Source organism: Sulfitobacter sp. KMM 9851, assembly GCF_057178245.1.
In genome coordinates, this window is the sequence record NZ_CM169991.1 from 3,067,728 (window position 1) to 3,122,737 (window position 55,010).

Genomic DNA, 55,010 nt, shown 5'->3' on the forward strand with positions numbered 1-55,010 from the left:
ACCCTTTCAACCAGTCTGAAATGGCTCTGTGGCACCTCCGGCGCTGGCATTTTGCACGTGGCCGAACCCTTACTGCACCATTGTACGCCCGAATTGCGAGGCTGGTTTTCGCAGGAGAACCCGTTTTCGTGGGATCTGGACAAGTTCACCTTTGCCCCGGACAGTCGGCGCTTTGATCACGGCACGCCTGCGATGATGGCACTGGCGGCGTCCCTGCCTGCGCTGGAATGGAACCTCGCCCAGCCGCCGCACCGTCTGCGCGATCATAACCGCGCCCTGACGGCACAGCTAATTTCGCTTGCCGATGATCTGGCATTGCCGCTGGCCACCCCGCGCACCGAAGACGCGCGGGGAGGAAGCGTCATGATCCGCTGCCCCTCAGCCGAGGCCAGCAATGCCGCAGTTGCCGCGCTGCGTGAGGCGGCGGTCTTCACCGACGCGCGCGGCGCAACATTGCGACTGTCGCCGGGGATCTGTACGACCAATCAGGGTATTGCACGCCTCGCGGCGACCCTGCGCGCGTGCATGGTCGGAGCCTGAGCGGCAGGTGGAATAGACGCCGACGTTCGGTAGCAGCCAAGCCCGTTGTGATTATGCAGCGCGGATGCTGTCAGCCGCGATGATGCCTTCATTCATGGGCCAGTCAAATGCGAATGTCGCCCCGTGACCGAGGGACGATATCAGAGTGATCTTGCCACCATGACGTTCCACCGCTTTTTTGACGATGGACAGCCCGATACCCGTGCTTTCCGCATCACCACCTGACCGAAGCGTCTGGAAAACCTGAAACACCTTTTCCTGAAACTCTGGCGCGATGCCTGGGCCGTTGTCTGTGACCGACACACGGTACCGCCCGCCTGTCGCGGTGACATTGACCTTAACCAACAGATGATCGACATCGTGATGATATTTGATCGCATTTCCCACAAGGTTTTCAATGACCTGTCGGAAATGGACGGTGTCCGTATCAACTTCGCAAACGTCGCCTGTAAGTTGCAATTGGTCAGCCTGGTGAAGCCCGAAGTCAAAAACCAGTGCAGCAATCAAGGTGTCGAGCACCACAGGCGCGTCCTCAGCCGGTTTGCGGCCGATCTGCACATAATCAAGAATACCGCGCGTCAGTTCGTTCATGCGCTGAACCCGGTCGTGAATGCGGGTCAGGTTCGCGGCGACGTCGGGGTTGGCATCAGCCGCGGCGAAATACCCTTCCAGATCTTCTTCGATCATCTCGGTCAGTGTGCCAATCCCGCGAAGTGGCGTTTTCAGGTCATGTGATGCCACATAGGCAAACTGCTCAAGCTCGTGATTTTTATTAGAAAGTGCTACGTTTGTATCCGCGAGCTTGAGAGATTCATGGCGTAGCGCAAGGGTCACTTCATCGGCATAGGCGACGGCCCGAGTATTTGCCCGCGCCATCTGGAACAATAAGGCGACAATCAAAGTCTCGATAAATAAACCTGCGATCAGGATGAACATCGGCTTCGATAGAGTATTATTTTTACGAAAGGCGCTGTTTGTCCTGATATCCACCGTCCACGTTCGGCCATATAGGTCCAGCCCAACCGTTTCCGCAAACAAGGGCTTGGGGTCATACGTAGGATCCTGCGGCTGATGTTCGTCATAGATCAACGTGTCCTCATCGCGGATGCTGAACCGGATGTCGCGCAGATCCTCGGATAACAATCCTTCCATCAACCTGTGAACCACGAAAGGCGCATAGATCGCCCCCAAAAAGGCATCCTGCCGGGCTGTAATAGTGGTCGGCCGCTCGCCCCGATAAAGGGGAGCGTAAAACAAAAAACCTGCCGTGCTGTCGGCATCCTGAACCAGCGTGATCGGCCCGGTTATGCGCGCCTTTCCTGTGTCCCTGCTTGCCAATGCCGCCGTGCGGCGGTTTCGTTCATGCGCGACATCGAGCCCCACAGCGGCAGCGTTTGTCGCTGTCGGCTCTATCAGCGTTATGGGCATTTTGATGGGCTGACTATGGGTGGGAAACACCCGGAAATCAGGGCGAAATTGCCGTTGCCGGGCGAGATATGCAATTAGGGTCTCTTCGCTATGGGCGTTGATTAACCCGATGCCATTGATCCCTGGATACCTTTCGTCGATGCGCAGGGTTCGGGCAAAAGTTTTCCACTCTTGATACGACATGTCATCGCCGTGGGATTCAACGGCCGCAACGCCAGCCCATAACGCATCTTCATATTTGTTCATGCGATCAACGATCAGCCCCAGTGCCTGATCGCGCGACGCCTCAAAAACCAACTGGGTCTGTTTCTCGACCTGATATTTCGAGAACTGCCAAGCGGTGATGGTCAGCATCAGGGACAATACAACCACAACAATGTGAAAAAGCCGGATGCGGCCTTCTGTTTGAGAAGGAATTTGTTTCAGACCAATCATCTGTCGCCCCGCTGATCTACGTTGCGGGACGGTAGTTTCAGAGGCTTAACAAATCGTGGACGGCTGATTTATCATCCACTTTTCCTTGCCTAGCTGCGTATGCGACCAACCTAATGCGGGCACGCTAAAGACGCCGAAGCACACAAATGCGCCGTACCCTAGGTGGTGGTCATGATCATCTCGGGCCTGGGTCCGGGCTGATGCCTGCCTTGTCCAGCAGCGCGGCGACTTCGGCGAACGATGTGTCAGGTGTGGTTTGTTCTGATTTTCGTTGCGTCAGAAATGCCTCGCACGGGCCTGCAAAGGCGATGGCGCGGTCCAACTCTGGATTGCTGCCGCTGCGATAGGCGCCGATGCGGATGAGTTCTTCCATATCGGCATGTGCGGCCAACGCTTTGTGCGCGGCGGTCAGCAGGGTGTATTCCACCGCGCTGTGACACTCGGGCAAGGTGCGCGATACACTCGCCAGCAGGTCAATCGCAGGATAGCGACCCTTTTCAGCGATGCGCCTGTCCAGCACGATATGCCCATCTGTGATCCCGCGCACCGCGTCGGCAATCGGATCGTTCATGTCGTCGCCGTCTACGAGAACAGTAAAAATTGCTGTGATGTCGCCCTTGCCCTCGGGCCCCGGCCCCGCACGTTCCAGCATCTGCGGCAGTTCCGAAAAAACAGTCGGCGGATAGCCTTTTGCCGTCGGCGGTTCGCGAGAGGCAAGGCCGATCTCGCGTTGGGCCATGGCAAAGCGAGTCACACTATCCATCAGCAGCAGCACATGCTGGCCCTGATCGCGGAAATGTTCAGCCACCGCCATTGCCGTCCAGGCGGCCTGGCGACGTGTCAGGGGCGGTTCATCTCCGGTGGCGACGACCAGAACCGCTTTGCGCATCCCTTCTTCGCCCAGATCAATGGCGATAAAATCCTGCACCTCCCGCCCGCGTTCGCCAACAAGCGCCATGACCACGACGTCGCATTCGGTGTGGCGCGCCAGCATCGCCATCAGCGTCGATTTCCCGACGCCCGAGCCGGCAAAGATACCCAGACGCTGGCCCCGGCAAAGCGGTGTGAAGATATCGAGCGCGCGGACCTGTGTGGCCAGCTTCGGACCGATCCGTTTGCGGTCAAAGGCACCGGGGGGTGATCCGCGCAGCGCCCGGGCGGTGGTGCCTTCGGGCAGATGGCCTTTGCCGTCAAGCGGTTGGGCAGATGCGTTGATAACCCGACCTTTCCAGCTTTCGTCGGGGCGGATGACATCGCCGCCGGTGTCCACCTCGACGCGGTCCCCTGCCGCGACACCGCGCCACGACCCAAAGGGCAGCAATTCGGTGCCTTGCGTTCCCAGCCCCACCACCTCGGCGTGAACCGGCCCGGTGGAGCCATGCACGATGCAGCGTTCCCCGATCCCAAGTACCCGTTCCAGCCCAACCGCCGTCAGCGTGATCCCGGTGATTGCCCGGACCTCACCACTGATCTGGGCTTCTCCAGCTTCACGCGCAAAGCTTGTCAGCTCGGAAAAGATGGTTTGCATGGATAATTTCCTCTAGGATATAAGGTTAAAATTTACTATACATGAATTAGAAGGACGGTAACGCAAAAATGAACTTGTCTAATCTTTCTATCTTTGGCCTTGCGTCAGACCGGATGACGTGGCTTTCGGCGCGCCAAAAGGTGACCTCGGAAAATGTCGCGAACGCGGCAACGCCGAACTATCAGGCCAAAGATGTGTCGTCCTTTTCGACGCTGCTGGAAAATCGGACCTCGACCGAGGCGGGTTTGGCCACCACCCATGACAAGCATATTTCAAGCTGGGCCGGCGCCGCACAGGGCATCCGCGAGATCAACGACAGCACGTCAACGGCAACGACGCTGGACGGCAATACCGTGAACCTGGAAGAGCAGGCGATCCGCGCGTCCGAGATCAGCGACCAGTACAGAATGGCAGCACAGCTTTATCGCAAAAGCTATGACCTGCTGACAATGGCAGTCACCGGCAGCAGGTAAGGAACACGCATGGATCCTCTTCAGTCTATCGCCAAGATCGCCGCCAGCGGCATGACCGCACAGACGGCGCGTCTGCGGATCATCTCGGAAAACGTGGCAAACGCGGATTCCACAGGCACGACCCCCGGTGCAGACCCGTTCCGCCGCAAGACCATCAGTTTTTCCGAACTGATCGACCGCACCAACGGTGCGTCGCTGGTTGAAGTGGACAACATCGGGCGCGACCAAAGCGCCTTTCGCCTGAATTTCGATCCTTCGCACCCCGCCGCCGACGACACAGGATACGTCAAGCGGCCAAATGTCGATCCGATCATCGAGATGACCAACATGCGCGAAGCCTCGCGGAACTACGAAGCCAATATGAACATGTTCGAAGCAGGCCGCCGGATGCGCGGCCAAATGCTCGATCTGCTGAAGTGAGACAGACATGAGCGATCCCGTCTCCCTGATCTCGACCGCCGCCGTCCGCGGGGCCTATCGCACCTCACAGTCTCTGACGGGCCAAAAGGGCGCAGGCGCAGTCGAAGAGGTCAGCGCCAATGATTTCAGCAAGATGGTTCGCAGCGCATCCGAAGCCGCGCTTGAAACCGTGCGCGCGGGCGAAGCGACGGCCCAGGCAGGGCTGCGCGGAGAAGCCGACACACAGCACGTGGTCGAAGCCATGCTGGCAATGGAATCCACGGTCAAGGTGGCCGTGTCCGTTCGTGACCGTTTTGTCGAAGCCTATCAGGAAATTCTGCGGATGCCGATCTAGGCCATGAACGAAACCGAAGCCTATGACATCATCTCTGACACCATACTGGCCGTGCTTCTGGCGTCCGGTCCGGTCCTGGGGGTGGCGCTGGTTATCGGGCTTGTGATCGCGTTTTTTCAGGCCTTGACGCAAATTCAGGAAATGACGCTTACCTTCGTGCCGAAGATCGTCATGATCTTTGTTACCCTGCTGGTGGCGACACCTTTCATGTACGCCACGCTCAAACACCTGTCGGACACGGTATTCGACCTTGTCGGAAATGGCGGGCTGTGATGCGAATGCCACGTATGCTGCTACGCACCGCAGCGCTGGGGCTGATGCTGGGCGGTGCTGCACAGGCTGAGGGGTGGGCCCGGTTTTATGTTCCCACCTCCAAGCCCGCCATCACAGCCCCTGTACCTCGTTCCAACGTGGCCCGTGGGGGCGAGCACGGTATCTGCATCCGCGAAATCCTTGCCGCTCAGGCGCGTCACGGCATTCCCGACAACCTGCTGCTGGCCATCGGCCTGCAAGAAGCAGGCACAAGGCGGAACGGACATTTCACAGTCTGGCCCTTTGCTGTGAACGCCGCAGGCACGGGTCGTTTGTTTGACAGCCGGGCCGCGGCGCTTGACTGGGTGGCAGAGCGACAGCGCGCGGGGGTTCGGTCCATTGACGTGGGGTGCATGCAGATCAATCTGCGCTGGCACCCCGATGCCTTTGACAATGCCGCGCAGGGGTTCGACCCCCGCATCAACGTCGATTATGCCGCGCGGTTCCTGAAACGGCTGCACCGGCGCACGGGCAACTGGATGCTGGCGGCAGGGTCATATCATTCGTTTGAGCCTGAGTATCGTGACGTTTATCTGGCCCGTCTGCAAAAGAACATTTCAGCCGCCAATGCCCGACTACCGGAGTTTGTCGCCCTTGCAAGCGGCGCACCGCATCGCACAGCACCCGGTAGCACACGGCCGGTGAGCCGCGAGCCTGATGGCAGCATCACTGTCGCCCGCGCGACATGGGGCGCGCATCTGGGCGGCGACGCAAATGCGCGCACCTCGCTCTATTCATCCCAAGAAATGCAACCCGTGCTGCCACAGTTCACGACGGTCACGTCGGAGGCATCCGGATGAGCACCAAACCCCCAGCCGCCCTGCCGCGCATGAACATGCTGCGCGCCAACAAGGATGTCGGCTTTGCTGTGGGCATGGCGCTGGTGCTGGTGGTCCTGTTTCTGCCGCTGCCGCCGATGTTGCTGGATCTCGGGCTTGCGCTGTCGCTCTCGCTCAGCGTGCTGATCTTTATGGTCGCACTCTGGATACCTTCGCCCTTGCAGTTCAACTCCTTCCCGACCCTGTTGTTGGTTACGACCATGCTGCGCCTGTCGCTCAATGTGGCGTCCACCCGCCTGATCCTCAGCGAAGGCCACGCGGGTCTGCATGCCGCGGGCGACGTCATTCAGGGGTTCTCCAAATTCATCGTTGCCGGCAACTTTGTGATTGGTATCGTGATATTTGCCATCCTCGTGGTCATCAACTTTGTCGTCATCACCAAGGGCTCGACGCGTATCGCCGAAGTGGCCGCGCGGTTCTCGCTTGATGCGATGCCGGGCAAGCAGATGGCGATTGATGCCGATATGGGCGCCGGGTTGATTGACGAAGACGAAGCCCGCCGCCGTCGCAAGGAACTGGAAGACGAAAGTGCCTTTTTCGGTGCAATGGATGGTGCGTCAAAATTCGTGCGCGGCGACGCGGTAGCGGGGCTGATCATCACATTGATCAACGTGATCGGCGGCATCCTGATCGGGGTCGTACAGCGCGGAATGGACGTGGGCGATGCGGCCAATGTGTTTACCTCGCTGACCATCGGCGACGGGCTGGTCAGCCAGATCCTGCGCTTGTTGTGTCGCTGGCCGCTGGCCTGATCGTGACCAAGGGCGGCACGCGCGGCGCGGCGAACGAGGCCGTGCTTGACCAATTGTCGAATTTCCCCAAAGCGCTGTACATGGCGGCGTTGCTGCTGTTCGGGATCGGTCTGCTGCCAGGATTTCCGATACTCATTTTCACACTGCTGGCCGCCGCTATGGCCGGGCTTGGCTTTGCTATTCAGCGCACTGCCACCGAGGCCACAGAAGAAAAAGCCCGCGTCGACGCATTGGAGGAGATAAGAAAAGCCGCCCCCGAAGCCGACAACAATCCGATGCGGCTGGACGAGTTGCGATTGGTGATGGGCGAAGGGCTGGTTGGGCTGGCAAATCGGCCCGACGCGGTCTTGCCAAGCAAGATCAAGTCACTGCGCAAACACTTCGCCGAGGAATACGGGTTTCCCATGCCATCGGTCCGGATCAAGGACGATGTCAGCCTGCCGATCAACAGTTATGTCTTTCAGGTCCACGGCGTTGACGTGGCGCGCGGCGACATTCGCGCCAATCAGATGATGGTGATCAATCCAGACGGTGCGCCGCTGCAACTGGCGGGTGAGAAAACCCGCGAACCAACGTTCGGGCTGGATGCGCTTTGGGTCGATCAAAAAGTCGCAGATCAAGCCGAGGCTCAGGGCTATACCGTCGTCGACCCCGAGAGCGTTATCACCACCCACCTGACCGAAGTGGTCAAGGAGAACATGGCCGAATTGCTGACCTATGGCTCTGCCAAGGAGGCCGTTGACGGGCTGGACCGGAACTATCAGAAATTGGTGAACGACCTGCCTGTGCCCTCGCCCGCGATCATGGTTCAACAGGTGTTGCAAGAATTGCTGCTGGAGCGTGTGTCGATCCGTAACCTGCCGTTGATCGTCGAGGCGATGGCCGAGGCCACGCGCCAGACCAGCAAGCCTGCGTTGATCCTCGAAAACGTCCGCCGCCGCCTGTCCAGCCAAATTTGTCAGGGGCTGGCCGACGATCAGGGCTTCGTGCCGGTCATCACATTGTCCCCGGCCTGGGAGACGGAATTTATCGAAGCCGTAAAGATCGTGGGCGAAGACCGCACTTTTGTCATGTCGCCAAAGAGGGTGCAGGAGTTTGTCCTGCAAGCCCGCAATCAGATTCAGCGGTTTGCCAGCGAAGACACCTGGCCCGCCCTGATGGTCAACCCAGAGGCCCGGTCCTATGTGCGGTCTATGTTGGAGCGGGTCAGCCCGATGACGCCCGTCATATCCAACGCCGAAATCCACCGCAAAGTGTCATTGCGAACCGTCGCCACCATCGGAGGCTGAACCTTGGACCTGTCCGCTTTGCTGAGCGATGCGCTGATGGGATACTTCGTGGTGTTTGCACGTCTGGGTGCGGCCTTGCTGTTCATGCCGGGCTTTGCCGATACTTCGGTGCCCGTACGGCAGCGCCTGCTGTTTGGCCTGGTGCTGAGCGCCGCTCTTTATCCTGCGACTGGCCTTGGCCCTGTAACTGAAGACCGGCCCGCCGCATTGATGCTGATCTTTGGTGCTGAAATCACTATCGGTCTATGGATCGGCTTGGTGGCCCGTACGCTCCTGTCTTCGCTGCAATTCGCGGGCTATCAGATCGCACTGATGTCAGGGCTTGCCAATGCGCTGGCCCCCAACATCGGCGCCTTTGAAGGCGCGACGAGCATGGCGGCGATGCTGTTGGTCGGGGCCACTGCGCTGATATTTGTCACCGATCTGCACCACCTGATCATACATTCGCTACTGATGTCCTATCAGGTCTTTGAACCGGGCAGGTTCATGCTTCCCGACCTGATGGATCAATTTGCCCGCGCCGTACAGGTCAGTCTTTATCTTGGCCTTTCGATCGCCGCTCCTTTTTATGTGGCGGGGCTGGTGCTGAACGTGGGCATGGGTCTGGCCAACCGGATGATGGCAAGCTTGCAGGTCTTCTTCATTGCGCAGCCTTTGCTTATCGCTGCGGGGCTGGCCTTGATGGTTCTGGCAATTCCAACCATGATGCGCGGGTTCCTAGAGCCTTTTGCGGAATGGCTGGCCACCTACGGATTCTGATCAGATGTCGGAAGAGGACAAAAGTTCAAACACGGAAGAACCGACCGACAAGAAATTGCGGGACGCGCGCAAGAAAGGCGACGTTCCGCAATCGCGTGAAACCGGGACGGCCATGGTGGTTTTTGCACTTTTGATGATCCTTGTCTTTGTGTTGCCCGGATCGGCCGGGCGCATTGTCGCCGCGCTGCAAAGCCCGCTGCGGGGTGCTGGCATCACTGACATCGGCACGGGCAGCACCGGGCTAACCGAGGCAGGAGTGGTGCTGAAGGATCTTGGATTTACGCTTGGACTGGCATTGGCACCAATTGCCGGGATCATGGTCTTGGCGGCACTCTTTGGGGTCATGGTACAGGGAGATACCGTGGTCTCGACCGAGCGGATCAGGCCGAAACTATCAAAACTTAACCCGTTGTCAGGGTTCAAACGACTGTTCTCTATCGACGCGTTTGTCGAGTTCCTCAAGAACACTGCCAAGGTGTTGGTGATTGGTTTCATTACTGTGTGGGCCGTGCGCGATATCGCCCAATCGCTGGGGCAAACCCAAAGCTTTGTGCCTGAAACGCTGGCTGCAGCCACGCTGGACAAGGTGCGCTGGATCTTCCTCGTGACCACTGTGTTTCTGGTGCCTATCGCGCTGGCCGACATCCTGTGGAAACGCTTTCAATGGAAGAAAAAGCAGATGATGAGCCTCAAGGCGGTGCGCGACGAACATAAAGACAGTGAGGGCGACCCCCAAATCCGCGCAAGGCGCGCCGAGTTGCGCCGGGCACGGGCCCGTCAGCGGATGGCGCAGGCCATTCCGACCGCCAGCGTGATCCTGACCAACCCGACACATTTCGCGGTGGCGCTGAAGTATGAACAGGGCAAGGACGACGTACCGATCTGCGTCGCCAAAGGCGCTGATGTGATGGCGCATCGTATCCGTGAACTGGCACGTGCGCATGACATCCCGATGATCGAAAACCGCCCGCTCGCCCGCGCGCTGCACAGTGCCGTCGAGGTCGACCAGCGTATTCCAATGGAACATTGGCAGGCTGTCGCAGAAATAATCGGTTTCGTGATGGACATGCGTCGCAATGTTCGACGCAAGCCGCCCGCAGGATCACACCTGCGCGAGGATTGAGGATCAGCGCAGGCGCAGCCCTTCAAGGTTGCGGTCGGCGGGCAGTTTTGACCGCTCAAGAATGATCTTGGTGATCGCCCGCGCCCGCACAAGGCTGAAGGCTCCCATGACCTGCGCTGCGTCCCGCTCTGGCATGGCACCGATCACCTGAACCGCGGTTTCGATGTCGATTTCATCCATAATGCTGGCGGCGACCTGTGGCTTCATATTGCGATACAACTCGACCAGCTTGGTCATGTCCTGCGCATTGGCCTCCTCGATCAGCGCCAGTTGCGCCCCGATCTCATCGCGAACCTTGGCCAGACGGGCCTGCTCGACCTTGAGGCTCTCCTCGGCCAGTGCCAGACGCGCTTCGCGGTCTGCCACTGCGTCTCGCTGCCCTTTTAAAAGAGTGCGTTCCTCGGCGATGGCCTCGGCGATGAGATGGCTGGGCTCACACATGCCGCTCGTGCCAGGCGCTGTGGCATCATAGGTAGGCTTTGACGACGGCTCTGCCACCTCGACCGGCGCTGATGTAGTGTCGCTGGCGGGTGCGGCGATGGCGGTCATGGGAATAAAATCGACTGCGAGTTTCATCACTGCAGCGGTCCCCAGGCTAAACACCACAAGTTTCGGCACCGAAATGAGCTTCATTTCTGACGCTCCTTTGTAATGTCAAAGAAGGTGCGAACCAAGTCGGACTTGCCCGGCACTGTGGACTGTCCCCGCACCGGGCTTTTTACCTTGATGTCTGAAAAGCCGCCTTTGTCCGAGTGTCGCGCCGGGGCCACGTCGTCGTGACCCCCGACAGGTGCAACTTGGCGTGCCTTTTGAACCGGTGGCTCGGCGCGGCGCGTGACTTTGCTCAGCCCTCGCAGATCTTCGACCGAGCGCGCGGATTGATCGACTGCGCTGGAAAATGCGCCTACCATGGGTTCCATCTCGCGCAGGCTGGCCAGCAGGTTACGTACCCGCCGATCCAATATGTAGGCGTAGACCAACGTGCCAATCAACAGCACGACGATGATGATATCAATCAACGTCGGAAGCATCCGCGATCTCCTCTTTGATATCTCTTGGCAACAAGGAGCGGATCACCCGCAGCGCCAGCGCGCCGTTATTGCGCTGGCCAAACGATGCCTGAAACATGGGTTGCGCATTAACCTTCCCGATCACGGGCGTGTCGATTGTCATGCCCAGATCAATGACCTCGCCGGGTTTCCAGTTCAGCACGTCCCGCAGCGGGATTGATATTTCCTGTAGGACACCGGTAACGGTCACGTTTGTGCCTGACAACTGGCTATTCATCTCGCTGCGCGAACTGCTGTCGCCGCCCAAGCGTCCGCCAAGGAACGGCTGCGCCAAATGGGCGCTGACGTCATCCAGCGCACCGTAAGGCAGGATCAGCGTCATATGACCACTGCGATCTTCAAAGCACAGCTTCAAACGGACCCGCAGCGTGGCCGTTCTGGGGGCCGCCAACATCACCGAGCGTGGATTGGATTCAAGCGTCTGCGTGGTAAAGGTAACCGGGCTGATTTCGGCAAAGCAGGTGCTGAGTGCGGTGAGGCACAGCTCGGCGAGGCGGCGACCGAGTTTTTGTTCAATAGCGGTGAGATTGCGGGGCTGCCATTCGTTCTGGGTTGCCCGTCGCCCGCCCAGCATGATCTCCAGCACCGAAAACAGCAAGTCAGGCTCGACAACGCAGGCCACCTGACTGTCCCAGGGATCAGCCACTGCAATGGCGATCAGCGACGGTGCCGCGATGGATTCCATCGCATCTTCACAAGGCATGTACTCAAGCGCGCTCAGTTCAATTTCGGGCGCGATGGTGCAATACGATTTCATATCCGGCACAAGTGCCAGCAGCAGACGGTCGATAATGATCTCAAGCGTCGGCAAACGCTGAAAACTTTCGCGCGCCTGGCGGATCATCGTCTCCTCAAGCGTTTCCTTCGGTGACGCCGATGTATTGCTCATTGGATCACCATGTCCGCGATGAGAATTTCGACAGGTGCCTGGGTATGACCCACAGCGCGCGCCCGGCGCAGCAGTTCTGTCTTCATCATGGCCAAACCGTGACTGCCCTTCAGGTCGCTGACGTGCAACTGACGCAGAAAATCCTGGAAACTGTCGCGCAGATAAATCTCGCGCGCTACAAGCCGGTCGGCCCCCTCTTGCGTGTCGTCATAGACCATCAGCATGTTCAGCTTCAGAAACCGGCTCGATTGCCGCCCCTTCATGCCAGTATCGGTGACGTTCACGATGATCTCGGGAAAGGGCATAACTGGCATCTTTCCCTGCTTATCCTGCGCTTCCTGATGCGCGCCCTCTGCGTCGGCGTTAACCTCCGCGTCACCTTCGGCAGCGTGATCTTGTTTGGTTGGGGCATCTGTTGTCGCATCATCGCTGAGGCCCGCAAGCGCCAGCATCGCGTCGGTACCGATGGCAAGCGTCACCCCACCAAAAGCAGCGATGGTGCAGAGAAGACCGACAGCAAGGATAGCAAGTGTCTTTTTCATCTACCTAGCTCTAATAAAGACGCGCACTGGACGCCATAAGCAAGAACAAATAGAATCGCAAACAAGCTTTAATGCAACACAAACATGTTTATTTATTCGAATTTCAAGTATAAATTAATATATGCTTGCATGCTCAGACCCAACGGGGGAGTCTTGGGGCCATTCAGCCAAGCGAGGGTACGTGCGTCAGATCGTCGAAAACCTTAAAGATTTGGGTCCACGGCGGCTTGCGTTGCTGGGCGTTGTCGGCCTAGCGGTCACCATGGCTGTTTTATTTGGCGCGCGTACTATATTCGCGCCGACCTACGTGCCCGTTTACAGTCAACTAAGCCCCGGCACAGCGTCGCAGATGCTGCAATCGCTGGAGCAGGCGGGTCTGTCTGTCAGTCTGTCGCGCAATGGCGATACCATCTCGGTCGCAGAGACCGATATTGCCCGGGCGCGCATGGCGCTTGCGGATGCAGGACTGCCTGGAGAAGGCGTGCCGGGCTGGGAAATCTTTGACAACATGTCGGGTATGGGGATGAACTCCTTCATGCAAAAGGTGAACAGGCTGCGCGCGCTCGAAGGTGAGCTGGCCCGTTCGATCCAAACCATCAACGGCATCAAGGCCGCGCGGGTCCATCTGGTCCTGCCGGAAAGGGCTGCTTTCTCGCGCACCCGCCCCGAAGCCAGCGCGTCTGTGATCGTGCGCTCAGAGGCCAATACCACGATGTCGCGTAGGCAGGCGCAGTCGATCCAGGCGCTTGTGGCTTCCGCCGTGGCCGACCTTGAGGCGCAGAACGTGACCGTGCTGTCTGCATCTGGCGAAACGATTTTGGCCAAAGAAGATGCTGGCGTCTCTGATTTCTCCCTTCAGGGTCAGCGTAGCCTGATCGAAGAACAGCTGGCACAGAAGGTCGAAGCGATCCTGAATGCCCGGGTCGGACCCGGCAACACGCGCGTCCGGGTGAGTGTCGATCTGACGACCGAACGCGAGGTGCGGGTCTCGCGCACCTTTGACCCCAATCAACAGGTGGCCCGGTCGATCGAAACCCGTGTGCGCAACTCCAACGAAACTGATCCGGCTTCTGGCACGGTTGACGTCGCCAACAACATCCCCGACGAACTGCGTGACGACGGCGCTGCGGGTGGGGCGACCTCGACGCGCAATGAAAACGATGAGATCATCAACTACGAGATCGGATCGGTTCAAAGCGAGATGGTGCGCGAACCCGGTGACATCGAACGGATATCTGTCGCAGTTCTCGTCAATGGCAGCTACGGCACCCTGCCCGACGGGTCAGAAGGGTATATCCAACGCTCCGACGAGGAAATGCAGCGCCTGACGCAACTGGTCAGCACCGCCATTGGCTATGACGAAGCCCGCGGCGACCAGGTACAGGTGGACAGCCTACAGTTTCTTGACTTTGATTCCGAATTCAACAGCCCGCTAAGCCGCGGCTTTGGGGCCATTCTGGCAGATAACGCCATGACGATCCTACGCGCGCTGTTTGGCTTGGCTTTGGTCACCATCATCATGGTCTTTGGCGCCAAACCGCTACGCATGATAATGGAAGCGACAAGCCCCGCATTGGCTGCCGCAGGCGCAGACGCGGCCATGCTCGACGGACCAGAAGCCGCTCCGCGCAAACTGCCGGGCAACGCCTCTGGTACTCAACTGGCGACATCGCCTGCGGCGCACTCCGGTGCCCTGCTTGCACCGCAGGATCAGGTCCCGCGCGAGATGGTGCAACTGGCCTCAGTCGAGGGCGCAGTCAGACACAGCCAGATCAGAGCGGTCACCGAATTGGCGCAGAACAATGCAGACGACGCTCTGCGCGTACTGGGCAATTGGTTGTCGGAGAAGGATGACAAATGATCTCGACCCTGAAACTGCGAAATTTTGACGAGGACGGGACCGCAGCAGCGCGCGATCCGGACATGCCCTCACCAGACGAGATCGACGCGCAGATCAAGAAGGCACATAAACAAGGCCACATCGAAGGCTACCTGACAGGTGCCGACGCAGGGCGTGCCGAGATGCGCAAAACGATGGAGGCCGCGCAGGCCGACATGGTGAATGGGCTGACACAAGAACTGGCCCGCCTGGCAAACTCGGTCGCGGCCCAGCAAGAGGCGTTGGTCGCGCAGGTCGTCGGCTTTACCTTGCAGACTTGCGAAATTGTCTTTCCCGAACTGATCGAGCATTTGTCGGCAGCGCGCGTGCGAAAGATGGCCACGCAATCGCTGAAGATGGCCATTGGATCTAGCCGCATTCAGGTCCGCCTGTCCCCATCCACGCTGGCCGAAATCGGCCCCGAACTGCGCGCGCGGGCTGTGTATTACAAATGCGACCACGCGCTAGAACTGACCGCCGACGCAAATTTGAAAGACGGCGATGCCCGGATGGAATGGGACCACGGCAGCCTCGACTACGGGTTTAAGAAAATCTGCGACCGCCTGCTGGGCGAACTGCGCGAAACCCACAAACGGGCGATAGATGCTCAGAAGGAAAAGGACGGACATGGAAAAGCCTGACCTGCAAAATGCCAAATCCGGCGCTACGGCTGATACCGATGCCCAAAAGGCCCAAGAACAACCCAATGCAGATGCCATGGGTGATGCCGTGCCCCCCGCAGCGCGTAATGACCGCGAGGAAACGGTCTTTCCGCATCTCGACACCGAAGATACGCTAAACGCGCTTGCCACCACGCGCCCCGACGGGGGCAGCACCGGGATTAATGCGATGCTGAACGTCGGGTTGGACGTGCAGATTGTATTAGGCCAGGCGCGCATGCCAATTTCGCGCCTGCTCGAGCTGACGCGCGGGTCTATCGTCGAGCTTAACCGCAAGATCGGCGCGCCTGTTGACCTGATGGTCAGCGACCGGTTGGTGGCGCGCGGCGACCTGGTAAAGATTGGCGAAGACCGGCTTGGCGTGTCCCTGACCCAGATCGTCAAGGATTATGTCCCTGATTGATCTCATCCATCTGCGGCGTGGCGGCCTGAACCGGCTGACGCTGGCAGCGCTGGTGCTGATTACCAGTGCCACTGCCGCTGCGGCGCAGGACGGCGGGTTTCTTGGTACGTTGTCGGACATGGTGGGCGACGCCGCCCCCGGCAGCGACCAAAACGCCAACCTGTCTGGGCGGATCGTCCAATTCATCGCGCTGATCACAGTGTTGAGCATCGCGCCGGGATTGCTGGTCGTGATGACAAGCTTTACCCGCTTTGTGATCGTATTATCGATGCTGCGTTCAGCGCTGGGGCTGAACCAGACGCCGCCCAATATCGTACTGACGTCGCTGGCGCTGTTCATGACCTTTTTCGTGATGCAGCCGGTGTTTGAGGATGCCTATGAGGGTGGCGTCGTGCCCCTGCTTAACAACACGCTGGCTGAGGAACAGGCGATCGAGCGGATTGCCGAACCGTTCCGCGCCTTTATGTTCGTCAACACCCGGCCCGAGGATTACGCGCTGTTTCAGAATATCGCGCAAGAGGGTGAAACCGCCGAGGACACCCCGCTTCCGAACAGCCCCGAAGAAGCATCGTTTCGCCACCTGGTCCCTGCCTTTATGATTTCAGAGCTGCGGCGGGCGTTCACCATCGGCTTCCTGATTTATCTGCCCTTCGTGGCGATTGACTTGATCATTGCCTCCGTTCTTATGAGCGCAGGCATGATGATGTTGCCTCCGGTGCTCATCTCTTTGCCGTTCAAGGTGATCTTTTTTGTCCTGATCGACGGCTGGTACATGCTCGCCGGTTCGCTGATCGAAAGTTACGTTCCGCTGGCAAGCGGATAACCTGCCCCTGTGAAGGATTTCTTGATGCCCGCCAACACGCTTACCGATCGCCGCAAGAGCGCGGTTTCCAAAAAGAAACTGACTGGCCCCACCAAGGCAGCCATCACCTTTTTGTGCTTGGGCGAACAGGCGGGCTCGGAGTTGATGCAAAAACTTGGCAGCGCACAGATCGAGCGGATCACATCTGCAATGAGCCAGTTGGGCCCGATACCGGCCGAAGTGGTTGAAGCGGTGCTGAGCGAATTTACACAGAGTGTCATCAGCGGCACGGGGTCTGTAGTTGGGTCAATTTCGACTGCGGAATCAATGCTGCGCAAATTTTTGCCTGAGGATCAGGTCGCCGACATTCTGAATAACGTCAAAAGCAATGAGCGCGAAGACGCCATGTGGCGCGGATTTGGCGCGCTGAACGAAACCGTGATCGCCAACTATCTAAAGGGCGAACATGATCAGACCGCAGCCGCGATCCTGAACAACGTCGACACTGCCGTGGCGGCCAAGGTGTTGCCGTTGCTGGGGGCCGAACGGATGCAGGACGTGGCCGAGCGTATGATCGCGATGGAAGCTGTTCCACTGCATATGATGCAGCAGATCGAAGAGACCCTGAAGCAAGATATCATGTCGGATGCCATTCACACCAGCGCCGCCGAAACCCACCAACGTATGGCCGATCTGTTCAACAAGCTGGATATTCAGGCGTTTGAACAATTGTCCGAAGCGCTGGACCAGCGTATTCCCGATGCCTTTCAGGCGATCAAGCAGCGCATGTTCGTCTTTGATGACCTGATTAAGCTCAATATGCAGGATCTGTCGCAGGTGATGCGCGGATTGGACGGTGACACGCTGCCTCTAGCCATGCGCGGCGCGCGGAAAGATCTGCGCGATCACCTGATGGAATGTCTGCCCCAGCGGTCGCGGCAGATGCTGATGGACGAGATGGAAGCCACCGGACCGGTGCGCGGACGTGACGTGCGCGCCGCACAGGCAGCGATGGTGGACTATGCCAAGGTCCTTGCCGATGAAGGTGTGATCGAACTGCCGTCGAACTCGGACGAGGAAGACGAGGTTTTCGTCTGACCTAGGCGATCAGCGGTAGACCCCGTAGCCGTTGCGCACGATCGACGGGATGTCGATGGTAATCAAGTTGAACCTGCCGCCCTGCCCTGCCGACACAGCGCCCTGCATCAGCGTCAGAACGCTGTTGCTCTGCATCTGGACACCTTCGAGCGCGTCGTAGATCGCCGAGAAGCGTGACACTAGCTTGTCGACCTCGGCCGGGTCCTTGAGCTTTTCGATATCGAACTTCTGTGCAAAAAGTGCGGCTTGCCTGTCGATATCGACTTTCACGATTTCGTCCGGCAACGCCAGCGCGCGGCGCATGAACTTGCCGAGGTTCTTATCCTTCAGCACGTCAAACCAGGTTTCGATCTCACCGGCGCGGGCCTTGAACTCCAACGCGAGACCCGCGCCGGTATTGCCCTCGGAGGCACTGTTGAGCACCAGACGTTCCTTGAAGCGGTCGATCATCTCGGCCTGCCAGTCAGGATCGGCAAAATTCGGGCTTGCACCACCTTCCGGGGCGAAGCGCAAGGTCTCGTACATTTCACGGATTTTGGGATCGGTCAGGCGGTTCACCAATGCAGTGCGATCGGTGATGTCGCTTTCCAGCGTTTTGCGGATCAGCGCCTTGCCGAAAATCTGGTCCTCCAAATCAAAGGCGCGCATTACAAAGGTGTAAACCTCGGTATCGGCGATCAACTCTTTGGGAGAGCCGATCGAGGCGATACGTTCACTAAAGGCGGCGATCTGCCGGGCGTTCTGAGCGCCGCGCGCGACGAGGTCGAGCTGCTTGTCGCGTGTCGCGTCAAACAGCTTGACCGCCAGTTGCGTGCTCATCCCGCCCAGCGAGATCATGCGCGCACCATTTCCCGGTTATTGTCCGGCCGAGGTATGGGGCTAAGCTGCATCAGTTCGGCCTCGTATCTTAGCACCGTGCGCAGCTCGCTCATCGCTTTGTAATAGTCAGACGCGCTGACGTGGTTCGCCGCCCCCATGATGCGGGCGCGCATTTCGGCACCAAAGCAGCAGGCTAGCTCGGCCAGACCCTGCTGGATCATCGTCAGCACCTGATCGCGGGTTTCAGGCCGGATAAGCGCCGTCTGCAACAGAAAATAGACTTTGGAAACCGGGGTCGACTGCGCGTCGGGTTTCAACAGATCGGATTCGCGCACGATATCAGCGCGGTTTTCAACGGTCAGGGCCTGGCGGCGGTCACCGTTACGGATCACGCAGCCGTTTACCACGACACGTTCACGGGGTTTAAGCGTCAGTTTCAGCATGTCAGACCTCCCGAACTGCTGGCGCACCGGACAGGCCGGCAAGCCCAGCGGCAATGTTACTGTTGATTTCGACCAACCCCGCAAGGGTGCCCTCTCCGGCCATCAGCGTAGATGTTTGACGGTCAACCCAAAGTGCCAGAGAGATCAAAGATGCCTTGATCGCATCCGGCATCGCATTGCCCGGCTCCGCCAGATCATGGCGCAGTGCGGACCAGAAACGCTGGTTTTCATATAGACTGTCGCGCAGCCCCGCCGACAGGATCGCGAGTCTGTCGGCGGAAGTTTCGCTGGCGTCATACCCACGGCCTTTTTCTGTTAGATCATGGGTGACCCGCGACAGAATACGGCGTTCGATCTGCCTTGGTGTTTCGCTTTCGCGGATGGTCTTTTTGTATGCGGCCAAGCTCATAGTCTGCCTCTTTTTTATATTTATGTTCTTTCGCCCTGTTGAGGACGGCCTCATGCCCGTCGTGATGCGGGCTTATGGTGTATGCCTTATTTGAACAGGCTTAGAATATTTTGCGGCGCCTGGTTCGCAATCGACAGCGACTGCGTGGCAAGCTGTTGCTGGACCTGGAGTGACTGCAAGCGTGCGGCTTCTTCTTCCATGTCGGCATCAATCATAGACCCTACACCCGCATCCAGACGGTCGGTCAGTTCGCTAAGAAAGTTCTGTTGCGTCTCGATCGACTTTTCAACGATGCCAAGATCAGTGGCGGCGTCTGTCACTGTTGTCAGGTAGCCTTCGGCAGTTGTCAGCGCAGTTTCTAGATCGGCAGCACTGGTAGCGTTGTTGATGACGATGGCGGCAAAGCTGGTCTGCAGCGCCTCGAGGTTTGCCGAGGTGAATTGAATCTTTGTCGTCGACAGTGTGCTGCCCGAACGGCTGACCCCAGAAACAAGTTCCTTTGTGCCAGACCCAACTGCCGAAATCAGGTTTTCGCCGTTGAACGACGACTGCTCAATCGCCGTTTTCATCTGCACGGCCAACGATGTCAGTTCTTTCTGGATGTCGCCCTGATCAACGCCATCGGTTTGGGCGAAGGCAAGACGGTCAACGAACTTCTGTGCCAGCTCGACCATGGTTTCGGCACCTAGACGGCCCGTCGAAACCGAGTTCTTGGCAAGGGTCAGGCCCTCGTTGATGGACTTGTTCATGCTGCTTTCGGAATCCATCGTTGTGGAGATCGAAAAGTAGGATGCGTTGTCCTTTGCGGAACTTACCTTCATGCCGGTCGAAATCCGGTTCTGGGTTTCGCCAAGCTGATCGTTGATGCCGCGCAACGTGGACAGGGCATTCATCGCAGAGGTGTTTGTTAGGATTGAGGACATGGTATCTCCATACTGTTCTAGTGGATTTAAAGTCGTCGTTCTGACAACCGCAAGCTGTGCTCCGTCCTGGTCTTGTAGAGTTCCGGCCCCAAGATCATACGCTTGGGGCCGGAGAGGTCTTGTCGTTCAGGTTGGCCTTAACGGAACAGGCTCAGGATGTTTTGCGGTGCCTGATTTGCAATTGACAGGGATTGAGTGGAAAGCTGCTGCTGGACCTGAAGGGACTGCAGACGCGCTGCTTCCTTTTCCATGTCAGCATCAACCATTGAGCCTACGCCCGCGTCGAGACGGTCGCCCAACTCGTTGAGGAAGGTCTGCTGGGTCTCGACCTGCTTTTCAGCGATACCGAGATCGGTCGCGGCGTCCGTCACCGTGGCAAGGTAGCCTTCGGCGTTGGTCAGCGCGGTTTCGAGTGCGGCGGCCGTAGTGGTGTTGTCGATCGCGATGGCGGCAAACAGCGTGTGCTGCGCATCGAGGTCGGTCGTGGTAAAGTCGATCGTTGTGGTCGACAAGGTGCCACCCGAACGGCTGACGCCGGACACGACGCTCTTGGCGCCTGCGCCTGCTGTCGAGATCAGGTTTTCACCGTTGAAAGACGACTGGTCGATGGCGGTCTTCATCTGTGCCGCAAGCGAGGTCAGTTCCTTCTGAACGTCAGCCTGATCAACGCCTTCGGTCTGGGCAAAGGCCAGACGGTCGACAAACTGCTGTGCCAGACCAACCATCGTTTCCGAACCCAGACGGGCGGTGGAAACCGAGTTCTTGGTCAGTGTCAGGCCTTCATTCACGGCTTTGTTCATGCCGCTTTCGGTCTTCATAGTTGTCGCGATCGAGAAATAGGATGCGTTGTCCTTGGCGGAGTTCACTTTCATCCCGGTCGAAATGCGGCTCTGGGTTTCGCCCAGTTGGTTGTTCACGCTCCGCAGGGTCGACAAGGCGTTCATCGCGGAGGAGTTGGTAAGGATCGAAGACATGGTATTTCCAAACTATTCTTAGTACGTCATGCCGTCATTCTGGCGGCTGCGGGGCTGACCCGCTGGGTAGGGTGTCTTCTGGCCGCAAGGCCAGAAGAAATTTCAGACCAAGCTTAACGGAACAAGCTCAGGATATTCTGTGGCGCCTGGTTGGCGATCGACAGCGCCTGGGTTGAAAGCTGCTGCTGCACCTGAAGCGATTGCAGGCGGGCTGCCTCTTTTTCCATATCGGCATCAACCATCGAGCCTACGCCCGCATCCAGACGATCACCCAACTCGTTGAGGAAGGTCTGCTGCGTTTCGATTTGCTTTTCAGCGATACCGAGATCGGTAGCCGCATCAACCGCAGTGGCAAGGAAACCTTCGGCAATGGACAGCGCCGCTGTTGCGGATGCGCCATCGGTGATCTGGATGCCTGCGAAGGTCGTGTTGGCGGCGTTGGTGCCATCATCCACAAGCCCCATCATGCCAGAAGTCTTGAAGGTGATTTCGGTGGTCGACAACGTGCCGCCGTTCCGGCTGACGCCAGAAACCACTGTACGGTCTGCGGCAGCAACTGTTGTGCTGCTGATCAGGTTTTCACCGTTGAAAGAGGATTGCTCAATCGCCGTTTTCATCTGCGCGGTCAGCGAGTCGAGTTCTTTCTGCACATCAGCTTGATCGACACCTTCGGTCTGGGCAAAGGCCAGACGGTCGACGAACTGCTGCGCCAGACCGACAACAGTTTCTGCACCCAGTCGGGCAGTAGAAACAGAGTTCTTGGTGAGTGTCAGGCCTTCGTTCACGGCCTTGTTCATACCGCTTTCCGATTTCATCGTCGTCGCGATCGAAAAGTAGGACGCGTTGTCCTTGGCGGAGTTCACTTTCATCCCGGTCGAAATCCGGCTCTGGGTTTCGCCCAGTTGGTTGTTCACACTCCGCAGTGTGGACAATGCATTCATTGCGGATGAGTTGGTAAGGATAGAAGACATGGTATTTCCAAACTATTCTTAGTATATCATGTCGTCATTCTGACAACTGCGGGAGTTTCCCGCTCGTGTTGTTTTTATTCAAAATTCTGTCAACAATGAGGCAAATCAAAACGTTTTGTCCACAGTTGCGCTAACTGTTGCATGGTTGTCACGTTTTGATCCGCTGGGGCCATAAAGCCCAGCGATGCTATGCCGTTCACGGATGTTGTACACCTCTTGAATTACGTCTGCCGTCGCCTGTTGGGCCACCTGCAAATAGTGCTTGTCGCGCAAGATTAGATCCTTGAGATCCAGCAGTTGCGCCTTGCTCACGGCCTGCGGATCATCTTGCAAGTATTTTTCCAGCATCTCGCTCAAGCGCACCTTTTCAGTGGAAAATTGCACCAGATCAGAAAACTCCCCAGCCTCGACCGCGGAAATCTCCTTGCGCAACAGCAACGCCAGTGCATCGACGGCGGCCAGTGCTTTGTGTCGGTCGCTCATAGGTCCTGACCCGTCTGATAGCGCTGAATTGCTGTGTCGATCCCCTTGGCGATGCCGGTGGAGTTTTGGTCAGCTATGCTGCGTCCGATCGCATCGGATAAGAAGCTGCGCCAAGTTTCTTCGGCATGGCCGCCACCAAAATTCCCGATGTCCACGGTCGACAGCATTTCATCGACCATCTGGCCCAGAAACATCGCCTCGAAGTCTTTGGCCGATTGCGACGTCGTCTGCGGCGTTTCCGCAGACGAACTACGCGGAGTTGTCAGGGCTGGCGCGCCGGAGAGAGGAGGAAGGTCCATTCAAATACCTCCTCTATATGATCTCAAGATCGGCATGCAGCGCGCCTGCCGCCTTGATGGCCTGCAAGATAGAAATGGTTTCAGTCGCCCCAACACCAATGGCGTTCAGCCCGTCCACAAGCCGTTGCAAACTGACGGAGCCGTCGATAACCGCAAACTTTGCATCACGTTTCTCCACAGAAACGGATGAATTGGGCACCACCACGGTCGTCCCGCCGATGGACAGGGCTTCGGGTTGGCTGACGTTAAAATCATCTCGCACCGTGACGGTCAGTCCACCCTGGCTGACCGCGACCCGGTCGATACGCACGTTCGCGCCAATCACGATGGTGCCTGACCGCGCGTCGATAACAACCTTGGCCACCTGATCCGGTTCGACCAGCAGCGGTTCAATTTCTGCCAGCATTTCGAGCAGAGAATCCTTGCCGTGCTCTTCGATCGCGATGGTCCGGGAATCCAGCACTTTGGCGACAGGGCCCAGTGCCTTGTTAATCGCGTCTTCGACCCGATGCGCGGTGACAAAATCAGGGTTACGCAGGGCCAGCAGGACACGGTCCAATTCATTAAAATTGAACTCGACCTCGCGTTCGACAATAGCGCCATTGTCGATCCGGGCACCGGTCGGCACGCCCTCAACAATGGACGCGTTCAGCCCTTGTGCCGCATAGCCAGCGACGGCAATGGGGCCCTGCGCCACAGCATAGATTTCGCCGTCCGCAGCAGACAGGGCCGTGACGATCAATGTACCGCCTCGCAAGGAAGACGCATCGCCAAGCGATGAAACCACCACATCGATTGTACTGCCGGCGCGGGCAAAGGGTGGCAAAGAGGCGGTAACCATCACCGCAGCGGTGTTGGAGGTGCGCATCTGGTCCTCGGTGAGGTTGCCAATGCCCAACCGCTCCAGCATGCCTTCGATAGCGCGTTTGGTGAAAGGCGCGTTGCGCAGGGAATCCCCGGTACCGTTGAGGCCAACTACCAAACCATAACCGACCAATTGGTTGGAACGAACGCCTTCGACCGTGACAATATCTTTGATCCGCACCTGCGCGCCTGCCGGAACGGCAAACGCCATCGTCAGGGCGATCAACAGGAATTTCAGGGTGACGTTCATCATTTATCTGCCCGCCTAGAGATAGTTCAGAAATGACATGCGCGAGAGCCGCGCCGTCACCGCAAAACTGGATTCAAGTTGGGTTTGTAGCTGGGTCAGGCGCGTGGCCGCGTCATATTGGTCTGTGCCTTCCAACAGCAACCTTTCGCCATCCAGAAACCCTCCCCTGCTTTGCTGAGCTGCAACGGTATCGGCCAGTCGCGCACGGAGCAGGCCGGTGTTGGTCTCAAGCTCGGCCAACCCATTCAACCCGTTGGAAATGGCGTTACGCGCTTCCGTGATCCAGGCCTGTCGGGCGTCTGGATCGCTGATCTGGTTGACGTCGACTTCGCTCAACATCGCCAAGCCGCGCATGAGATCACGCATCGCGGGCGCATTGGCCTGCGCGGACTGGGTGATTGTTCCGGTCTCGGAAATACGTGCGGTCAGCGGTGCGTTTGGCTGCCCGCCCGCGTCCAGTGCGGGTGTTCCGTTATAAAAACTTGCCTCGAAATTGCGGGCGGAATTGGTGGCGTCGGTATCCCCGAACACAGCTTTGAGCGCGTCGATGCTCGCCTGTACATCGGCGATGGTATTCATTGCGCCACCCGTCACATCGCCAACAATTCCCGCGGGCGTCAGACCTGTAACGGGATGAGGCGTATTCCATCCCTGAAGTGGCTTGGCATCGCTGCGGGTGCCCGACATCAGAAACCCAGAGCTGTCGCTGACGGCGCTGCGTTCGATCAATGTGTCGATGGCCGACCGCGCTACTTGCGAAAGATGTCCTGTCGCGCTTCCCGCGCTTGTCAGGGCCAAAAACGATTGCTCCAACACCTCCTGCCCAGCAGCGCGGATCGCGCCGAGCGACGTTTCGACCGCCAGAAACCGGCTGTCCAGCAATGCGTTGGATGTCAAAAATCCGTCGTTGCGTGTGATCTGCATGCGGATGGCAATGGCATCGGCAGACTTGTGGCCCAGCGCGTCATAGGGCCGTGCCTTCATCCCTGTCGTCGCTTCGAACGACGCATCCGAAATCTGCGCAGACAGACGGCTGGTCTGCTCGCGCTGACGCAGGCTTTGCAGAGCTGTCGAGACGGTTCGGGAAATTTCGGTCACTTACGGCCTCATACGGCGTTCAAAAGGGTGTCGATCATTGTGCTCAAACTGCTGAGCACCTGCGAATTGGCGCCATAGGCCTGTTCGATTTCCAGCAGTTTCTGCAACTCGGTGTCGATGTTGACGCCTTCGATGCTGCTGCGGCTTTCCTCGAATGAGGCCAGTCGGATGCCCGCTGCCTCGGCGCGGGCATCTGCGGTAACGCGGACGTTGTGTTGATGCCCAACCAAGCCTGCGGCAAAGTCGCCCAGTCGTGCGCTGCTGCCAAGCCCCGCCCCTGCATCCACCGGCCGGGCGTCGTCAAAGACACGGATGAAAGCGTTGATCTGCGCTGTGGCGCCCGGTTCGCCTGGCGTGGGGGTCGCCATACCATCGCGCAGCCGCCACAGCGCGCCGCCATTTTCGGGGCGCACGTTGTCATTGACAGCCAACCTGCCTGCCAACCCACCGACCTGTGCAGGGTCAAACGCCGCCCCGCCATCAGTAAATAGACCGGCATCGCCCGGCGCCAGAGAGGTATCGGCCGCCTCGAAACCTTCGATCATGCCGCGCGCAAGCTCGTCCAACTGAAGGTTCATCTGCGGGATCACGGTGCTCAGCATCTCGCTTAGCCCTGCCAGCCGACCTGAAGAAAACCCGCGACTGCCTGTACGATTGGGCGTGATGTCGACACCGTCGGCAAATAGCCCGCCGGTTTGCCGATCCGCGGTCAGCCGGGCGGCGTCGTCGCCGCTGACCAGCTCGGTCCCGCCCACGCTGTGCAGGGTCAGCGTGCCGTCTGCCTCCCACCGCGCCTGGAACTCCATCTGGGTTCCAAGTGCATCCAGCTTGCGGTTCATTTCGTCCATCAAGGCGCCATTTTGCAGCCCGACGCTGGTTCCGCGCAACTGTTCGTTCAACGCAGCGATACCGGAAAGCGCGTTGTTAACCTCGCCGACGCTGCGCTCGAAACTGTCTGCGGCTTGCACTCGGCCGCGCCCAAGCTCGCTAGAAGCGGCGTTGAGACTGCGCACGAGCCCGTCAGCGCGGGCCAAAACATCGTTTTGAACCGATGGATCTGAGGGATTGTTGGCCAAAAGATCAAGCCCGGCTTGAAAATCAGCCATTCGGGCGGCAGGCGACACTTCGTCACCCGGCGCGCCCAGCGTCGAAAGATAGCCGCGCAGAATTTCGCCCGCGACGCTCGCGCCGCCCATTGCCGCCCCTGCACCGCGCGTCATACCTGCGATACGCTCGTCGATTTGGCGCGACATGCGCAGCTCAACCGCACTGCCCTGGCCAGCGCCTGTGCTGATCTGCACTTCTTCGCGCCGTGCATAGCCCGGCGTCCGCGCATTTGCGATGTTACCCGCAACCATATCCGCCCGCGCCTCAGTGGCGCGCAGCCCGCTGCGGGCAATGTTATAGGCGGAAGAAATGCTCATTCACTCGTCCGGGTCAGCGCTTGATGCGCAGTGTTTCATCCAGCATTTCATCGCTGGTCGTAATGATCTTGGCGCTGGAAGCATAGGCACGCTGAGTCTGGATCAAGTCCGTCAGCTCTTGGGCGATGTCTACGTTCGACCCCTCCAAGCTGCCACTGCTGATGCTACCCAGGCCGTTGGACATCGCGGAATTCAGCGTAACCGAACCGGAATCGCGGGTTGCGACATAGGCGTTGCCGTCAACCGAACGCATCTGGTTCGGGTTCGCGACATTGGCCAACGGCACCTCGAACAGGGCACGGCGCTGGCCATTGTCGAAGATACCAAAGAGCACACCTGAATCGCTCATCTCGGCGCGCACCAAGCTGCCGGTTTGCGTGCCGTCATCGCTAAAGACTGGGGGCGTGTAGTCGCCCGAAAACTGGGTCATACCATCAAAGCTGCCCGGCGCGCCCAAGGCGACTTCCAGCGACTGCGGCGTGGTGCCGTTGTTGATTGTCAAACTGACAAGCCCGGTCGCGGGATCAATCGGCAGGCCGGTCGAGACATAGCTGGCCGGGGCGCCGGCGTTGGGGCCGCTGTCGCTAAACGTGACAGTCGCGCTGCCATAATCAACACCTGCGCTGTCGGTGATGCTGACGGTCCATTCGCTGGCTGTGGCACCAGGCTGCCATGACAGGTTCAACTCGTCCGAGCCGCCTAGCTGGTTCACATAGCGCAAGGTCGACGCAAAGGGCGCGCCAGGCGTTGCCAGCCCGGATTCCTGCGCTGGGACGTTACCCGACACCTCGATCTGGGAACTGGGCGAACCTGCAATCTGATAGCTCGAGACATTGACTGTCCGAAGATCGTTGAAACTGGTGCTGCTCACGGCACCCGTTGACCCTGCCGCATCGGTTGGGAAACCGCCCAGATAGTAACCCGCCGCGTTGCGCAGATTGCCGTTCTGGTCAGGGGTGAACGAACCCGCACGCGTCAGGTAGTAGTTGGATTCGACCGGATCATTAGGTGAACGCGATACGACAAAGAAGCCATCGCCCTGCACCGCGAGGTCAGTCGGGCGGCCGGTGCCCCGCAGATTGCCGTTCGCATTGACGCTAGAGCGCGCCTCGGTAAGAACACCCGCCTGCGAGCTGCCTGTATTTTGCGTCACGAACTCTGAAAAGGTACGGCGGTAACCGACTGTGTTCGCGTTCGCGATATTGCTCGAGATATTTTCCACCCGGGAGGAGTTGGCCTGCAACCCACTGACCCCGATTTGAAGGGCGCTGGTAATGCTCATCAGTTGCTCCTATCTCAATGTTTGATCTATTTTTACGATCTATTCTTGCTTAATACATGATTAATGCAACTAAATAAATATAAAGCAAGAATAAATTTGACTGTCGTCATTTATGTCACTGGCTATGCTTGACGTCCGTGGCTCTGGTTACGGCATCCAGAATGCGGTCCGCGTTTTCCATGCTCAGACGCATCGAGTCTGAATTCAGGTCCTCTGAAACAGGTTCTTGATCTTGCAATCTGGCCGCAATCTCGGCCCAACCCGGCAGATCGGACAAGGACGGAAAGGCCGCGGCGGCGCGACTGACGGTTTCGGTGTCACCCACCTCATATGCGGCGAGGGTCAGACGGGTGGCGTCAGAAAAGCTGAATTGCGCGGGATATGTCTCCCACAGCTCCAGCAGCGCGCGGTGCGACGCGACCCAACTCCCGGTTTCATATAGCGCGACGGCACGGCTTCGCCGCACGTCCATGTCGAGCGCACGAACCCGCAAAACCGCCAATTCGTCTGACCGTCCGGCTTGGCTCAACGCTTGGATCAGCAGGCGTTCGGTTTCGCCATCGCTGCCCGACCCGTCAGGCTGACCAAGCAGCACATCAACTGCGGCATCGGCCTGGCCGCCGGTAAGCAATGCGCGCGCCTCGTCGCGGCGCAGGCTGGCGATCAACGCCGGATCAGCGGCGGGATGGCCCAAGTCTTCGGACGTTTCCGCAAGGGCGCGCAGGATGTTGAATTCGCGCGCCGCCATACCCGTCATCCCGGCGTTCATCAGAGTTTGCGGCAGGACAATGGCCCGTTCCACAAAGCCGTTATCGTAGCGCCATCCCGCCATGATGTTAGCGTGACCGTCCAGGAATGCCCCGAGATCAATCTCGCCTGCGGCACCCGCCTGATAGAAACGTCCGATCGCCGCCTGCGCACGGCCGCGCACCTCGTCGGCCTGCTCGGGGGTGGCGGCCTCTGCCAGAAGTAGCGCAAATGCCCAAAGCGCCGCCTGATGGTCGCCTTGCTCCAGCGCATAATCAGCCAAAAGTGTTGCGCCCTCTCTGGCGATGTCATCTCCGCTCCAGGCCCATCTTGCGACCTTCAACAGCGCCACCGCATCCGCCAACGGCAATGTGTCGGTCTGTCGGCCCAGCCGCAGCAATGCCAATCGCGCGCGGTGCGCATAGGCATCACGCCCCTGTGCGGCTTGGGCGTAGCCGTCAAAAGCCGTCAGCAAATCACCAGACATTTCTGACGCACGCGCGAGAAGAAAACGATACGAAGCAGCGTCGCGCAGTTCGGTGTGATCAGTGAACCGAGCGGCCAACGCCTCTGCCAGGTCCCACGCCTCAGCCGCGAGCGCGGCCTCAAGCAAGTCAGGTAAAACCGCCGCAGCCATCGCCGGAGACAGGGTTGGCAATGCCTCGACGGCCTGCGGCAGCAATCGCGCCGCTTCGTCGTTGGCGCCCATCCGGGCAAAGGCCGCTGCGCGCAGCGCCTGCCCCTGCGACCACCCGACAGAACGTGACACCGCTTGGCCCAGGCCTTCGCCTTCTGACATCAGGTCAAGCGCAAGCTGCAATGTCCGGTGTCGCCTTTGCGCATGGGGCGCCAACGCTGCCGCATCCACAGCCGCCAGAAAGCCTGCCGCCTCCGGGCGCAGCATCTGCGCCAGATGGAGTTCAGCCAAATCGAGGTAAATCTGTGCGTTATCATCGAACGTAGGGGGGCTTTCGGCCCCTGGGGTGGATGCGACCAACCCTAGCATCAGCGCGCGGCGCGCCTCCAACAGGTCGCGCTGCCCGTAGTCCACGAGGCTTAGCGACGCAAACACCGCAGACCCCTGCCCCACCGCCGGTGGCGCCAGAAGTAGGGAAAAAGCAAGGACAAGGTTAAGATTTCGCATCATTTCCATGAACAAATGCACTTTATTCTTGTAAATATCCATTCTTTATTTCACAGTATACATTAATTGTTCCATATTGCACTTGCAGATATTGAGGCTTGCCATGACGGAAACCAGCCATATCGGCATGTCCCTCGCGACATCCCTGCAGCGACAGCTGGACATCACAGCCAACAATATCGCCAACGCCAGTACCGCTGGTTACAAGGGCGAACACGTGGTCTTCGAAAGCCTTGTTCAGAAAGACGCGGGCGCGGGCCAGGATCCGGCTTCATTTGTCAGCGATTCAGGATCGTACATCGACACTCGGCCCGGCGCGCTGACCCAGACTGGCAATCCACTGGACGTAGCGCTGCACGGTGACGGCTGGTTCAGCTATCAAACGCCCGACGGCCAGAAATCCTATGGGCGCGATGGCAGTTTTACGTTGGACCCCGATGGCAACCTGGTGCTGCTGTCCGGTGCGAAAGTACTGGATAACGGTGGGGCGCCGATCATGCTGCCGACGCAAGGGATGGGCGAATTGAGCATCTCCGAAGACGGTACGATTTCGGGCGCGGGCTCCGGCCCGCTGGCACGCATCGGTGTTTTCGACATTCCCGAGATTCAGAGCTATCGGCGCACCGGGGCAGGTATGCTGGTTGCACCCGAGGACGCCGCCGCCCCACGCCCGGCAATTGCTACGCAGGTGATGCAAGGCGCGCTGGAGATGAGCAACGTGAACCCAATCCGGGAAATGACGCGGCTGATTGACGTTCAGCGCGCCTATGAACGCACCAACACCCTAATGGGCAATGCAGATACGTTGCGCCGCGACTCGCTCAAGCGGATCGGGCAGGCAGTCTGATGCCCCCCTGTAACGAAGGAATGATCCGATGAAGGCACTCAGCATCGCCGCCACTGGCATGATGGCGCAGCAAACCAATGTCGATGTCATCTCCAACAACATCGCCAACGCCAACACCACGGGCTTCAAGTCCAGCCGTGCGGCGTTCCAGGATCTGATCTATCAGTCGATGCAACGCGAAGGCGCGCTGACATCTGAAGCCGGATCAACGCGCCCCGTCGGTATCGACATCGGCCTCGGCGTACAGACAGCCGGGACAGTGCGACTGAACACCCAAGGCGGCATGGTTTCCACTGAAAACTCGTTGAACGTCGCCATCGACGGCCGCGGTTATTTCTCGGTGCTGATGCCGGACGGCAGTCAGGCCTATACGCGTGACGGTTCTTTCCAGCTTTCTGCCGAAGGCGAGATCGTGACCATGCAGGGGTATCAGGTCGATCCGGGGCTTGTTGTGCCCGCGAACACCACCTCTGTTGATATCAATGAACAGGGTGTGGTCATGGCCTATGTCGAGAATGATCCAGTCCCGGTTGAACTGGGGCAGCTTAGTATCACGACCTTCATAAACGAACCCGGAATGCGCCCGGTCGGCAACAACTTCCTGCTGGCCACCGAAGCCTCGGGCGAGGCGCAGGCCGTCAACCCCGGTGATCCCGGTGCGGGTCTGATCCGGCAAGGGTACCTGGAAGCGTCCAACGTCAATGTGATCCAGCAGATAACCGATCTGATTTCGGCGCAGCGTGCATATGAGATGAATTCCAAATCCATCGAGACCGCAGACCAGATGCTGTCGTCGGCTAACCAGATCCGCTGATGAAACGCATCGTTTCGACACTCGCGGCCTTATTGATGCTGGCGGCGCCCGCGCTGTCAGAGCCGCTGGACGTGCTGATCGAAGAGCGCGCGCGTGCGGAATACGGAACGACCCTGCCCGATGTGGGAGAATTCGAAATCACGGTCAAGGACGACCTGCTGGGCGACGTGGTGACACTGGCAGAATTCTGGATGGACATACAAACTGGAAAGTTTCTGACCAACGCTGTCCTGAGTACCGGCGACGTTCAGCGTATTGGCGGCCTGGCATTGGTCACGGTCCCCGTGCCCGTCCCTGCACGCCGCCTGTTGCCCGACCAGATCATTGGCGAGGCGGACTTGGTGCTCGCACATCTGCCTCTTGGCCGCGTTGGTGGCTATGTCATCACGGACGCCGAAGAGATTGTCGGAAAACAGGTGCGCCGCGTTCTGTCACCGGGGCGGCCCATTCAGTCACAGTCAATTATCCAACCGTTGGTGATCGACCGTGGTGACCGGGTAGAAATCCATTTCAGCGACGGGCTTTTGGCCCTGACCTCGCCCGGGCGCGCCCTTAGCGATGCGCACCGGGGCCAAGAAATTCGTATCGTCAACCTTATCAGCAACAAGACGGTTACCGCCATCGCCACTGGCGACGGAACCGTGGAGATACTTCGATGACACCGCTACGCAGCCGCACAACTGTTCTTCTGATCGGGTCGATCCTGACACTGACCGGCTGCGATGCCTCTAGGCATTTTGACCGCGAGCCCAGAACCTCAGATCTGGTGCTTGATGGCGAGACGGTTCCCGAGGTCGCGCGCGTGCAGGTGCCCATGCCCCCAGTCATGCTCGAAGCGCCTCGCACCGGCAGCGCTAGGGCGTCGCTCTTCTCTGCGCGGCACGAACCGCTCTTCGCCGATCAGCGCGCCGATGACGTGGGCGATATCGTCACGGTCATCATCTCGATCGACGATCGCGCGCGGCTACGAAATTCGACCGATCGTCAACGCGATGGCGGCAGTTCGATCGGGTTTCCCACCTTCTTCGGCTATGGTGCAAAAATTGCCGCAATTCTGCCCGGAATTAGCCGCGACGACCTGCCGAGCGGCGATATCGTGGACATCAGTTCCGAAACCCAGGCCAGCGGGTCAGGCGCGATCAACCGCAATGAACAGATCGACCTGAAAGTGGCCGCACTGGTAATCGACAAACTGCCGAACGGCACCCTGGTGGTTGCCGGACGCCAGGAAATTAAGGTCAATCACGAACTGCGCGAATTGCGCATGGCTGGCATCGTGCGCCCCGCCGACATCCTGAACGACAATACGATCTCATACGAAAAGATCGCCGAGGCCCGCATCGCATATGGGGGTCGGGGCACGTTGTCGCGCACTCAGGAACGCAGCTATGGCGAAGACGTAATGGACGTCATCCTTCCTTACTAAATCTTAACTTCGTCACAAAGTCAGACCAACACCGTCGCAATCGACCTGTATTCCAAGCGGAAGTTTAGGAAAGGTCGATCATGAATAAGGTTGCAATCGCTGTTGTCGCACTCCCACTCGCTTGCATGGCCGCTGGCTATGCGGCGGGAGGGGCACTCGTTCCGACGCCCAGCGAAAGCCATACCGTTGCGGCGGATCATGGCCCCCTGGCACCCGTTGCGAAAGATGAGACCGCCCAAGACGCTGAGCTGGACCACGCTGCGCAGGAGTCCCCCGCACAGCCCGCAGAGATGAACGCACATCTGCTTGCAGAAGACCGGACTATCATCCGCCTGGGGCAGATGACCATACCGGTTGAGAAGGCCAACAGCGTTTCATATGTCGTCGCTGATTTTGCACTTAAATTGGAATCCCTCGAACTGGCAGAGCAATACAAGCGTGTCGAAGAGGCCACGCGGATACGCGACTCCCTGCTGACTGCGATGAACCTCGCTGCCGAAGGCGCAGTATTGCGGGGTGTGGCCATCGACAGCGATGCGCTATCGAGCCTGATCCGCGATCTGCTGAGCAAGGATTACGATGGCATCGACGACGTCTTGTTCGTGTCGCTCTATAAACAGGACGTCGCGCGGCTCTGACTCTGTTGAGGCGTCAGAGAACCGAACGGATAACCTGTGACAACACCGTTTCGCCGTTGTTAAGCTGAAGCTCCGGCCCGCGCGCGGTGAAGTTCACCCGTTCAACCCCGGCCGTGGTGAGACTTGTGACTCCAACGGGATCACCATTTGAATCGCTGGCGGTGATTTCGACCCTAAATGTATCAGGCGGCACCGGCAGGCCCACGGAATCGAGCCGATCCCACGCCACGTCGATCAGCTCACCTTCGGCTGTCGAGGGGCCGTTCAATTCGCGCACCAGCGTACCGTCTTCGGAGTAGATACTTATGGTCACCTCTGCCGCCCCTGCCCCGACCTGATAGCTGAGCGGGAAGTCGGTTTGCGTCATGCGGACTTGGTTGGAGGGCACCAATACATCGCGCCCGATCAATTGCAGATCCGCCATCGCCCCCACGGTCGACAACATGCTGCTGATGGATTCCAGACTGGCGTTTGTCGCAATGCTTTGCTCAACCTGCGTCAACTGGGCAAGCTGTGATACAAATTGCGTTGAATCAACAGGCTCCAGCGGGTCCTGATTTGAAATCTGCGCCGTGAGGAGCATCAGAAAACTGTTGTAGCTTTCCTGAAGCTCGGTCGTTGCTGTTGCAGAAGCGGAGGGCCTGTTGGTCGCCGCAAGGCCGCTAGCGATATTGGCGTCGATCATGGTGTCACCTTTCAGGTCAATATATCCAGCAGGCCGTTGCCGGTTGTGGCGCGCGCGGCCAATGCAGGTTCGTCGATTGGTTCCGCCGCCTCTTGGAGGTCGGGAAGAGGCCCAGTGTCGAACGGTTTCTGTCCTTGGCGACCACGTTCGCCAAAAGTTTGAAAGTCGAGGTCGGCATTTTCAGCCGCGACGCCCCGCGATTGCAGCGCATCCAACAGCTGTTCCCGGTCTTGGCGCAGGATGTTCAATACCGATGCACTTTCAGTGGTCATCGAAATTTGAACGCGCCCGGTATCGGTCCGGCCAATTTCAATCTCTATCTCGCCCATTCCATAGGGGGTTAGCGAAAATCGAAACTTTGAATCGCTGGTGTCGGTACTGCGGATCTGTTGGCTGACGTGTTGACGCAGCTGTTCATCAGGTGCGGTAGCGGGGTCGGGTGTCAAGGCGGGTGTGACCGACGGTGTCGGCGCAATACGGGAGAGATCGGGTGTCAGCGGGACCCCACCAGTCGGAATTGCCACATCGCGTGTTACCGCCTCGGGGTTCGACGCTGTCTGGCTGGGGACCACAAATTTGGCCGCCGCCGCGCTGCTCGGGTTCTCCCCGTCCTGCAAGGGGGGCTGAGCGCCACCCGAAGCTAACATATCTCGGGCCGTTGGCTGCTCTGCGCTGGCCTTTGTCACCGACACTATTTCATCTGAGGGCACCGATATATCTGCCCGTTGGGATGCAACTGGCAGGCGGCCCACTGCAGGCACTGAGGATGACGCGACGCTCAATTGGCCGATCCCAGTCGTCGTGCGCAGCGCGCCGGCAATACGGTCTTGCAGAGCCCCTTCAAGCGCCCCGTCATCAAGTTGAGAGACCGCAGCAAGATCGCCCAAGCTTTCGACCGGGGGGCTCCCCAGCGCCTCGGCAAACGCGTCCAGAACCTGTCTGTTGGTGATTTGGTCGCTGCCGCTTTCCAGCCCCGCGATCGTGTGATCCAGCAGTGCCAAAATGCCGTCGGGTGTAGCTGTATCGAGCTCTTCAGGATCTGACGTGGGAGCAGCGGACGTACCGGAAAGCTCAGTTGCCGATTGCGTCTGTACAGTTATCGTCGGATCAGAGGGCGCCGTGGCCGTTCCCTGCATGAGCGAAGCAAAGGCAACCGCCTTGCCTATCTGAGGTACGGCATCACCCGTCGGCATTTTCTGCGACGGGACGGTGGGAAGTGCTTGAGGTATCATTTGGCGCCCTCCGTACCAGCTATCTGACCAAACGGGATGTCCCGTCAGGCTATCCCGACGTTGCCACACTGCGCCGGCCGGATGGCTTGGCCCGGTGCGCCACCGATCAGGCCCTTCAGCTTGAGCGTCCATTGGTTCAGTGTGGATGCCGCATCAAAATCGGTCAGCGCAGCCAGCGACGGCGTCACCATATCACTGCGGAAGAATTCGCGCCGCAGAACTGGCAGGCTCTTTAGCATCACATCACTTGAAAAGAGGCACATACCTTCGCTGGGTTGCGCCCAATAACGTGCCAGAACCGCGTTCAGCCCGGCCCGGAATGAAGCGGGTTCGAGACCCAGTTGTACCAATTCCTCGGCCTGTGCGACCCGGTAGTACGCCAGCCCCAGCGCATAAAGCACGCTGTCTTCGTCAGCCAGCGGGAACATTCCCCGGCCAATCACACGCAGTAGGGCCTCTCCAACCAGCGCACCGACTGAATGAGAAATATTCGGGAGGGCATTTTGATTGCGAATAACAACCAGAGCGCCATAAGGAACGTCGGCGTCCAGTTCTTCCGCAAGGATATCCCCAAGGCAGATACCGGGAATGGGTTCAATATCTTCGGGCATAGCAGCCGGGTCGCCGCCCCATCCTTGCATCTCGAAAATTGCCGTTTGAACCGGGATAAGCGCCCGAATTAACGTCTTGAAAAGCTTACCATCTACTGCACTGTCCGAATGGCAAGCACCTTTCCAGATACCACCAATAAGAAATTTTTCCCGCATTCTCGGCCCCGTGTTGGACATTCTGTCCATTAATAAATCCAAGCTTTTTTTATTCTTGGTATTGCTTGGCGCTCGATCGTCATTTCACGTGTAGATTGTAGATTCGTTTACGTCAACTTCATAGCCCAAACTATTAAGTATTTCTTAATACTTCTCTATGTTGTTGCGATTCGGACATGGGAACTCAACATCTATGCGCATTGCATAGGGCGCGCGACAGACGTATCGTTAGTCGGCCTGATAGACCAACCGGATAGAGATACGGCGGTTTTCGGGCGCTAAAACGTCAGCGGTGTTGATGGGCTGGGTGTCCGCCACCCCCGAAATACTCATGAACCGCGCAGGCGCAATCCCTGCGGCCATCAGGACCCGGCGCGTCGCATTCGCACGGTCCGCCGACAGCTCCCAATTGGAGTATGCGGTTTTATCACCATATGTGGCAGCGTCGGTATGTCCAACGATTTCAACGGGTTCAGATTGAGCTGCGATGACATCGCCGATGGCCAGTAACAGTTCGCGTGTCTTGGCGCTGATTTCGGAACTGCCTGTCGCAAACAACGACCGCTCATCCTGATCCAACACCTGCACCGTCAGCGCGCCGCCGGATTTCTCCAGCCGCACATTCCGGGCAAGACCACTTAGGCTTTCGTCTGATGTGATGCGTTCAGCAATCTCTTCGGCCATGCGATCTATCTCACCGCGGCGCACCTCGGCCTCCTGCGCACTCGCTGCATCAACGGGGTTGGCTGGCTCTGGTGGATCAGCGTATTCGACCACAACCTCCGCTGGCATGTCGCGCAGGCGGCTGTCGAACACCATCATCGGGTTGTCACTCCCGAAGGAAGGGACCTTTACCCGACCGGTATTGTCCTGTGCGCCAGTCATCACGCCAGGCCCCGCCAGAGGCCGTAAATCAGAAGAGGCGTCCGAAGATGTCCCGTTATCCGCCAATGTAGGCGTAAAATAATTCGCCAATCCTCGTAGCTTTTCTTCGTCCGAGGCTGCAAGGATCCAAAGCAACAGGAAAAAGGCCATCATCGCGGTCATAAAGTCGGCATAAGCCACTTTCCAACCGCCGCCGTGGTGGGCGTGCCCGCCATCCTCGTCGTAGCGTTTGATGATGATCATCGTGTTCTTTTTGTCAGCCAACAGACTATCTCCAGTCGTAACGCGGACGGCTATGCTGTCGGATCAGGAGATTTCTGCGTTCTTGTCGGATTTGTCCCGGCTGTATTTCCCAAGCCCGGACCGTTTGGCATACTCCGCCTTGCGCTTGCTATAACTGGGCGCAACCAAGGGCGTATCCGCGGGCAGATCGAACATCACGCGGTATTCCGCTTCGGTCAGCCCATGTTCTGCGCCGATATGACGCTTGAGCATCTTGAAGCCCTTCCCACAGCAAAGGCAGAAGATCGTGTCCTGTGTCATCTTCTGCTCGGCATGGGCGCCGGGGATGGCATGCAACCTCGAAACAGTGCTTGGGCCTGTTTCGGACGGCATCGACTTAAGCCGTTCCACTAATGTAAGGATGTCGTCGATTGAGACATCTGTGCGGGTTGCAAACCCAGACACGATAGATGCAATCGCCGTATCGCTCAGGTTCGGATTGGCTGTCAGATTGGGCATGAGGTAACTTTCTCTTGGATGAGTTAATCTTGCCTTCTGCAAGTTACGCGAAAGCTCAAATTTGAGCCCTACTCGTTATGGTACAAAGATACTTTAATCTTTGCGCGCTATCCTTATCACGATTCGAACTGTTTTTGGAGAGTTATCAAGCTTTAGCAAGCAGATTTCCGCCAAAGGGGCCAAAGTGTGTCATGGTTGTACTTGTGGCACCGTTCTATAGATGGCTGTCTTTTGCTGAACTTGGGCGCTTTGTTCGTGTGCCGTTGTCTGCGCAATGATCGTGCTGAACAGGCCTGTAACGCCCAATCCCGCAATTGCAATCAGCGGTATGTGCAGGTTTTTCAGAAACTGCCGACGACGGCTGGGAACTGCTGCCGGCAGCGCTGCATCGCCCATTGGCATGGTCACATCTACAGGTGCAGTTGCGGGCAATGGCGCACCGAACTCCACGAATATCCCGCGCGGCATGACGGCCACCTGGACTTTTCGGCGCACCGCGTTGTCCGAAAACCCCGCAGGAAACAACTCTATCGGCATGTCGATCGCCAAGTCATCCAGCGGACGCCAGTGCCCAGGCAAAATGTTGCGCGGTATATAGACTGAGGAAAAATCGTCGCGAAACGCGATTTCTCGTGCCAGCGTCGGCACCATCGGCAAGGGCTGATCCGAACTGGCCGCAATCCGGATGCGCCCCCCGGCAACCCACATCTCCAGGCTCAGGTAAAAGCAATCTTCAGGGGAGACCTCGTCGACCGATGCATAGCCTTCCGGTGGACCAGACCGAACCATGCGCTTCTTGCGCGCTGTTCTTGATGCAACAGGAAAGATCTTGTTGGTTGTCACACGCAGCGCCTGACCGCCTTCAACACTCTGCCTTGGTCGCATGAGCTTATCAAAGTCCAGACCTTCTTCCTGTGCAAAATTATAATTGATCAAGTAGTCTGCGGCGATCTCTTGCAGGCTGTCGCTATCCTGAATGGCCTTGAGCAAGGCGTTCTCTTCCGAAAACAACAGCCGACGCGTTGGATGCCCGTCCAGATCCGGACTGACAGCAAAGCCACCCACCGGACGATCCAGGATATCGGCGACGCGTTCAAAGACAGCGTTTTCCTCGTCGTCGTGAAAAACCACAAACTCGCATAGCCCCGCCGCGTCCATGCACAGCAACAGGCGCATGCCCGAGGGCCACCCCGGCGTAAGAACGGCAAGTTCAGCGGGATCAACAAAATAGGCAAAAGCGTCCGCATCCTGCGACACCTCTGCCTCGTCTTCGTCCCAATCTTTGGCTGAAAAACCACTATCCATTGAATATGCCCAAGTTCTTTAGGATATAATACTTGTAGAAACGCCCTCACTCAAGGATAAAGTAAGAATAGTTTCATTTTGGGAGGCTCGTGGGTCAATGACACTCTTGCTTGGTCTTGTAATGGTTTTCGGATTGGTCTTTGGCGGCTTCATGCTGTCAGGGGGCAACATGGACATCGTTCTGCACGCGCTGCCCTACGAAGGCATGATGATCGGTGGAGCGTCGCTGGGTGCCTTCGTGATCGCCAATTCCTTCTCTGTGGCAAAGTCGTCAATCGGCGGGGTCATGCGGGTGGTCAAAGGTCCCCGCTGGAAGGCCACCGACTATAATGATGTGCTGAACCTGATGTACGAATTGGCGCGGCTCTATAAGGTCAAGGGCATCGTGGCGATGGATGACCATATCGAGAACCCCGAGAACAGCGCGATCTTTCAGCGGTACCCCAAGCTGATGAAGGACCATTTCATCACCGATCTGATCGGCGACAGTTTTCGCATTATGGCGATGCAATTCGATGACCGCTTTCAAATGGAAGACGTCATTAACCGCAAGATCAAGAAACACCATCATGAATCCCTGATCTCTGCACGTGCGATCCAAAGCATGGCCGATGGTTTGCCCGCGATTGGCATCGTCGCAGCGGTGTTGGGCGTGATCAAGACCATGTCATCCATCGACAAACCACCGGAGATCCTTGGTGCCATGATTGGCGGCGCGCTGGTTGGTACCTTTCTGGGCGTATTTCTGGCCTACTGCATCGTTCAGCCAATTGCCGGGCGTTTGGAACAGATTGAAGAAGAGGACGGCGCAATATATACTGTGATCCGCGATGTCATCGTTGCAATCGTCGCAGGCCACCCGCCTGGTGTGTGCATCGAATTGGGTCGGGGTAACATCCCCACGACCAAGCAGCCCGGCTTTTCAAGCGTCGAGACTTCGCAGCGCGAACTGCCTGCCGTATGATGCGAATGCTGCCCCTAGCACTGGCCGCTTATTGGGCCCTGACAGGCCCCGGCCACGCCGCGGGATCGGCCGCTGCCAAGGAAGAGCCCGCCGAAGACGAAACCAAAGCAGATCCCACAGCGCCCATCCTGCCCGCATCCATGCGACGCCACGGTGTGATCGGGCATGTTGTGGCTCCCGAGGGCGTCGATATACTTGATCCCCATATGTTAGCTCAAATGCGCGACCGACTGATCATTTATGTGCAAGACAACGGCAAATGAAACCACGGCGAACCGATGGGTTGGCTGTGCTGTCGCGGCTCAAACGCCACGAAATGGAAAATGTGGCGCTGGAAATGGTCGAAGTAAACCGCGCGCTTGGGCAGATTGAAGCTGAGCGACACGCACTCTTGGCGCAGCTGGATGATCGCGGCGATCCCGATGCCATCGAAGCCACACGCGTCTTGTCCGCCTTCATTCGCAATGTCTCTGAGACCATTCATCGCAAAGAGGCCGAAGCCAGTCGTCTGCGCAAAGACAGCGCGGGCATCCACAATCAGTTGAATGCCCTCTTTGCAGAAGCCAAACGCATCGACATCATCCGCCACAACCGCGCCGAAGCCCGCAAGCGTGCCGTCGACACGGCTGAAATTGCGGCCCAGAACGAAGGTTTTCTTTCGATCTGGCTTCAAGATATTAAAAATTCCTGAGATCCATTTCCGCCGCTAGGCGGCGTGAAAAGAACACTCACGGTGCTTTCAAGACGCAGGTCTTTCGCGATGCATCGGGTGCATCTAATCCCTGCGAGTGGCGCCTCACTTCTTGCTGCGCGCGACCAGCCACGGACCGATCCTGATTAAGACCAGCATGAATGATATCACCCAGAACAACGCGGATAGATCGACGCCACTCCGCCCACCAATTGAAATGGTATCTGCGCTTGCGCGCAGGATTGCCGATAGGATGAGCAAGCCAAAAGCGGTTGTCAGCACCAATCCGGCGTTTAAATCCCTGCCTGTATGACCCATTGTCGCGCGGATCATAACGGCCACGGTCATGCCGCCCACTGCCCCGATACCCAGCAGGTGAATCCCAACAGCAGGCGACGCCTGCTCAACGGCGCCAGCCGCGATGCCAACCAACCCAAGGGGGATCATCGCGTAGGCCACATGCAACATAACCAAAAGAGGTGAGCCAATGGTTGACCACCCCCGCCAGCGGAAAAGCCTGACTAACTGAAACCCTGCGGCAAGCAAAGCGGCAACAGCGCAACCGACGCTGAACGGCAAGACAACCCATGTCACCAAGGCAGATTCACTCACGCCGAGCGTAGCTGCATCAAAGCGGTTAAACGGGGTGGGAAGTTTCAAAGCGTGCTGCCGCGCCAGCCAATTGCGCGTAAAGCTGGGCACTATTCTGCCGCCGATCAGCATGACCAGAAATATCAAAAGCGCCAGGCTCAGGCGTCTGCTGTAATCAGTTGTACCTTGCGTCGCCGCCTCGACGTGAAAAAATATGTTGGTTATCCAAAGACAGGATACCGGCACCAGCACTTTCAAGTTGCGCCAGTTCTTGCCCGCCAGAATTTCGCGGGCGATCATGGCGACCACAAGCATCAGAAACAGCTGATCTACGATGGCTACGGCTATAGGTGGCAAACCCGTCACCCCAGCGGAGGCAATTCGCCCCGCCATCCAGACCGCCAACAGGATGGCCAAGGGCCAGCCCGTGGTGGGCAGACGCCCAGTCCAATTTGGGACCGCAGTGAACAAGAAACCGGCGAGAACAGCCGCGGCATAACCAAAGACCATTTCGTGGATGTGCCAGTCGGCTGGAGCAAACGGCCCCTTAATGCCGATATCGCCCTGCCATAGAAACCACCAGATCGGTATAACCAGCATGGCGAACAGCATGGCGGACAGGAAAAATGGCCTGAACCCAAAAGAGAACAAGACGGGGCCTGAAAACTCTCTGCGGTTGGCCATGGGTCTTTACCTCCGTGAAGCGATCACGGGCGAAACCAATGGCTCCGCCCCGATCTTACGGTGTGTCGGTCTGCGTTATTCGACCTGCGCCAAAAGATCCGCCATACGGCCTTTGGCCTTGCCCTTTTGTTTGACGGCAGTGGCCTCATCAAGGTTTACGGCATTGCCCACTTGGACCAAAGCAACCATCCCCATGGCATAGTGCGGGGTGCATTTGATGCCGTAGACACCTTCCTGTTCGACGGTCAGATCAAACTCTACGTTGAACTTGGTTTTGAACCCTTCAACTTCGTCCGGCAGCATACCTTTGATGCTCTCGACGTTATGGCCCTTATCGGTGGGCAGGAAACGGATCACATCGCCAACCTGCGCTTTTATAAACGCAGGTTCGAAAACCATCGCGCCCGCGTCCCCCTTGTTCAACATCTTGACCTCAAAAGTCTCGGCATTTGCGGTCGCGGCCAACAGTGCTAGGGCGGCAGTTGCCATCAGTGTCTTAATCATCGTCAAGTCCTTTCTTCGTGATATATTTTGATCTCACGACCTGATATGAAGCATGACTGCGGCCTGAACATTGATCTGAAACAAACTCCTGGAACATTCGTGCCTAAACTCGATGAAAGTCTTCTGACAGGTCTGCCGCCCTTCAGCCTGCTGAACCGCGCAGAAATTCGCGAGATCCTCGATCTGGCCCGAACGCAGCGCTATGATGAGGGCGCAGAGGTCTTTGGCGAAGGGCTGGAGGCCGGTCATTTTTATCTTCTTCTGGACGGATACCTACGTGTGGTGCGTACGATGGCCGCAGGCGAGCAGATCATCGTGTTGCATATCTCCCCCGGTCAATTGTTCGGGATTGCAGCGGCGCTTCAGCGCGACACCTACCCTGCGACGGCGATCGCCGCCGACGAATCCATAGTATTGGCCTGGCCTGTGCGCCTATGGCCCGAGTTCACACGGAAATATCAAGGTTTTGCCAGCGAGTCGTACAAAACTGTTGGTCAGCGTCTGGGCCAGATTCAGGACACATTGACGGAAATCGCGACACAGGCCGTCGAACAACGCGTGGCCGCCGCAGTGTTGCGCATGGTTAACCAAAGTGGCCGCAAGACGGGCGATGGCATCGAAATCGCTTTTCCCGTCACCCGGCAGAACATTTCTGACATGACAGGCACCACACTACATACTGTCAGCAGGATGCTGTCCGCATGGGAAAAGGACGGCATCGTTCGATCGACCCGCAAGCATATTCTGGTGACCGATCCGCACAAACTGGTGCTGCTGGGGTCTCTTTAACGGCCCTTAGCTTTGGCTGTTTCTATCTGTGCAATAATTTCAGCCCGGAAAACCGTCGTGTCCAGACCGTATTCTTCGCAGGCGTCGGCAATTGTATAGAACCGGGCGACAGGGCAGCTTGGGCAAAGCATGCGCCGGGCGAAGAACGGCGCAACCGCTTCGGGCCAATGCTGGAACAGCACTGAAAGCGGCAAGTTGGGATCGTTGATATCCGGATGTTGCATAAGCCCCTCATGACATCCGGAAATCCTGCGGGCGGTTTCACAACCTGTCTTTGCGCCGGCGCAACATCCACCCAGATTGGCCCCCGCGCGTTGGTTTATGGTCACGCGAAATCGGCCCGCAAATAGCTGCACGAAGTTTGCGCTGCATCAATGTTCGCAAATTCCGGCGGCGATAGAACTGTCTCAACTAAAACACAGTCCGCAAAGGAGACAGAGAATGTTGACAAGACGTGCCGCACTGATGGGCGCCGCCGGAATAGCCGCGCTGCCTATCCTGACCAAAGCCGCCGCCAGCGAAGAGATCATGGACACCTCGATGGCTGAACCGGTTGACCTGTCCAGCCTCGAGCGCATCCAGCACAAGCTGGTTCGCCCGCCGATGGTCCATCCCCACGAACAAATCGCCCCGGCAGAACCGCGCGTGGTCGAGTTTGAAATGCGTATCGTGGAAAAGGAAGTCGAGGTCGACAACGGCGCCTATCTTCAGGCAATGACCTTTAATGGGTCGATCCCGGGCCCTATGATGGTGGTGCACGAGGGCGATTATGTTGAACTGACACTCTACAATTCGCCTGAGAACCTGATGCAGCACAACATCGACTTTCACTCCGCCACCGGGGCATTGGGGGGCGGTTCGCTGACGTTGGTCAACCCAGGCGAGAAGACCGTGTTGCGGTTCAAAGCGACACGGCCAGGCACCTTTGTCTATCACTGTGCACCGGGCGGCCCGATGATCCCTTGGCACGTCGTCTCTGGCATGTCGGGCGCGATCATGGTCCTGCCCCGCGACGGGCTGCGCGACCACGAAGGCAATTCGGTGACCTATGACAAAGTCTTTTACATAGGCGAAAACGATTTCTACATCCCCAAGGATGAAGCGGGCGATTACAAACGCTTCGAAGATGTCGGAGAAAGCTATCCCGACACGCTTGAAGTGATGAACGGGCTGATCCCCAGCCACGTCGTCTTTAATGGCAAGGTCGGTGCGCTGACCGGCGACAACGCCCTCACCGCGAACCAAGGTGAAAAGGTGCTGTTTGTGCACAGTCAGGCCAACCGTGACAGCCGTCCGCACCTGATTGGGGGCCACGGCGATCTGGTTTGGGAACGCGGCAAGTTCAATAACCCGCCCGCGCGTGATCTGGAGACATGGTTTATCGCTGGTGGCTCTGCCGGGGCCGCGCTCTATGAATTCCTGCAGCCCGGTGTCTATGCCTACGTGAATCATAACCTGATCGAGGCGGTGAACCTTGGGGCGACTGCGCATGTTGTTGTCCAGGGTGAGTGGAACAATGACCTGATGGAACAGGTTCAGGCACCGACCGAGTATGATGCAACCTACGAAGGCAAGACTGCATTGCCGTAAACTGATTAGCCCAGTTTCAGAACCAAGGGCGGCCGCCCCCGGTCGCCCTTGGACACGCAAGAGGCATACCCCTGATGCTAAATTCCTCTCCCCTCCGATTTGCACTGCTCGCATTGTTGCTTGCAGGGATCGCCTACCTGGCTATGGACGACGCCCGACCGCAGATTGCATTGCCGGAGCTTGTGATCATACCGCCCGGTGACATCGCCTATCGCCCGATGGGGAATTTTACAAAGGATGGAAAAGCGGCAGTCCCGCACGCCTACGTGGTGCACGTGGGCAGTTTCGAGATCATGAAATATCAGGTATCGCGGGATCAATACGCAAGTTGCGTCAGCGACGGCGATTGCGCAGCCGTACCAACCGGAACTGGCGTGCTGCCCCAGACACAGGTCAATTGGATAGATGCCACTGCCTATGCCCGCTGGCTGTCTGCGCGCAGCGGCCAAAATTGGCAGTTGCCAACAGCACCACAGTGGCAGCGGGCGGCAGCCGAACGCGCAGGAGATGTCTTTTCCGAATTTGACGCTGAAGAAGAGGTCCTTGATCCTGGCGCACGGATGCTGGCGCAATACAAAACCGGCACGCTTTTGCGCGGCACGCATAGTTCAATCCTAAGACCTCCCGGCGACTTTGGCGTTAATTCGTTTGGCGTGGCGGATTTGGCCGGCAATGTTTGGGAATGGACGGATGGGTGTCTGGCGAACGGGATAATTCATACCGACAGCAGCATCGCCTTAGGCGCGGACTACTGCGGCGTTCGTATCGCGGGAGGTGCCCACCAAGCGGCGGTCATAAATTTTGTGCGGGACGCCAGCGTGGGTGGCTGCGCGGTCGGCCTGCCGCCTGATCACCTTGGCTTTCGGTTGATACGTTCGAGATGAGGCTGCATAACCAACCGCCGCTTTCGACATGTAGACAGCACGCCTGTACAGGGAATTAAAGAAGGTCGCAGAGGCTGCCAGTAACGCGCAGCGGATCGTTTGACCTCACGATCGGCATGTTGACCCTCTATGAGCGGGTTCATCGTCTGGATTGGCGGTCGAAGTCTACCAATGTCAAAAACGTGGGCGCTTCGCGAAGAATATCATCCCGCTGCTCCACCCAACTCATGTGTCTGAGACTTCGGCAGATCCTGCACGGTTCTCGGCAGCATGTGGTGCCTGCGCCTGCCGGGTAAGTTCTCGGTGGCAATCAACAGATCCAGTAAAAGCTCAATCAAGTCACTGTATGTCGACGGGTAGATAAGCCTCCTGCCCCATCGACCCTTGCGATCGCAACCGACCTCAATCCAAATGAGGCACAACTGTATCTATGGGGCGGCCTCAACACCGCCCCCAATAGGCTGGCTGACATCGTGCAGGGTTTTGCATACCAAGCTTGAAGCATATGGCTTCGCGAGAAAAGTTGCGCCATCTGGCATTTCGGACTTTTCAATCCCAACCTTGCCCGATGCGATGATAACGGTGACCAGCGGCCATTCATCCTTTACCCGCGCGGCGAGATCTAGACCGTTCATTGACCCTGGCATCTCGACATCTGTGAACAGGATACCAATATCGGAATGTTGTCTCATGAGCGACATAGCGACATCTGCGGATTCCGCTTCGTAGGTTCGAAAACCGGCGTCTTCGATCATATCAACAACATCAATCCGGATGAGAATTTCGTCCTCTACTACAAGTACAGAAGGCAGGCTGGTTGTTTGCGGTGTCATTACTGCCCCTATCATTCAATTACTTCGAAGTAGAAAAGATCATATTATTAGCCCTGATCGTGGCACGCTAAGCTTAAAGTTTAAACCTTTAGGGTCGTAGTTAAGTTCCGCAGTACCGTGAAAATATCCGGGTAGAACCTGCTTGATCATGCGGCTCCCAAAACCGCTCCGCTTTGGTTCTTCAACCGCAGGTCCGCCGCTTTCAGTCCAACTGAATACAAACGCTTCTTTCTCATCTGCCATCATATCCCAGGCGATCTGTACCTTTCCACCTTGCGCCGACAACGCCCCATATTTGCTGGCATTGGTCGAAAGTTCATGAAGCGCCATCGTCAGTGCCAAAGCCTGCTTTGCACCGATAGGCAGATCAGGGCCTTCAATTGAAAAGCGCCCCTCCCCCGTCCGGTGAGGGGCTAATGCGGCCTCCACCACTTCGGTGACCCGGGTTTCAGCCCAGTTTGCGTTTATTAACTGGTCATGGGCGCGTGCCATCATGCCGATCCGCGCTTGAAGCGAGGATTGTGCGTCCTGCATATTGGTTGCTTGGCGCAACGTCTGAGAGACCATGACGTTCACCATCGCCAACGTGTTCTTCACCCGGTGGTTCATCTCCCCCAGCATCAATTGGCGATGCTCTTCCGCCAGCTTGATTTCATCGATGTCTGTGCAGCTGCCATACCAGCGCAAAATCGAACCATCTTTGTCACGAACGGGCTGGGCGCGCCCCAGAACCCAACGATATTTTCCCGAACGATGCCGAAGACGATATTCGACCTCGTAGGGATCGCCTGTCGCTAAACTGTGACGCCAAAGGCCCCATGCTTTTTCCTGGTCCTCCGGGTGAAACATACCGTTCCACGCTTCGCCATCGGTCGAGCCTTCGGGGACGCCAGTATACTCGTACCAGCGTTGATTGTAGTAATCATGATAGCCGTCCGGCAAAGTTGACCAGATCATTTGATCGACAGAGTCTGCGATCGCGTGAAATTTAGCCTCGCTTTCGTACAGCTGCCTCTCGCGCAGTTGTAGCTCTTCCATGCGTTTGCGTGCTTCGTGCTGGCGACGCCGGGCGGTGAGCGCAGAGCGGACAGAACGGAAAAGCTCCTCGGCGTGGAGGGGACGGGAAAGTAGCACCGCGTTTTGCAGCGCATCCATTTGCAATGCCGCCCGATCGCTTCGGTTTCTGACGGTTCCGTTAGCCAGAACAATAAATGGCACATCTGACCAAGAGGGCTGTGCCACAAGTACGCTATTGAGGACATCAGCCCCGGAACCGCTCAGCGCCTCTTCCGTTATCAGCACGGCCCCAATCTGATTTTCGACAAGGTCGGCCAGATCAGATAAAGTGGTAACGATGACGGCGTTGATGCCAGCCCTCTCTAAGAGTTGAGACGCTACGGAAGCGTCGCGTCCGCGCGGCGCAAGGACGCCAACGGAGGACAAGATATCCTCCGATGGGTTCGCCTCGGCATCAATGTCAGCAGCCTGCACGCTCACCGATCTGTCGCCGTCTTGTCAGTTTCAAGCGGCAGCAGGTCAGCGTTACTGGGGGTATATACCGGAGAGCCAGATAAAATTCCTGAGAAGCTGCGGATTGGCGCACCAATAGAAATCCCATTCCCGTCAATCTTGAACTCTCGGATACTGCGTTCATGATCTGAGGTTCGCGTCTTGATTACCGCGATAGATTTGCGGATTTCACCTTGCGCCTCGAAAAAACGCAGCATCATGACGGTATCGGCTAGATAGCTGATGTCGATGTCGGACCGCAATTCGCCTGTGACGCCATGCTGACCCAGGATCATCAATGAAACGACACCCTGTTGGGCGAGATAGCTCAGCAACTCATGCATCTGAAGCACAAGAAAATTGTCGCTTGGCATCGCGTGCAGATAGGCATTCAAGCTGTCAATCACAACAAAACCGACGTCATCCTCCTCCACTGCATTACGCACAGCGTTGGCGAATTCGCCGGGCGACAGCTCGGCCGGATCAATTTGACGTATCTCAAGCAGGCCATCGTCAAGGTAGGGCTGCAGGTCCATGCCCAGCGCCTTTGACCTGGTCATCAGCGTCGACAGGCGCTCATCAAAAAGGAAATAGGCAGCCTTCTGGCCGCGTTGCAGCGCGGCAATCATACAGCGCACTGCTGTCGTCGTCTTGCCTACGCCCGCCGGCCCCGCCAGCAAGGCAGTTGTTCCTGGAAAAAGCCCACCGCCGAGAAGCGCATCCAGTTCCGCCAGACCCGTTGCCACAGCGGCGCTGCAAAAGCTGCGATGGTGGTTGGCTGCGATCAGGCGCGGGTAGACGCAGATACCACCTTTCTCGATGGTAAAGTCGTGATAGCCGCCATGATACTTCAGGCCACGCATCTTGATCACACGCAGGCGACGTCGCTCTGACCCAAAATCATTCGCCAAATGCTCAAGCGAGATGACACCGTGTGCAATGGAGTGAAGTTGCAGATCGCCAGGTTCCGCTGTCCGATCGTCCAGCATCAGAACAGTGCAATTTCTGCGTGCGAAGAAATGTTTAAGGGCTAGAATTTGGCGGCGATAGCGCAATGGATTCTGTGCGAGAAGACGCAGTTCTGACAGACTGTCCAGAACAACGCGGGTAGGATTGGTCTTCTCGACCAGCTCGATTATGCCGCGCACTGTTTCACCGAGTTCGACATCGCTTGGATGCAAAAGGGATTGCTCATGATCAGAGCTGAACTGATCCTCGGCGACCATCTCAAACAGTTCGATCCCGTCCAACGTCCAACCATGGGACGCAGCGACCGACGTCAGCTCATCAACTGTTTCGGAAAGCGTGACGTAAAGCCCCTTATCCTCAATCTTGCGCCCTTCCATTAGGAATTTAAGCGCAAGCGTCGTTTTGCCCGCTCCGGGAGTGCCCTCAACCAGATAAAGCCGATGCGGGGTAATCCCCCCTCGAAGAACCTCATCCAGTCCGGCGGTCCCAGTCGGGAGGCTCGACAGTCGATCGGTTTTAGTCTTTCCCTGCATCGTCACTTTCCTTGGATCATGCCCTTACGAAGCCTTAGGCACGACAGGGAAAACTCATTCGTTTGTAGGACTTATTACGCAGCCAGATGCACTAATAAGTAGTATTTTTTACGCTGTCCGACAAGTTTGCGTAGCGTCGCAGCCGCTTCGTAATGTGATCGTTAACTAGGATGGTCGACAGGTCAAACTTCGCGAGCGTTGGTTGAAAGGCTTTGGTGTAAGGCAAACATCGTCATCCGTAGGCAAGGTAAGTTTCGCCCTTTCGGCCTGCAACAAGTTGCTTCGTCGGCCCGCAGAAGAGATTATTGCTGTATCTCGAAATCGTCACCAACCCTTAAATCTGAGCTTAGATTTAGTATCATTGTCCGTAATAACCATCCGCTAAGCACCGCAATTTTAAACTCGTTGGAAATATCTAGCGTTCGGTTTTCATTTGACAAGAAAATGGCTGGCTTACAGCAAGGGACCACGTTTGAAGCGGTAGCAGTTGACTGGAATTCAAACCATCCCGCTTACGAAACGAGGTCTTCAGGCGGTCCCACACGCGATACGAAGCAAAGGCCAACCACCCTCACGCACCAAAACCCAATGGCCTGATCAATCGAATATTGCGCTGGTTCGGCAAGTTGTTACTACCGTAGCAAGCATCCAATCTGGCGAGGTCGACGTGAGAACTTATCCCATTCCTTTTAATGAGGAAGCGCGCCTACGCTCCGTTTTTGCAGTCCCCGGTATGCATGAGGCAAACGGCGGCGTGTTTGACGCTATTTGCGAGGCGACGCGGAAGCTTTTGAACTGCCCAATCGCGCATATCAGTGTCGTAGAAGCGGACACCCAATGGTATAAATCAGTGGTGGGAATTGAGCTTGATCGGATGCCGAAAGACAATAGTTTTTGCACACATACAATCATGTCGGGCGAGCCGATGGTCGTCCCTGATCTAAGCAAAGATCCCAGGTTTGAGACCCATCCCATGGTTGCCGAAGGCGGACCGGGAGCGCGTTTCTATGCCGGTGTGCCTCTGATTTTGTCGTCGGGTCAGCGGTTTGGCAGTTTGTGCGGCCTTGACCTTGTGCCACACGATGCACCCTCTGATCATCAGATGGCCATTCTGGCAGACTTAGGAAAAGCCGTGGTCGCAGCGCTGGAAGCTGTGCCGCCACGTCCGGTAGATCAGTCGCAAGACCTGGCGGTCCGATCGACTTTTATCACCCTTGTGGGGCATGAGCTGCGAACACCACTGACTATACTACTGGGCAGCTTGAGACTGCTTGAAGCAACTGCCGCACGGGGGATCAACGGCACCCTGCTAAGTTCCGCGCGAAAATCAGCAGCGCATCTAATGGACCTTATCGAAAAAATAATTGAATTCAGCAATGCCTCGACAGGCGAGTTGCGGCTAAATGAGCAGCCTTGCGATCTAGGCGGCCTTCTTAAGACCACCGCTGACTTGGTTCTACCAGGTCGCGGGGGCGAATTGAAGTCGATCACCCTTGCTGAGGGCGCATTCGGCGCTCCTATCTATGTCGACCCTGACCAGCTTAAAATTGCGCTGCACGCTCTTGTCCTGAATGCGGTTAATCACGGCGGTCAGGAGATTACGGTCGGAAGTCGCCTGGATGCCTCGGGGAATGTCGAACTTTCGATAACGGACAACGGCAAGCTGGACGACAGCGTTGAACTGAGCGCCCTATACGAACCCTTTGTGGTCGGTGGAAGCATTGACAACAGGGATACGCGCGGCGGCTTGGGCTTGGGGCTACCGCTGACCCGCAAACTTGTAGAGCTTCATGGCGGAGAGTTTGAGGTTCATGCCGCAGATCAATCCACATCCGCGATTATACGGCTGCCCGCTTGGCGGTTGAAGGCCGATCAATTAGGCTGACTTGGTGCTGCTTGATCAATGACCAAGTGGAAGCATTTGGGTTGGTCTTCAGATAGATGCGCGTTGGCATGTCTAACAAAGCAGGATCAGTTTGCGGTTCCTAAGCCCCCAGTGACCGCGCACTCGGGACAAGATGAGCTAGCACGCCTCGCTATGAAACGGAAAATGGTTGCGCAAAACGATGAGCGTATGGGCGCCATGACCCTCAACATGAAACTTAAAACAGCTGCATGAATTCTACGGCGGGACCCCATTAAAAGTGGGCGCATCGCGTCCGACCACCTGCCCTATGACCGCACCCGCCAGCACGTCAAACTAATCTCGGGCCCGCCCGTTCGCAGCGCACCATGCTTGTGGGCAATTCGCGCAGTTCTTGTAGCCGGGTTCGGCATCCGTCCAAGACGTCGGGGCAGCGCGGGGCGAAGAGACATCCGGCATGGGCGGCGAAGGGATCGGCTGCTGTTGCGCCAAGCTTGAGGTCAGGCAGTCCAAAGCCCGGATTTGGAGCTAAGGTCGCTGCCAAAAGCGCGCGGCTATAAGGATGCTGAGCGGCCTTAAACAATGCCTCGGTTCGCGCCTCTTCGACTTTTTCGCCAAGATACATCACTGCGACACGGTCCGCCAAATGCTCCACCACCGCGAGATCATGGCTGACAAAAACCATAGTGAGGCCCAGTTCGGCTTTTAGGCTCAGCAGCAGATTGATAATCTGGGCCTGTACTGACACGTCTAACGCTGAGGTGGGTTCGTCACAAATCAGCACAGTCGGTTTCAAAATAAGGGCCCGCGCGATGGCGACCCGCTGACGTTGCCCACCTGACAATTCACCCGGATAGGCATCAGCAAGCCGCGTCGGAAGGCCAACAAGCTCCAGCATCCGTGCGACTTCAGGTTTTTCATCTGCGCCACCGTGCAATCGCAAGGGTTGGCCGATCAGGGTCCGGATACGCTTGACCGGATTAAGAGAAGCGTTTGGGTTCTGAAAAACTGGTTGGATCAGCCGCACCCGTTCGGCAACCGGCATCGAAGCTACCGGCTTGCCACAGATCAGAACCTCGCCGGCATCAGGGCGCATCAGGCCCAGCATCATGCTGACCGCCGTGCTCTTGCCGCAACCGGATTCCCCGACCAGCCCCAAGGTTTCCCCCTTGGCGACCTCAAGCGAAAGGTCTTTGACGGCAAGCAATTCGTCGGCTTGGCCGAACAGGCCACGGCGCAGGCGAAAGGTTTTGCGGATATTGCTCATCTGGATCATCGGGGCATTCATCGCGCGGTCTCCACTGCGGCGGCCTTGTAGCATTCAGCGAAACGATCTGGTCCATGCGCATGGCGTGGCACGGGGCCTTTCGCGCATTCGTCGCTCGCCAGGGCGCAGCGGTCGCGGAAAGCACAGCCATGCAGGGGACCGATAAGACCCGGAACCCGCCCTGGGATCGCCGGCAGTTGGCTGCCGCGTTTCGTTACGCCCGGCACGGGGATCGCCCGCAGCAGACCTTGGGTATAGGGATGCAGCGGCGCCTCATACAGCTCGCGGGCTGGGCCCAACTCGGCGATGCGTCCTGCATACATGACGGCGACATCGGTCGCGATGGCCGCAACGACGCCAAGATCATGAGTGATCAAGAGCATCGACAGCCCCAGATCAGCTTGCAATTCGCCCAGAAGGCGGAGAATCTGCGCCTGGATTGTCACGTCCAATGCTGTTGTCGGCTCATCCGCGATCAAAAGACGCGGTCGCCCCATCAAGGCCGAGGCGATCATGATGCGCTGGCGCTGCCCCCCGGAAAAGGCATGAGGGTACTGGGTCAGTCGCGCAGACGGGTTGGATATTCCGACCCGATCCAGCATTTCGATGGCCCTTGCATCCGCTGCCGACCGGTCGAGCTTCTCTGAGCGCATCACACCTTCTGTGAGCTGTCGCCCGACGGTAAGCGTCGGGTTAAGCGCGCTTGTCGGGTCCTGAAATATCATGGCAACCTCGCGCCCGCGCAATAGCGCAAGTTTCGACTGAGGTTTTTGGGTTAGGTCCTGACCCGCCATATCAAAACGATCGCTGGTTACCGTTGCATAACGCGGCAACAGCCCCATCAGCGCCATCGCCGTCAGCGATTTTCCGCAGCCAGACTCGCCAACCAGACAGAGGGTATCGCCGCGCGCAATTTGAAGATCGACTCCGCGCACGGCGTGCAAGACGCCCCGGTCAGTTGGCAATGAGACCGTTAGATTTTTGATATCCAGAAGCAATTCAGTCATCGTCTTGCAGGCCCCGTGATGTCGCGCATGCCGTCTCCGAACAAATTGACGGCCAGTACCAAAAGACAAAGCGCGGAGCCGGGCATGGCAATCAGCCACGGATCGAAAAGGATGTTGTCGCGACCTTCCGAGATCATCAGCCCCCATGAAGGGGTCGGGGGCCGCACCCCAAGGCCAAGGAAGGAAAGAGCTGCCTCAAGCAAGATGACATTCGCCACCTCCAGCGTCACCACCACAAGGATCATGCTTTGCATGTTCGGCAGGATCTCAAGAAAGAGAATGCGGGCACGGCTTGCGCCAATGGCCCGCAGCCCGTGGATGAATTCTTGGTGCCGCAGGCTTTGCGTGGCGGCGCGCGCGACAACCGCGAACCTGTCCCAGAGCAGTAATCCCAAAACGGTAATTAATGTGGTCAGCGACGCGCCGCCAAGCGCCACCGCCGCCAATGCCACTAGAACGATGGGCAGTGACAGCCGCGTGGTAATTGCAAAGCTGATCACCATATCGACCCAGCCACCAAAATAACCCGCGAGCAGACCTAGAGTTACGCCGATCACGCCGGAAAGCAGCGTAACACCCAAACCGACACCAAGAGAAATCCGCGCGCCGTAGATCATGCGAGAGAGGTAATCCCGGCCCAGATGATCGGTGCCCAATATATGTTCGGGAACGGACCGGTCGTGCCAGAAGGGCGGTAGCAAACGCCGGGTCAAATCCTGCGCAACAGGGTCGTGCGGCGCAAGCAGGGGTGCAAAAACTGCAACTGCCACGATCAGCAGCAAGATTGTTCCCCCAATCATAACGCCGGAATTTTTTAGGGATTTTCGCCAAACCGTGGCGGGGCGGGTCTCTGCTGTTGTGTCTGACATTATGCGGCTCCTCTGAGGCGAGGATCGAGCACGGCGTTCAGAATATCGGCGCAGGTCGTAAGCGCGACATAAAGCAGCGACAGGATCAGAATGATCGCCTGCACTACCGGCAGATCGCTGCGCAGCAAGGATTCCCAAGCCAACCGCCCCAAACCGTTCAGCGCGAAAACGCTTTCGATCACGATAGAGCCTGACAACAGCAGGCCCAGTTGTACGGCGGCAAGCGACACCAATGGCAGCACGGCGTTGCGCAGGGCATGGCGCCCGATAACCGTTGTCATCGGCAACCCCTTGGCGCGTGCCGCGCGAATGTAATCTGTTGCCAGCACGTCGATCATCCCAGAACGGGTGATCCGCATCATGGCGGGCATTGCATAATAGCTCAGCACAATTACCG

General features: G+C 57.7%; 60 protein-coding genes and 1 pseudogene (2 of these 61 cut by a window edge). 26 read left to right on the top strand and 35 right to left on the bottom strand.

Going from position 1 to position 55,010, the window contains the following annotated elements; translation table 11 throughout:
* Positions 1 to 540: the final stretch of an aminotransferase class V-fold PLP-dependent enzyme gene (locus AC1965_RS15210; protein ID WP_483884692.1), read on the top strand. It extends 609 nt beyond the left edge of the window; the window shows 540 of its 1,149 coding nt (coding positions 610–1,149); the start codon falls outside the window, past its left edge; the stop codon is at positions 538 to 540.
* Positions 541 to 591: 51 nt separating this feature from the next.
* Here AC1965_RS15210 and AC1965_RS15215 read toward each other — a convergent pair whose 3' ends face one another.
* Together AC1965_RS15215 and AC1965_RS15220 are read right to left on the bottom strand one after the other, a co-directional pair.
* A complete protein-coding gene (locus AC1965_RS15215) occupies positions 592 to 2,403 on the bottom strand; it encodes a sensor histidine kinase (protein WP_483884693.1) in 1,812 nt (603 codons plus the stop codon).
* 175 nt (positions 2,404 to 2,578) lie between these two features.
* The gene (locus AC1965_RS15220; protein WP_483884694.1) at positions 2,579 to 3,931 is read right to left on the bottom strand and encodes a FliI/YscN family ATPase; all 1,353 of its coding nucleotides are present in this window, start codon (positions 3,929 to 3,931) and stop codon (positions 2,579 to 2,581) included.
* A 68-nt stretch (positions 3,932 to 3,999) separates the two neighbouring features.
* Here AC1965_RS15220 and flgB point away from each other — a divergent pair, with 68 nt between their 5' ends.
* The 8 genes and pseudogenes from flgB to flhB all read left to right on the top strand — a co-directional run bounded on the left by flgB (position 4,000) and on the right by flhB (position 10,232).
* Complete coding sequence (gene flgB / locus AC1965_RS15225) at positions 4,000 to 4,404, top strand: flagellar basal body rod protein FlgB (protein ID WP_483884695.1); 405 nt, start codon at positions 4,000 to 4,002, stop codon at positions 4,402 to 4,404.
* A 9-nt stretch (positions 4,405 to 4,413) separates the two neighbouring features.
* On the top strand, positions 4,414 to 4,824 hold the full coding sequence (gene flgC, locus AC1965_RS15230) for a flagellar basal body rod protein FlgC (protein ID WP_483884696.1): 411 nt from the start codon (positions 4,414 to 4,416) through the stop codon (positions 4,822 to 4,824).
* Between the two features lie 7 nt (positions 4,825 to 4,831).
* The gene (fliE, locus tag AC1965_RS15235; RefSeq protein ID WP_483884697.1) at positions 4,832 to 5,158 is read left to right on the top strand and encodes a flagellar hook-basal body complex protein FliE; all 327 of its coding nucleotides are present in this window, start codon (positions 4,832 to 4,834) and stop codon (positions 5,156 to 5,158) included.
* Between the two features lie 3 nt (positions 5,159 to 5,161).
* Complete coding sequence (fliQ, locus tag AC1965_RS15240) at positions 5,162 to 5,431, top strand: flagellar biosynthesis protein FliQ (RefSeq protein WP_483884698.1); 270 nt, start codon at positions 5,162 to 5,164, stop codon at positions 5,429 to 5,431.
* 5 nt (positions 5,432 to 5,436) lie between these two features.
* Positions 5,437 to 6,270 (top strand): lytic transglycosylase domain-containing protein, encoded by an 834-nt coding sequence (locus AC1965_RS15245; RefSeq protein WP_483884699.1) that lies wholly within the window; start codon positions 5,437 to 5,439, stop codon positions 6,268 to 6,270.
* Positions 6,267 to 8,350: pseudogene (flhA, locus tag AC1965_RS15250) on the top strand (flagellar biosynthesis protein FlhA). Before AC1965_RS15245 ends, flhA begins: the two are co-directional and overlap by 4 nt.
* A 3-nt stretch (positions 8,351 to 8,353) precedes the next feature.
* Complete coding sequence (locus tag AC1965_RS15255; protein ID WP_483884700.1) at positions 8,354 to 9,109, top strand: flagellar biosynthetic protein FliR; 756 nt, start codon at positions 8,354 to 8,356, stop codon at positions 9,107 to 9,109.
* A 4-nt stretch (positions 9,110 to 9,113) separates the two neighbouring features.
* Positions 9,114 to 10,232: a flagellar biosynthesis protein FlhB gene (gene flhB, locus AC1965_RS15260; RefSeq protein WP_483884701.1), complete on the top strand. Its 1,119-nt coding sequence runs from the start codon at positions 9,114 to 9,116 to the stop codon at positions 10,230 to 10,232.
* 3 nt (positions 10,233 to 10,235) lie between these two features.
* On the opposite strand, the gene AC1965_RS15265 is transcribed toward flhB, so the two are convergent.
* From AC1965_RS15265 to AC1965_RS15280, 4 genes are read right to left on the bottom strand one after another with little or no spacing between them, the layout of a single operon-like run.
* Positions 10,236 to 10,865: a MotE family protein gene (locus tag AC1965_RS15265; protein ID WP_483884702.1), complete on the bottom strand. Its 630-nt coding sequence runs from the start codon at positions 10,863 to 10,865 to the stop codon at positions 10,236 to 10,238.
* Positions 10,862 to 11,263, bottom strand: a complete 402-nt coding sequence (locus tag AC1965_RS15270) for a flagellar motor switch protein (RefSeq protein WP_483884703.1) — start codon at positions 11,261 to 11,263, stop codon at positions 10,862 to 10,864. Before AC1965_RS15270 ends, AC1965_RS15265 begins: the two co-directional genes overlap by 4 nt.
* Positions 11,244 to 12,191, bottom strand: coding sequence for a flagellar motor switch protein FliM (locus AC1965_RS15275; RefSeq protein ID WP_483884704.1), 948 nt, complete (start codon positions 12,189 to 12,191; stop codon positions 11,244 to 11,246). Before AC1965_RS15275 ends, AC1965_RS15270 begins: the two co-directional genes overlap by 20 nt.
* On the bottom strand, positions 12,188 to 12,733 hold the full coding sequence (locus tag AC1965_RS15280; protein WP_483884705.1) for a flagellar basal body-associated FliL family protein: 546 nt from the start codon (positions 12,731 to 12,733) through the stop codon (positions 12,188 to 12,190). Before AC1965_RS15280 ends, AC1965_RS15275 begins: the two co-directional genes overlap by 4 nt.
* Positions 12,734 to 12,995: 262 nt before the next feature.
* On the opposite strand from AC1965_RS15280, the gene fliF reads away from it, so the two are divergent.
* From fliF to AC1965_RS15305, 5 genes are read left to right on the top strand one after another with little or no spacing between them, the layout of a single operon-like run.
* The gene (gene fliF / locus AC1965_RS15285) at positions 12,996 to 14,594 is read left to right on the top strand and encodes a flagellar basal-body MS-ring/collar protein FliF (protein WP_483884706.1); all 1,599 of its coding nucleotides are present in this window, start codon (positions 12,996 to 12,998) and stop codon (positions 14,592 to 14,594) included.
* Complete coding sequence (locus AC1965_RS15290; protein ID WP_483884707.1) at positions 14,591 to 15,253, top strand: FliH/SctL family protein; 663 nt, start codon at positions 14,591 to 14,593, stop codon at positions 15,251 to 15,253. Before fliF ends, AC1965_RS15290 begins: the two co-directional genes overlap by 4 nt.
* Positions 15,240 to 15,695, top strand: coding sequence for a FliM/FliN family flagellar motor switch protein (locus tag AC1965_RS15295; protein ID WP_483884708.1), 456 nt, complete (start codon positions 15,240 to 15,242; stop codon positions 15,693 to 15,695). Before AC1965_RS15290 ends, AC1965_RS15295 begins: the two co-directional genes overlap by 14 nt.
* Complete coding sequence (gene fliP / locus AC1965_RS15300) at positions 15,682 to 16,518, top strand: flagellar type III secretion system pore protein FliP (RefSeq protein ID WP_483884709.1); 837 nt, start codon at positions 15,682 to 15,684, stop codon at positions 16,516 to 16,518. The genes AC1965_RS15295 and fliP overlap by 14 nt, the downstream gene beginning before the upstream one ends.
* Before the next feature lie 24 nt (positions 16,519 to 16,542).
* Entirely contained in the window at positions 16,543 to 17,595 is a 1,053-nt protein-coding gene (locus AC1965_RS15305; protein WP_483884710.1) for a flagellar motor switch protein FliG, read from the top strand.
* A gap of 9 nt (positions 17,596 to 17,604) precedes the next feature.
* Here the strand turns inward: AC1965_RS15305 and AC1965_RS15310 are convergent, their stop codons facing one another.
* The 13 genes from AC1965_RS15310 to AC1965_RS15370 form a co-directional block, all read right to left on the bottom strand.
* Positions 17,605 to 18,432, bottom strand: coding sequence for a DUF1217 domain-containing protein (locus tag AC1965_RS15310; RefSeq protein WP_483884711.1), 828 nt, complete (start codon positions 18,430 to 18,432; stop codon positions 17,605 to 17,607).
* Positions 18,429 to 18,857 (bottom strand): flagellar biosynthesis repressor FlbT, encoded by a 429-nt coding sequence (locus tag AC1965_RS15315; protein WP_483884712.1) that lies wholly within the window; start codon positions 18,855 to 18,857, stop codon positions 18,429 to 18,431. Before AC1965_RS15315 ends, AC1965_RS15310 begins: the two co-directional genes overlap by 4 nt.
* Before the next feature lies 1 nt (position 18,858).
* Positions 18,859 to 19,266, bottom strand: coding sequence for a flagellar biosynthesis regulator FlaF (locus tag AC1965_RS15320; protein ID WP_483884713.1), 408 nt, complete (start codon positions 19,264 to 19,266; stop codon positions 18,859 to 18,861).
* A gap of 86 nt (positions 19,267 to 19,352) precedes the next feature.
* A complete protein-coding gene (locus tag AC1965_RS15325) occupies positions 19,353 to 20,189 on the bottom strand; it encodes a flagellin N-terminal helical domain-containing protein (RefSeq protein WP_483884714.1) in 837 nt (278 codons plus the stop codon).
* A 137-nt stretch (positions 20,190 to 20,326) separates the two neighbouring features.
* On the bottom strand, positions 20,327 to 21,163 hold the full coding sequence (locus tag AC1965_RS15330) for a flagellin (protein WP_483884715.1): 837 nt from the start codon (positions 21,161 to 21,163) through the stop codon (positions 20,327 to 20,329).
* Positions 21,164 to 21,276: 113 nt separating this feature from the next.
* The gene (locus AC1965_RS15335) at positions 21,277 to 22,134 is read right to left on the bottom strand and encodes a flagellin N-terminal helical domain-containing protein (protein WP_483884716.1); all 858 of its coding nucleotides are present in this window, start codon (positions 22,132 to 22,134) and stop codon (positions 21,277 to 21,279) included.
* 105 nt (positions 22,135 to 22,239) lie between these two features.
* Complete coding sequence (locus AC1965_RS15340) at positions 22,240 to 22,617, bottom strand: hypothetical protein (RefSeq protein WP_483884717.1); 378 nt, start codon at positions 22,615 to 22,617, stop codon at positions 22,240 to 22,242.
* Positions 22,614 to 22,916: a rod-binding protein gene (locus AC1965_RS15345; protein WP_483884718.1), complete on the bottom strand. Its 303-nt coding sequence runs from the start codon at positions 22,914 to 22,916 to the stop codon at positions 22,614 to 22,616. The genes AC1965_RS15340 and AC1965_RS15345 overlap by 4 nt, the downstream gene beginning before the upstream one ends.
* Positions 22,917 to 22,929: 13 nt before the next feature.
* The gene (locus tag AC1965_RS15350) at positions 22,930 to 24,030 is read right to left on the bottom strand and encodes a flagellar basal body P-ring protein FlgI (protein ID WP_483887060.1); all 1,101 of its coding nucleotides are present in this window, start codon (positions 24,028 to 24,030) and stop codon (positions 22,930 to 22,932) included.
* A 15-nt stretch (positions 24,031 to 24,045) separates the two neighbouring features.
* The gene (locus AC1965_RS15355; RefSeq protein WP_483884719.1) at positions 24,046 to 25,128 is read right to left on the bottom strand and encodes a flagellin; all 1,083 of its coding nucleotides are present in this window, start codon (positions 25,126 to 25,128) and stop codon (positions 24,046 to 24,048) included.
* Between the two features lie 8 nt (positions 25,129 to 25,136).
* On the bottom strand, positions 25,137 to 26,552 hold the full coding sequence (flgK, locus tag AC1965_RS15360) for a flagellar hook-associated protein FlgK (protein ID WP_483884720.1): 1,416 nt from the start codon (positions 26,550 to 26,552) through the stop codon (positions 25,137 to 25,139).
* A gap of 13 nt (positions 26,553 to 26,565) precedes the next feature.
* Positions 26,566 to 27,834: a flagellar hook protein FlgE gene (locus tag AC1965_RS15365; protein ID WP_483884721.1), complete on the bottom strand. Its 1,269-nt coding sequence runs from the start codon at positions 27,832 to 27,834 to the stop codon at positions 26,566 to 26,568.
* Between the two features lie 115 nt (positions 27,835 to 27,949).
* Positions 27,950 to 29,767, bottom strand: coding sequence for a hypothetical protein (locus AC1965_RS15370; RefSeq protein WP_483884722.1), 1,818 nt, complete (start codon positions 29,765 to 29,767; stop codon positions 27,950 to 27,952).
* A gap of 61 nt (positions 29,768 to 29,828) precedes the next feature.
* Here AC1965_RS15370 and flgF point away from each other — a divergent pair, with 61 nt between their 5' ends.
* The 5 genes from flgF (at position 29,829) to AC1965_RS15395 (ending at position 33,450) form a co-directional block, all read left to right on the top strand.
* Complete coding sequence (gene flgF / locus AC1965_RS15375) at positions 29,829 to 30,572, top strand: flagellar basal-body rod protein FlgF (RefSeq protein ID WP_483884723.1); 744 nt, start codon at positions 29,829 to 29,831, stop codon at positions 30,570 to 30,572.
* 28 nt (positions 30,573 to 30,600) lie between these two features.
* On the top strand, positions 30,601 to 31,386 hold the full coding sequence (gene flgG, locus AC1965_RS15380) for a flagellar basal-body rod protein FlgG (protein ID WP_483884724.1): 786 nt from the start codon (positions 30,601 to 30,603) through the stop codon (positions 31,384 to 31,386).
* Positions 31,386 to 32,045 carry a flagellar basal body P-ring formation chaperone FlgA gene (gene flgA, locus AC1965_RS15385; RefSeq protein ID WP_483884725.1) on the top strand — a complete coding sequence of 220 codons (660 nt, stop codon included), beginning with the start codon at positions 31,386 to 31,388 and terminating at the stop codon, positions 32,043 to 32,045. The genes flgG and flgA overlap by 1 nt, the downstream gene beginning before the upstream one ends.
* Entirely contained in the window at positions 32,042 to 32,812 is a 771-nt protein-coding gene (locus AC1965_RS15390; protein ID WP_483884726.1) for a flagellar basal body L-ring protein FlgH, read from the top strand. Before flgA ends, AC1965_RS15390 begins: the two co-directional genes overlap by 4 nt.
* A 125-nt stretch (positions 32,813 to 32,937) precedes the next feature.
* Positions 32,938 to 33,450: a hypothetical protein gene (locus AC1965_RS15395; RefSeq protein WP_483884727.1), complete on the top strand. Its 513-nt coding sequence runs from the start codon at positions 32,938 to 32,940 to the stop codon at positions 33,448 to 33,450.
* A gap of 13 nt (positions 33,451 to 33,463) precedes the next feature.
* On the opposite strand, the gene AC1965_RS15400 is transcribed toward AC1965_RS15395, so the two are convergent.
* The 6 genes from AC1965_RS15400 to AC1965_RS15425 all read right to left on the bottom strand — a co-directional run bounded on the left by AC1965_RS15400 (position 33,464) and on the right by AC1965_RS15425 (position 38,936).
* Positions 33,464 to 34,135, bottom strand: a complete 672-nt coding sequence (locus AC1965_RS15400; protein ID WP_483884728.1) for a flagellar hook assembly protein FlgD — start codon at positions 34,133 to 34,135, stop codon at positions 33,464 to 33,466.
* An 11-nt stretch (positions 34,136 to 34,146) separates the two neighbouring features.
* Positions 34,147 to 35,367: a flagellar hook-length control protein FliK gene (locus AC1965_RS15405; RefSeq protein ID WP_483884729.1), complete on the bottom strand. Its 1,221-nt coding sequence runs from the start codon at positions 35,365 to 35,367 to the stop codon at positions 34,147 to 34,149.
* 44 nt (positions 35,368 to 35,411) lie between these two features.
* Positions 35,412 to 36,134, bottom strand: a complete 723-nt coding sequence (locus AC1965_RS15410) for a hypothetical protein (protein ID WP_483884730.1) — start codon at positions 36,132 to 36,134, stop codon at positions 35,412 to 35,414.
* Positions 36,135 to 36,362: 228 nt separating this feature from the next.
* On the bottom strand, positions 36,363 to 37,283 hold the full coding sequence (locus tag AC1965_RS15415) for a flagellar motor protein MotB (RefSeq protein WP_483884731.1): 921 nt from the start codon (positions 37,281 to 37,283) through the stop codon (positions 36,363 to 36,365).
* Positions 37,284 to 37,325: 42 nt separating this feature from the next.
* Positions 37,326 to 37,760, bottom strand: coding sequence for a Ros/MucR family transcriptional regulator (locus tag AC1965_RS15420; protein WP_483884732.1), 435 nt, complete (start codon positions 37,758 to 37,760; stop codon positions 37,326 to 37,328).
* Between the two features lie 189 nt (positions 37,761 to 37,949).
* Positions 37,950 to 38,936: a hypothetical protein gene (locus tag AC1965_RS15425; RefSeq protein ID WP_483884733.1), complete on the bottom strand. Its 987-nt coding sequence runs from the start codon at positions 38,934 to 38,936 to the stop codon at positions 37,950 to 37,952.
* A gap of 226 nt (positions 38,937 to 39,162) precedes the next feature.
* Between AC1965_RS15425 and motA the strand changes: the two genes are divergently transcribed.
* Genes motA through AC1965_RS15440 form a run of 3 tightly spaced genes read left to right on the top strand, consistent with a single transcriptional unit; the run spans position 39,163 to position 40,720 of the window.
* Positions 39,163 to 40,029, top strand: coding sequence for a flagellar motor stator protein MotA (gene motA / locus AC1965_RS15430; protein WP_483884734.1), 867 nt, complete (start codon positions 39,163 to 39,165; stop codon positions 40,027 to 40,029).
* Positions 40,026 to 40,292 carry a hypothetical protein gene (locus AC1965_RS15435; RefSeq protein WP_483884735.1) on the top strand — a complete coding sequence of 89 codons (267 nt, stop codon included), beginning with the start codon at positions 40,026 to 40,028 and terminating at the stop codon, positions 40,290 to 40,292. The genes motA and AC1965_RS15435 overlap by 4 nt, the downstream gene beginning before the upstream one ends.
* Positions 40,289 to 40,720, top strand: coding sequence for a hypothetical protein (locus AC1965_RS15440; protein ID WP_483884736.1), 432 nt, complete (start codon positions 40,289 to 40,291; stop codon positions 40,718 to 40,720). Before AC1965_RS15435 ends, AC1965_RS15440 begins: the two co-directional genes overlap by 4 nt.
* Positions 40,721 to 40,825: 105 nt before the next feature.
* On the opposite strand, the gene AC1965_RS15445 is transcribed toward AC1965_RS15440, so the two are convergent.
* Together AC1965_RS15445 and AC1965_RS15450 are read right to left on the bottom strand one after the other, a co-directional pair.
* Positions 40,826 to 41,995, bottom strand: a complete 1,170-nt coding sequence (locus tag AC1965_RS15445; RefSeq protein ID WP_483884737.1) for an NnrS family protein — start codon at positions 41,993 to 41,995, stop codon at positions 40,826 to 40,828.
* 75 nt (positions 41,996 to 42,070) lie between these two features.
* Positions 42,071 to 42,499, bottom strand: coding sequence for a pseudoazurin (locus AC1965_RS15450; protein WP_483884738.1), 429 nt, complete (start codon positions 42,497 to 42,499; stop codon positions 42,071 to 42,073).
* A 99-nt stretch (positions 42,500 to 42,598) separates the two neighbouring features.
* Between AC1965_RS15450 and AC1965_RS15455 the strand changes: the two genes are divergently transcribed.
* Positions 42,599 to 43,288: a Crp/Fnr family transcriptional regulator gene (locus AC1965_RS15455; RefSeq protein ID WP_483887061.1), complete on the top strand. Its 690-nt coding sequence runs from the start codon at positions 42,599 to 42,601 to the stop codon at positions 43,286 to 43,288.
* Here the strand turns inward: AC1965_RS15455 and AC1965_RS15460 are convergent.
* The gene (locus AC1965_RS15460; RefSeq protein ID WP_483884739.1) at positions 43,285 to 43,512 is read right to left on the bottom strand and encodes a hypothetical protein; all 228 of its coding nucleotides are present in this window, start codon (positions 43,510 to 43,512) and stop codon (positions 43,285 to 43,287) included. The genes AC1965_RS15455 and AC1965_RS15460 overlap by 4 nt on opposite strands.
* 217 nt (positions 43,513 to 43,729) lie before the next feature.
* Between AC1965_RS15460 and nirK the strand changes: the two genes are divergently transcribed.
* Positions 43,730 to 44,878 (top strand): copper-containing nitrite reductase, encoded by a 1,149-nt coding sequence (gene nirK / locus AC1965_RS15465; RefSeq protein WP_483884740.1) that lies wholly within the window; start codon positions 43,730 to 43,732, stop codon positions 44,876 to 44,878.
* A 143-nt stretch (positions 44,879 to 45,021) separates the two neighbouring features.
* A complete protein-coding gene (locus AC1965_RS15470; protein WP_483884741.1) occupies positions 45,022 to 45,762 on the top strand; it encodes a formylglycine-generating enzyme family protein in 741 nt (246 codons plus the stop codon).
* Positions 45,763 to 46,190: 428 nt separating this feature from the next.
* Here AC1965_RS15470 and AC1965_RS15475 read toward each other — a convergent pair whose 3' ends face one another.
* The 3 genes from AC1965_RS15475 to AC1965_RS15485 are packed head-to-tail and all read right to left on the bottom strand — an operon-like array spanning position 46,191 to position 49,606.
* Positions 46,191 to 46,595: a response regulator gene (locus AC1965_RS15475; RefSeq protein WP_483884742.1), complete on the bottom strand. Its 405-nt coding sequence runs from the start codon at positions 46,593 to 46,595 to the stop codon at positions 46,191 to 46,193.
* A gap of 39 nt (positions 46,596 to 46,634) precedes the next feature.
* Positions 46,635 to 48,092: a sensor histidine kinase gene (locus AC1965_RS15480; protein ID WP_483884743.1), complete on the bottom strand. Its 1,458-nt coding sequence runs from the start codon at positions 48,090 to 48,092 to the stop codon at positions 46,635 to 46,637.
* Positions 48,089 to 49,606, bottom strand: a complete 1,518-nt coding sequence (locus AC1965_RS15485) for an ATPase domain-containing protein (protein WP_483887062.1) — start codon at positions 49,604 to 49,606, stop codon at positions 48,089 to 48,091. The genes AC1965_RS15480 and AC1965_RS15485 overlap by 4 nt, the downstream gene beginning before the upstream one ends.
* Positions 49,607 to 50,360: 754 nt before the next feature.
* Here AC1965_RS15485 and AC1965_RS15490 point away from each other — a divergent pair.
* On the top strand, positions 50,361 to 51,491 hold the full coding sequence (locus tag AC1965_RS15490; RefSeq protein WP_483884744.1) for a GAF domain-containing sensor histidine kinase: 1,131 nt from the start codon (positions 50,361 to 50,363) through the stop codon (positions 51,489 to 51,491).
* A gap of 310 nt (positions 51,492 to 51,801) precedes the next feature.
* Here the strand turns inward: AC1965_RS15490 and AC1965_RS15495 are convergent, their stop codons facing one another.
* The 4 genes in view from AC1965_RS15495 to AC1965_RS15510 are tightly spaced (each overlapping or abutting the next) and all read right to left on the bottom strand, a layout consistent with a single transcriptional unit that may run on beyond the window.
* Complete coding sequence (locus tag AC1965_RS15495) at positions 51,802 to 52,758, bottom strand: oligopeptide/dipeptide ABC transporter ATP-binding protein (RefSeq protein WP_483884745.1); 957 nt, start codon at positions 52,756 to 52,758, stop codon at positions 51,802 to 51,804.
* Positions 52,755 to 53,744, bottom strand: coding sequence for an ABC transporter ATP-binding protein (locus tag AC1965_RS15500; RefSeq protein WP_483884746.1), 990 nt, complete (start codon positions 53,742 to 53,744; stop codon positions 52,755 to 52,757). The genes AC1965_RS15495 and AC1965_RS15500 overlap by 4 nt, the downstream gene beginning before the upstream one ends.
* On the bottom strand, positions 53,741 to 54,613 hold the full coding sequence (locus AC1965_RS15505; protein ID WP_483884747.1) for an ABC transporter permease: 873 nt from the start codon (positions 54,611 to 54,613) through the stop codon (positions 53,741 to 53,743). The genes AC1965_RS15500 and AC1965_RS15505 overlap by 4 nt, the downstream gene beginning before the upstream one ends.
* Positions 54,613 to 55,010: the final stretch of an ABC transporter permease gene (locus AC1965_RS15510; RefSeq protein ID WP_483884748.1), read on the bottom strand. It continues 523 nt past the right edge of the window; 398 of the gene's 921 nt are visible here — the last part of the coding sequence; the start codon falls outside the window, past its right edge; the stop codon is at positions 54,613 to 54,615. Before AC1965_RS15510 ends, AC1965_RS15505 begins: the two co-directional genes overlap by 1 nt.

What these genes read in the sequence shown, in the direction of transcription:
- AC1965_RS15215 (WP_483884693.1), bottom strand. Translation starts at nt 2,403, where the DNA reads ATGATTGGTCTGAAACAAATTCCTTCTCAAACAGAAGGCCGCATCCGG.
- AC1965_RS15220 (WP_483884694.1), bottom strand. Translation starts at nt 3,931, where the DNA reads ATGCAAACCATCTTTTCCGAGCTGACAAGCTTTGCGCGTGAAGCTGGA.
- flgB (WP_483884695.1), top strand. Translation starts at nt 4,000, where the DNA reads ATGAACTTGTCTAATCTTTCTATCTTTGGCCTTGCGTCAGACCGGATG.
- flgC (WP_483884696.1), top strand. Translation starts at nt 4,414, where the DNA reads ATGGATCCTCTTCAGTCTATCGCCAAGATCGCCGCCAGCGGCATGACC.
- fliE (WP_483884697.1), top strand. Translation starts at nt 4,832, where the DNA reads ATGAGCGATCCCGTCTCCCTGATCTCGACCGCCGCCGTCCGCGGGGCC.
- fliQ (WP_483884698.1), top strand. Translation starts at nt 5,162, where the DNA reads ATGAACGAAACCGAAGCCTATGACATCATCTCTGACACCATACTGGCC.
- AC1965_RS15245 (WP_483884699.1), top strand. Translation starts at nt 5,437, where the DNA reads ATGCCACGTATGCTGCTACGCACCGCAGCGCTGGGGCTGATGCTGGGC.
- flhB (WP_483884701.1), top strand. Translation starts at nt 9,114, where the DNA reads ATGTCGGAAGAGGACAAAAGTTCAAACACGGAAGAACCGACCGACAAG.
- AC1965_RS15265 (WP_483884702.1), bottom strand. Translation starts at nt 10,865, where the DNA reads ATGAAGCTCATTTCGGTGCCGAAACTTGTGGTGTTTAGCCTGGGGACC.
- AC1965_RS15270 (WP_483884703.1), bottom strand. Translation starts at nt 11,263, where the DNA reads ATGCTTCCGACGTTGATTGATATCATCATCGTCGTGCTGTTGATTGGC.
- AC1965_RS15275 (WP_483884704.1), bottom strand. Translation starts at nt 12,191, where the DNA reads ATGAGCAATACATCGGCGTCACCGAAGGAAACGCTTGAGGAGACGATG.
- AC1965_RS15280 (WP_483884705.1), bottom strand. Translation starts at nt 12,733, where the DNA reads ATGAAAAAGACACTTGCTATCCTTGCTGTCGGTCTTCTCTGCACCATC.
- fliF (WP_483884706.1), top strand. Translation starts at nt 12,996, where the DNA reads ATGGCTGTTTTATTTGGCGCGCGTACTATATTCGCGCCGACCTACGTG.
- AC1965_RS15290 (WP_483884707.1), top strand. Translation starts at nt 14,591, where the DNA reads ATGATCTCGACCCTGAAACTGCGAAATTTTGACGAGGACGGGACCGCA.
- AC1965_RS15295 (WP_483884708.1), top strand. Translation starts at nt 15,240, where the DNA reads ATGGAAAAGCCTGACCTGCAAAATGCCAAATCCGGCGCTACGGCTGAT.
- fliP (WP_483884709.1), top strand. Translation starts at nt 15,682, where the DNA reads ATGTCCCTGATTGATCTCATCCATCTGCGGCGTGGCGGCCTGAACCGG.
- AC1965_RS15305 (WP_483884710.1), top strand. Translation starts at nt 16,543, where the DNA reads ATGCCCGCCAACACGCTTACCGATCGCCGCAAGAGCGCGGTTTCCAAA.
- AC1965_RS15310 (WP_483884711.1), bottom strand. Translation starts at nt 18,432, where the DNA reads ATGATCTCGCTGGGCGGGATGAGCACGCAACTGGCGGTCAAGCTGTTT.
- AC1965_RS15315 (WP_483884712.1), bottom strand. Translation starts at nt 18,857, where the DNA reads ATGCTGAAACTGACGCTTAAACCCCGTGAACGTGTCGTGGTAAACGGC.
- AC1965_RS15320 (WP_483884713.1), bottom strand. Translation starts at nt 19,266, where the DNA reads ATGAGCTTGGCCGCATACAAAAAGACCATCCGCGAAAGCGAAACACCA.
- AC1965_RS15325 (WP_483884714.1), bottom strand. Translation starts at nt 20,189, where the DNA reads ATGTCCTCAATCCTAACAAACACCTCTGCGATGAATGCCCTGTCCACG.
- AC1965_RS15330 (WP_483884715.1), bottom strand. Translation starts at nt 21,163, where the DNA reads ATGTCTTCGATCCTTACCAACTCCTCCGCGATGAACGCCTTGTCGACC.
- AC1965_RS15335 (WP_483884716.1), bottom strand. Translation starts at nt 22,134, where the DNA reads ATGTCTTCTATCCTTACCAACTCATCCGCAATGAATGCATTGTCCACA.
- AC1965_RS15340 (WP_483884717.1), bottom strand. Translation starts at nt 22,617, where the DNA reads ATGAGCGACCGACACAAAGCACTGGCCGCCGTCGATGCACTGGCGTTG.
- AC1965_RS15345 (WP_483884718.1), bottom strand. Translation starts at nt 22,916, where the DNA reads ATGGACCTTCCTCCTCTCTCCGGCGCGCCAGCCCTGACAACTCCGCGT.
- AC1965_RS15350 (WP_483887060.1), bottom strand. Translation starts at nt 24,030, where the DNA reads ATGAACGTCACCCTGAAATTCCTGTTGATCGCCCTGACGATGGCGTTT.
- flgK (WP_483884720.1), bottom strand. Translation starts at nt 26,552, where the DNA reads ATGAGCATTTCTTCCGCCTATAACATTGCCCGCAGCGGGCTGCGCGCC.
- AC1965_RS15365 (WP_483884721.1), bottom strand. Translation starts at nt 27,834, where the DNA reads ATGAGCATTACCAGCGCCCTTCAAATCGGGGTCAGTGGGTTGCAGGCC.
- AC1965_RS15370 (WP_483884722.1), bottom strand. Translation starts at nt 29,767, where the DNA reads ATGGATATTTACAAGAATAAAGTGCATTTGTTCATGGAAATGATGCGA.
- flgF (WP_483884723.1), top strand. Translation starts at nt 29,829, where the DNA reads ATGACGGAAACCAGCCATATCGGCATGTCCCTCGCGACATCCCTGCAG.
- flgG (WP_483884724.1), top strand. Translation starts at nt 30,601, where the DNA reads ATGAAGGCACTCAGCATCGCCGCCACTGGCATGATGGCGCAGCAAACC.
- flgA (WP_483884725.1), top strand. Translation starts at nt 31,386, where the DNA reads ATGAAACGCATCGTTTCGACACTCGCGGCCTTATTGATGCTGGCGGCG.
- AC1965_RS15390 (WP_483884726.1), top strand. Translation starts at nt 32,042, where the DNA reads ATGACACCGCTACGCAGCCGCACAACTGTTCTTCTGATCGGGTCGATC.
- AC1965_RS15395 (WP_483884727.1), top strand. Translation starts at nt 32,938, where the DNA reads ATGGCCGCTGGCTATGCGGCGGGAGGGGCACTCGTTCCGACGCCCAGC.
- AC1965_RS15400 (WP_483884728.1), bottom strand. Translation starts at nt 34,135, where the DNA reads ATGATCGACGCCAATATCGCTAGCGGCCTTGCGGCGACCAACAGGCCC.
- AC1965_RS15405 (WP_483884729.1), bottom strand. Translation starts at nt 35,367, where the DNA reads ATGATACCTCAAGCACTTCCCACCGTCCCGTCGCAGAAAATGCCGACG.
- AC1965_RS15410 (WP_483884730.1), bottom strand. Translation starts at nt 36,134, where the DNA reads ATGCGGGAAAAATTTCTTATTGGTGGTATCTGGAAAGGTGCTTGCCAT.
- AC1965_RS15420 (WP_483884732.1), bottom strand. Translation starts at nt 37,760, where the DNA reads ATGCCCAATCTGACAGCCAATCCGAACCTGAGCGATACGGCGATTGCA.
- AC1965_RS15425 (WP_483884733.1), bottom strand. Translation starts at nt 38,936, where the DNA reads ATGCGCCTGTTGCTGTGCATGGACGCGGCGGGGCTATGCGAGTTTGTG.
- motA (WP_483884734.1), top strand. Translation starts at nt 39,163, where the DNA reads ATGACACTCTTGCTTGGTCTTGTAATGGTTTTCGGATTGGTCTTTGGC.
- AC1965_RS15435 (WP_483884735.1), top strand. Translation starts at nt 40,026, where the DNA reads ATGATGCGAATGCTGCCCCTAGCACTGGCCGCTTATTGGGCCCTGACA.
- AC1965_RS15440 (WP_483884736.1), top strand. Translation starts at nt 40,289, where the DNA reads ATGAAACCACGGCGAACCGATGGGTTGGCTGTGCTGTCGCGGCTCAAA.
- AC1965_RS15445 (WP_483884737.1), bottom strand. Translation starts at nt 41,995, where the DNA reads ATGGCCAACCGCAGAGAGTTTTCAGGCCCCGTCTTGTTCTCTTTTGGG.
- AC1965_RS15450 (WP_483884738.1), bottom strand. Translation starts at nt 42,499, where the DNA reads ATGATTAAGACACTGATGGCAACTGCCGCCCTAGCACTGTTGGCCGCG.
- AC1965_RS15460 (WP_483884739.1), bottom strand. Translation starts at nt 43,512, where the DNA reads ATGCAACATCCGGATATCAACGATCCCAACTTGCCGCTTTCAGTGCTG.
- nirK (WP_483884740.1), top strand. Translation starts at nt 43,730, where the DNA reads ATGTTGACAAGACGTGCCGCACTGATGGGCGCCGCCGGAATAGCCGCG.
- AC1965_RS15470 (WP_483884741.1), top strand. Translation starts at nt 45,022, where the DNA reads ATGGACGACGCCCGACCGCAGATTGCATTGCCGGAGCTTGTGATCATA.
- AC1965_RS15475 (WP_483884742.1), bottom strand. Translation starts at nt 46,595, where the DNA reads ATGACACCGCAAACAACCAGCCTGCCTTCTGTACTTGTAGTAGAGGAC.
- AC1965_RS15485 (WP_483887062.1), bottom strand. Translation starts at nt 49,606, where the DNA reads ATGCAGGGAAAGACTAAAACCGATCGACTGTCGAGCCTCCCGACTGGG.
- AC1965_RS15495 (WP_483884745.1), bottom strand. Translation starts at nt 52,758, where the DNA reads ATGAATGCCCCGATGATCCAGATGAGCAATATCCGCAAAACCTTTCGC.
- AC1965_RS15500 (WP_483884746.1), bottom strand. Translation starts at nt 53,744, where the DNA reads ATGACTGAATTGCTTCTGGATATCAAAAATCTAACGGTCTCATTGCCA.
- AC1965_RS15505 (WP_483884747.1), bottom strand. Translation starts at nt 54,613, where the DNA reads ATGTCAGACACAACAGCAGAGACCCGCCCCGCCACGGTTTGGCGAAAA.